Annotated in this window: 56 protein-coding genes and 3 pseudogenes (2 of these 59 only partly in view); 53 read left to right on the top strand and 6 right to left on the bottom strand. The window is 48.3% G+C overall.

Annotation, left to right across the window (positions count from 1 at the left end; all coding sequences use genetic code 11):
* The 12 genes from MTP41_RS03125 to MTP41_RS03065 all read left to right on the top strand — a co-directional run.
* On the top strand, positions 1-243 hold the 3' portion of the coding sequence (locus MTP41_RS03125) for a hypothetical protein (RefSeq protein ID WP_249236174.1). 78 nt of this gene lie to the left of the window's left edge; 243 of the gene's 321 nt are visible here — the last part of the coding sequence; its start codon lies off the left edge, out of view; its stop codon occupies positions 241-243.
* A gap of 19 nt (positions 244-262) precedes the next feature.
* Complete coding sequence (locus MTP41_RS03120; protein WP_249236173.1) at positions 263-2,269, top strand: C40 family peptidase; 2,007 nt, start codon at positions 263-265, stop codon at positions 2,267-2,269.
* 11 nt (positions 2,270-2,280) lie between these two features.
* Entirely contained in the window at positions 2,281-2,553 is a 273-nt protein-coding gene (locus MTP41_RS03115) for a DUF4315 family protein (RefSeq protein WP_055187021.1), read from the top strand.
* A complete protein-coding gene (locus tag MTP41_RS03110; RefSeq protein WP_249236558.1) occupies positions 2,546-3,196 on the top strand; it encodes a DUF4366 domain-containing protein in 651 nt (216 codons plus the stop codon). Before MTP41_RS03115 ends, MTP41_RS03110 begins: the two co-directional genes overlap by 8 nt.
* A gap of 70 nt (positions 3,197-3,266) precedes the next feature.
* The gene (gene topB / locus MTP41_RS03105; protein ID WP_249236172.1) at positions 3,267-5,315 is read left to right on the top strand and encodes a type IA DNA topoisomerase; all 2,049 of its coding nucleotides are present in this window, start codon (positions 3,267-3,269) and stop codon (positions 5,313-5,315) included.
* Positions 5,316-5,329: 14 nt separating this feature from the next.
* Entirely contained in the window at positions 5,330-13,885 is an 8,556-nt protein-coding gene (locus tag MTP41_RS03095; protein WP_442900333.1) for an Eco57I restriction-modification methylase domain-containing protein, read from the top strand.
* A 55-nt stretch (positions 13,886-13,940) separates the two neighbouring features.
* The gene (locus MTP41_RS03090; RefSeq protein WP_249236170.1) at positions 13,941-14,402 is read left to right on the top strand and encodes an XF1762 family protein; all 462 of its coding nucleotides are present in this window, start codon (positions 13,941-13,943) and stop codon (positions 14,400-14,402) included.
* The gene (locus tag MTP41_RS03085) at positions 14,392-18,678 is read left to right on the top strand and encodes a DUF3849 domain-containing protein (protein WP_249236169.1); all 4,287 of its coding nucleotides are present in this window, start codon (positions 14,392-14,394) and stop codon (positions 18,676-18,678) included. Before MTP41_RS03090 ends, MTP41_RS03085 begins: the two co-directional genes overlap by 11 nt.
* The gene (locus MTP41_RS03080) at positions 18,675-18,926 is read left to right on the top strand and encodes a transposon-transfer assisting family protein (protein WP_249236168.1); all 252 of its coding nucleotides are present in this window, start codon (positions 18,675-18,677) and stop codon (positions 18,924-18,926) included. Before MTP41_RS03085 ends, MTP41_RS03080 begins: the two co-directional genes overlap by 4 nt.
* Positions 18,927-18,943: 17 nt before the next feature.
* Entirely contained in the window at positions 18,944-19,735 is a 792-nt protein-coding gene (locus MTP41_RS03075; RefSeq protein ID WP_249236167.1) for a YodL domain-containing protein, read from the top strand.
* 142 nt (positions 19,736-19,877) lie between these two features.
* Complete coding sequence (locus MTP41_RS03070) at positions 19,878-20,063, top strand: hypothetical protein (RefSeq protein WP_249236166.1); 186 nt, start codon at positions 19,878-19,880, stop codon at positions 20,061-20,063.
* Complete coding sequence (locus MTP41_RS03065) at positions 20,060-20,638, top strand: GNAT family acetyltransferase (RefSeq protein WP_249236165.1); 579 nt, start codon at positions 20,060-20,062, stop codon at positions 20,636-20,638. The genes MTP41_RS03070 and MTP41_RS03065 overlap by 4 nt, the downstream gene beginning before the upstream one ends.
* A gap of 152 nt (positions 20,639-20,790) precedes the next feature.
* On the opposite strand, the gene MTP41_RS03060 is transcribed toward MTP41_RS03065, so the two are convergent.
* Together MTP41_RS03060 and MTP41_RS03055 are read right to left on the bottom strand one after the other, a co-directional pair.
* The gene (locus MTP41_RS03060) at positions 20,791-22,398 is read right to left on the bottom strand and encodes a relaxase/mobilization nuclease domain-containing protein (protein WP_249236164.1); all 1,608 of its coding nucleotides are present in this window, start codon (positions 22,396-22,398) and stop codon (positions 20,791-20,793) included.
* Positions 22,370-22,762, bottom strand: coding sequence for a plasmid mobilization protein (locus tag MTP41_RS03055; RefSeq protein ID WP_249236163.1), 393 nt, complete (start codon positions 22,760-22,762; stop codon positions 22,370-22,372). Before MTP41_RS03055 ends, MTP41_RS03060 begins: the two co-directional genes overlap by 29 nt.
* A 390-nt stretch (positions 22,763-23,152) precedes the next feature.
* On the opposite strand from MTP41_RS03055, the gene MTP41_RS03050 reads away from it, so the two are divergent.
* The 14 genes and pseudogenes from MTP41_RS03050 (at position 23,153) to MTP41_RS02985 (ending at position 35,271) form a co-directional block, all read left to right on the top strand.
* Positions 23,153-23,314: a hypothetical protein gene (locus MTP41_RS03050; protein WP_249236162.1), complete on the top strand. Its 162-nt coding sequence runs from the start codon at positions 23,153-23,155 to the stop codon at positions 23,312-23,314.
* Between the two features lie 147 nt (positions 23,315-23,461).
* Positions 23,462-25,123 carry a recombinase family protein gene (locus MTP41_RS03045; protein ID WP_249236161.1) on the top strand — a complete coding sequence of 554 codons (1,662 nt, stop codon included), beginning with the start codon at positions 23,462-23,464 and terminating at the stop codon, positions 25,121-25,123.
* On the top strand, positions 25,120-26,652 hold the full coding sequence (locus MTP41_RS03040) for a recombinase family protein (RefSeq protein ID WP_249236160.1): 1,533 nt from the start codon (positions 25,120-25,122) through the stop codon (positions 26,650-26,652). The genes MTP41_RS03045 and MTP41_RS03040 overlap by 4 nt, the downstream gene beginning before the upstream one ends.
* Positions 26,636-28,324 (top strand): recombinase family protein, encoded by a 1,689-nt coding sequence (locus MTP41_RS03035; RefSeq protein ID WP_249236159.1) that lies wholly within the window; start codon positions 26,636-26,638, stop codon positions 28,322-28,324. The genes MTP41_RS03040 and MTP41_RS03035 overlap by 17 nt, the downstream gene beginning before the upstream one ends.
* Complete coding sequence (locus tag MTP41_RS03030; protein ID WP_249236158.1) at positions 28,321-28,635, top strand: recombinase family protein; 315 nt, start codon at positions 28,321-28,323, stop codon at positions 28,633-28,635. Before MTP41_RS03035 ends, MTP41_RS03030 begins: the two co-directional genes overlap by 4 nt.
* A gap of 93 nt (positions 28,636-28,728) precedes the next feature.
* The gene (locus MTP41_RS03025) at positions 28,729-29,037 is read left to right on the top strand and encodes a DUF6050 family protein (protein WP_033121585.1); all 309 of its coding nucleotides are present in this window, start codon (positions 28,729-28,731) and stop codon (positions 29,035-29,037) included.
* Positions 29,038-29,163: 126 nt separating this feature from the next.
* On the top strand, positions 29,164-29,412 hold the full coding sequence (locus MTP41_RS03020) for a hypothetical protein (RefSeq protein WP_119214433.1): 249 nt from the start codon (positions 29,164-29,166) through the stop codon (positions 29,410-29,412).
* Positions 29,405-30,166 carry a phage antirepressor KilAC domain-containing protein gene (locus MTP41_RS03015; protein ID WP_249236157.1) on the top strand — a complete coding sequence of 254 codons (762 nt, stop codon included), beginning with the start codon at positions 29,405-29,407 and terminating at the stop codon, positions 30,164-30,166. The genes MTP41_RS03020 and MTP41_RS03015 overlap by 8 nt, the downstream gene beginning before the upstream one ends.
* Before the next feature lie 4 nt (positions 30,167-30,170).
* Entirely contained in the window at positions 30,171-31,019 is an 849-nt protein-coding gene (locus MTP41_RS03010; RefSeq protein WP_249236156.1) for a DUF6017 domain-containing protein, read from the top strand.
* A gap of 140 nt (positions 31,020-31,159) precedes the next feature.
* Positions 31,160-31,651 (top strand): PcfB family protein, encoded by a 492-nt coding sequence (locus MTP41_RS03005; RefSeq protein ID WP_005934796.1) that lies wholly within the window; start codon positions 31,160-31,162, stop codon positions 31,649-31,651.
* Positions 31,648-32,604, top strand: a pseudogene (locus MTP41_RS03000) (type IV secretory system conjugative DNA transfer family protein); the annotation flags it as partial. The gene MTP41_RS03005 and the pseudogene MTP41_RS03000, both read left to right, overlap by 4 nt.
* Positions 32,605-32,694: 90 nt before the next feature.
* Complete coding sequence (locus MTP41_RS02995; RefSeq protein ID WP_005933672.1) at positions 32,695-34,575, top strand: recombinase family protein; 1,881 nt, start codon at positions 32,695-32,697, stop codon at positions 34,573-34,575.
* Positions 34,576-34,601: 26 nt separating this feature from the next.
* On the top strand, positions 34,602-34,955 hold the full coding sequence (locus MTP41_RS02990) for a TnpV protein (RefSeq protein ID WP_035394338.1): 354 nt from the start codon (positions 34,602-34,604) through the stop codon (positions 34,953-34,955).
* A 16-nt stretch (positions 34,956-34,971) separates the two neighbouring features.
* Positions 34,972-35,271, top strand: coding sequence for a hypothetical protein (locus tag MTP41_RS02985; RefSeq protein ID WP_005933668.1), 300 nt, complete (start codon positions 34,972-34,974; stop codon positions 35,269-35,271).
* 27 nt (positions 35,272-35,298) lie between these two features.
* On the opposite strand, the gene MTP41_RS02980 is transcribed toward MTP41_RS02985, so the two are convergent.
* Positions 35,299-35,667: a helix-turn-helix transcriptional regulator gene (locus MTP41_RS02980; protein WP_055214719.1), complete on the bottom strand. Its 369-nt coding sequence runs from the start codon at positions 35,665-35,667 to the stop codon at positions 35,299-35,301.
* Between the two features lie 144 nt (positions 35,668-35,811).
* Here MTP41_RS02980 and MTP41_RS02975 point away from each other — a divergent pair, with 144 nt between their 5' ends.
* The 11 genes from MTP41_RS02975 (at position 35,812) to mobQ (MTP41_RS02925) (ending at position 45,650) form a co-directional block, all read left to right on the top strand.
* A complete protein-coding gene (locus MTP41_RS02975) occupies positions 35,812-36,015 on the top strand; it encodes a helix-turn-helix domain-containing protein (protein WP_055214721.1) in 204 nt (67 codons plus the stop codon).
* A complete protein-coding gene (locus MTP41_RS02970) occupies positions 35,993-36,664 on the top strand; it encodes a response regulator transcription factor (protein ID WP_055214723.1) in 672 nt (223 codons plus the stop codon). Before MTP41_RS02975 ends, MTP41_RS02970 begins: the two co-directional genes overlap by 23 nt.
* Position 36,665: 1 nt before the next feature.
* A complete protein-coding gene (locus tag MTP41_RS02965; protein ID WP_055214725.1) occupies positions 36,666-37,673 on the top strand; it encodes a sensor histidine kinase in 1,008 nt (335 codons plus the stop codon).
* 116 nt (positions 37,674-37,789) lie between these two features.
* Entirely contained in the window at positions 37,790-38,470 is a 681-nt protein-coding gene (locus MTP41_RS02960; RefSeq protein ID WP_055214727.1) for an ABC transporter ATP-binding protein, read from the top strand.
* A complete protein-coding gene (locus MTP41_RS02955) occupies positions 38,470-40,986 on the top strand; it encodes an ABC transporter permease (protein WP_055214729.1) in 2,517 nt (838 codons plus the stop codon). Before MTP41_RS02960 ends, MTP41_RS02955 begins: the two co-directional genes overlap by 1 nt.
* A gap of 54 nt (positions 40,987-41,040) precedes the next feature.
* Positions 41,041-41,415: a hypothetical protein gene (locus MTP41_RS02950; protein ID WP_055214731.1), complete on the top strand. Its 375-nt coding sequence runs from the start codon at positions 41,041-41,043 to the stop codon at positions 41,413-41,415.
* A gap of 841 nt (positions 41,416-42,256) precedes the next feature.
* Positions 42,257-42,670: an RNA polymerase sigma factor gene (locus MTP41_RS02945; protein ID WP_055214733.1), complete on the top strand. Its 414-nt coding sequence runs from the start codon at positions 42,257-42,259 to the stop codon at positions 42,668-42,670.
* Positions 42,671-42,773: 103 nt separating this feature from the next.
* Positions 42,774-43,226: a hypothetical protein gene (locus MTP41_RS02940; RefSeq protein ID WP_055214735.1), complete on the top strand. Its 453-nt coding sequence runs from the start codon at positions 42,774-42,776 to the stop codon at positions 43,224-43,226.
* Between the two features lie 10 nt (positions 43,227-43,236).
* Positions 43,237-43,698 (top strand): RNA polymerase sigma factor, encoded by a 462-nt coding sequence (locus tag MTP41_RS02935; RefSeq protein ID WP_009296689.1) that lies wholly within the window; start codon positions 43,237-43,239, stop codon positions 43,696-43,698.
* Between the two features lie 28 nt (positions 43,699-43,726).
* On the top strand, positions 43,727-44,017 hold the full coding sequence (locus tag MTP41_RS02930) for a DUF3847 domain-containing protein (protein WP_055214737.1): 291 nt from the start codon (positions 43,727-43,729) through the stop codon (positions 44,015-44,017).
* Between the two features lie 187 nt (positions 44,018-44,204).
* The gene (gene mobQ / locus MTP41_RS02925; RefSeq protein ID WP_249236154.1) at positions 44,205-45,650 is read left to right on the top strand and encodes a MobQ family relaxase; all 1,446 of its coding nucleotides are present in this window, start codon (positions 44,205-44,207) and stop codon (positions 45,648-45,650) included.
* 107 nt (positions 45,651-45,757) lie between these two features.
* Here mobQ (MTP41_RS02925) and MTP41_RS02920 read toward each other — a convergent pair whose 3' ends face one another.
* Positions 45,758-46,048, bottom strand: coding sequence for a type II toxin-antitoxin system YafQ family toxin (locus MTP41_RS02920; RefSeq protein WP_002596328.1), 291 nt, complete (start codon positions 46,046-46,048; stop codon positions 45,758-45,760).
* On the bottom strand, positions 46,045-46,323 hold the full coding sequence (locus tag MTP41_RS02915) for a type II toxin-antitoxin system RelB/DinJ family antitoxin (RefSeq protein ID WP_005924829.1): 279 nt from the start codon (positions 46,321-46,323) through the stop codon (positions 46,045-46,047). The genes MTP41_RS02920 and MTP41_RS02915 overlap by 4 nt, the downstream gene beginning before the upstream one ends.
* Before the next feature lie 126 nt (positions 46,324-46,449).
* Here MTP41_RS02915 and MTP41_RS02910 point away from each other — a divergent pair, with 126 nt between their 5' ends.
* The 10 genes and pseudogenes from MTP41_RS02910 (at position 46,450) to MTP41_RS02865 (ending at position 52,213) form a co-directional block, all read left to right on the top strand.
* Positions 46,450-46,848, top strand: a complete 399-nt coding sequence (locus MTP41_RS02910) for a cysteine-rich VLP domain-containing protein (protein ID WP_005933550.1) — start codon at positions 46,450-46,452, stop codon at positions 46,846-46,848.
* 113 nt (positions 46,849-46,961) lie between these two features.
* The gene (locus MTP41_RS02905; RefSeq protein ID WP_005933547.1) at positions 46,962-47,711 is read left to right on the top strand and encodes a phage replisome organizer N-terminal domain-containing protein; all 750 of its coding nucleotides are present in this window, start codon (positions 46,962-46,964) and stop codon (positions 47,709-47,711) included.
* The gene (locus MTP41_RS02900; RefSeq protein WP_005933545.1) at positions 47,708-48,571 is read left to right on the top strand and encodes an ATP-binding protein; all 864 of its coding nucleotides are present in this window, start codon (positions 47,708-47,710) and stop codon (positions 48,569-48,571) included. Before MTP41_RS02905 ends, MTP41_RS02900 begins: the two co-directional genes overlap by 4 nt.
* Positions 48,572-48,635: 64 nt before the next feature.
* Positions 48,636-48,809 (top strand): transposon-encoded TnpW family protein, encoded by a 174-nt coding sequence (locus MTP41_RS02895; protein ID WP_015521917.1) that lies wholly within the window; start codon positions 48,636-48,638, stop codon positions 48,807-48,809.
* Between the two features lie 77 nt (positions 48,810-48,886).
* Entirely contained in the window at positions 48,887-49,252 is a 366-nt protein-coding gene (locus MTP41_RS02890) for a hypothetical protein (protein WP_014080225.1), read from the top strand.
* Between the two features lie 84 nt (positions 49,253-49,336).
* Positions 49,337-50,164, top strand: a pseudogene (locus MTP41_RS02885) (VirD4-like conjugal transfer protein, CD1115 family); the annotation flags it as partial.
* Positions 50,165-50,295: 131 nt separating this feature from the next.
* A pseudogene (locus MTP41_RS02880) lies at positions 50,296-50,448 on the top strand (Maff2 family mobile element protein); the annotation flags it as partial.
* Positions 50,449-50,521: 73 nt separating this feature from the next.
* The gene (locus MTP41_RS02875) at positions 50,522-50,884 is read left to right on the top strand and encodes a helix-turn-helix domain-containing protein (RefSeq protein WP_022742028.1); all 363 of its coding nucleotides are present in this window, start codon (positions 50,522-50,524) and stop codon (positions 50,882-50,884) included.
* On the top strand, positions 50,844-51,221 hold the full coding sequence (locus MTP41_RS02870; RefSeq protein WP_005927690.1) for a TnpV protein: 378 nt from the start codon (positions 50,844-50,846) through the stop codon (positions 51,219-51,221). Before MTP41_RS02875 ends, MTP41_RS02870 begins: the two co-directional genes overlap by 41 nt.
* 29 nt (positions 51,222-51,250) lie before the next feature.
* Positions 51,251-52,213 (top strand): DUF3658 domain-containing protein, encoded by a 963-nt coding sequence (locus MTP41_RS02865; protein ID WP_005927687.1) that lies wholly within the window; start codon positions 51,251-51,253, stop codon positions 52,211-52,213.
* A gap of 61 nt (positions 52,214-52,274) precedes the next feature.
* Here MTP41_RS02865 and MTP41_RS02860 read toward each other — a convergent pair whose 3' ends face one another.
* Positions 52,275-53,081, bottom strand: coding sequence for a helix-turn-helix domain-containing protein (locus MTP41_RS02860; RefSeq protein WP_005924756.1), 807 nt, complete (start codon positions 53,079-53,081; stop codon positions 52,275-52,277).
* Positions 53,082-53,564: 483 nt separating this feature from the next.
* Between MTP41_RS02860 and MTP41_RS02855 the strand changes: the two genes are divergently transcribed.
* From MTP41_RS02855 to MTP41_RS02830, 6 genes are all read left to right on the top strand, one after another.
* Positions 53,565-53,753, top strand: a complete 189-nt coding sequence (locus MTP41_RS02855; RefSeq protein WP_117536679.1) for a hypothetical protein — start codon at positions 53,565-53,567, stop codon at positions 53,751-53,753.
* Positions 53,750-54,091 (top strand): DeoR family transcriptional regulator, encoded by a 342-nt coding sequence (locus tag MTP41_RS02850; RefSeq protein WP_005924748.1) that lies wholly within the window; start codon positions 53,750-53,752, stop codon positions 54,089-54,091. The genes MTP41_RS02855 and MTP41_RS02850 overlap by 4 nt, the downstream gene beginning before the upstream one ends.
* Positions 54,084-54,380 carry a DUF3847 domain-containing protein gene (locus MTP41_RS02845; RefSeq protein ID WP_249236152.1) on the top strand — a complete coding sequence of 99 codons (297 nt, stop codon included), beginning with the start codon at positions 54,084-54,086 and terminating at the stop codon, positions 54,378-54,380. The genes MTP41_RS02850 and MTP41_RS02845 overlap by 8 nt, the downstream gene beginning before the upstream one ends.
* A gap of 345 nt (positions 54,381-54,725) precedes the next feature.
* The gene (locus MTP41_RS02840) at positions 54,726-55,574 is read left to right on the top strand and encodes a MerR family transcriptional regulator (RefSeq protein WP_025544158.1); all 849 of its coding nucleotides are present in this window, start codon (positions 54,726-54,728) and stop codon (positions 55,572-55,574) included.
* A gap of 109 nt (positions 55,575-55,683) precedes the next feature.
* Positions 55,684-57,258, top strand: a complete 1,575-nt coding sequence (mobQ, locus tag MTP41_RS02835) for a MobQ family relaxase (protein ID WP_249236151.1) — start codon at positions 55,684-55,686, stop codon at positions 57,256-57,258.
* A 66-nt stretch (positions 57,259-57,324) separates the two neighbouring features.
* Positions 57,325-57,671 carry the 5' portion of a CHC2 zinc finger domain-containing protein gene (locus tag MTP41_RS02830; protein ID WP_025544160.1) on the top strand. Its footprint extends 298 nt past the window's final position, so 347 of the gene's 645 nt are visible here — the first part of the coding sequence; its start codon is at positions 57,325-57,327; its stop codon lies beyond the right edge, outside the window.

Here is a 57,671-nt window from a genome sequence, read left to right as displayed (position 1 = left end):
TCCGGCCCGCCCTTTGGTGAGGTGGAGCCGCTCAACTTCCACGATGAAGAATCGGTGGTGCATACGGTGCTGGAAGATTTCTATGCCGTTGGCACACTGGCCGATGAACTGACTGACAGCTTTCACATGGAAGCCCGCGGTTATCTTGACCGTGAGGAAGTGAACGCCCGTCTGATCGCCTTTGCCCGGAAGCTGGAACAGGTGCTTGACAAGTGGGAAACCCACGCAGCCCTGATCGCATGACGGTTCCAGCCGGAAGGAGGTGATTTCCATAGCAGACAAAAAGTTTCGGGGCAGAGATAAAATCGTCCAGAAAATGACCAAGGGTGGTCTGGTAGATGAAAACCTCCGCACCGGGGAACAGAAGTCCGCAACCGCAGCAGAAAAGCCGGAGCAGGAAGATTCGGCAAAAGAAACTGCAGAAAAGGAAGCTGACGAAGAACCTATCGTGGAAGAAGAACGGTGCATGGATGCCGAGGAGGGAGAGGAGGATGCGCCCCGGCATCGCAGCACTGCCAAACAGAGTGCAGACTATTACAAAGCTCATCAGGAGGATGGCAAGCCGAAGGATGAATCTGCTGAACCGGATACAGAGCCGCAGACCAAGAAAAGCCGGCTCTCTTTTGAAGATGAAAAAGGCGGCATTGTCCGTGGCGTAGGAATGGGTGTTAAGAAGGTGGCCAAGAAAGGAGTGGATACCGCCATCGGGTTCGCCCATCAGAAAGTACATCAGGTAGAAAAGGACAACTCCGGCGTGGAAGCTGCTCACAAGTCGGAAGAAACCGCCGAACGCCTGCACCACTTTGTCAAAGATAGAAAAAAGCCCAAAGACAAATCTGCCAGAGCAGAGAAAAGAGGTGGCGAGGATCAGAAGTCCAGCCGCCTGAAATTCACCGAGGGCGAGGGCGGCACGGCAGAAAATGTAGCAGAACCGTCGCTGAAAAAGAAACGGCCCCAGCCGCCACCGACTGCCGCAGGAGGTGAAGCAAAAACAGTCGGTGCGAAGTTTTACCAGAAAAAGCAGTATAAGGATGCCTATGCAGCCGCCAAGCGCGGCCAGAAAGTCGGAACTGCCGCCAGCAAGCAGGCAGCAGCGGCAACAAACACCATTACGGAGAAAGCGAAAGCGGCGGTGCAGGAGATCGTCGTGCAGAATAAAACCCTGTGGGTCAGTATTGGTGTTGGCATCCTGCTGGTGATGGTCATGTTGGGAGCCTTTTCAAGCTGTGGTGCGGCAATTCAGGGAACGGGCAGTACCTTTGTGGGAACGACCTACCCCAGCAAAGATGCCGACATGAAAGGTGCAGAAGAGGATTATCTGGAACTGGAAAAAGAACTGGATAAGCAGATTCGGCAGATGGAATCCACCCATCCGGGCTATGATGAATACCGTTATCAGCTGGATGAGATCGGGCATGACCCGTATCAGCTTATTTCCCATCTGACTGCGGTTTATGAGCAGTTCACCAGAGGACAGGTCAAGCCTGTTATCAAAGAACTGTTCAAGCAACAGTATCTCCTGAAAGTGTGGGAAACCATTGAGATTCGCACTCGCATGGAAACCAGAGTAGGGATTCGGCCAACGATTGACGCTTTTGGAAATGTCAGTATGGAAACCTATACCTATCAGGAAGAAGTGGAGTACGAGTATAAAATCCTCAATGTCCTGCTGAAAAATAAGGGCTTCGATACCATCGCGCGGAAGAACATGAACCGGAAGCAAACCGGACGGTACGATGCCTATAACCTGACCTACGGCAACCGCCCCGAACTGTTCGGCGCAGGCTCCCCGACATACAGCGGCGGCACAACGGGCAGTATCGGCACAGGCGGTGCTGGTGGCTCCGGCGGTGGTTTCAAGTATGATATTCCATCGGAAGCCCTTTCGGATGAAAAGTTCGCAAGGATGATTGAGGAAGCCGAAAAGTATCTAGGTATGCCGTATGTGTGGGGCGGCAGTTCCCCAAGCACCAGTTTTGACTGCTCCGGCTTCGTCTGCTGGGTCATCAATAACAGCGGCAATGGGTGGAGCGTTGGGCGTACAACGGCCAACGGTCTGCGAGGAAAATGCAGCTATGTCTCTCCTGCGGATGCACAGCCTGGTGACTTGATTTTCTTTGAGAAAACCTATAACACCGTTGGCGCGTCGCACGTTGGAATCTACGTCGGCAATGGCATGATGATCCACTGCGGCGACCCCATTTCCTATACCAGCATCAATTCGACCTACTGGCAGAGCCACTTTTTAGGCTTTGGCCGCATCAACTGAAAGGAGGGCCGATGGGCAAAAAATTACAGAAATATCTGGATGAAGCCGAAAAGACGGAACAGCAGATCGCGGAACTGGAAGAACGGCTGAGAACCATCCGGGCAGCACAGAAAAAGGAAGAGGACAGCGAGATCATTCGTGCCATCCGCAGCACCAAGATGGGCGGGCGCGAACTGCTGGCTCTGCTGGACAACATTCAGGCGGGCAACGTGACGTTCCTGACCGCTGTAAACAACGCTTCGGAGGAAGCAGAAACGGAGGAAGCGATTGAAAAAGATGCTTAAACGGCTGGGAGTTGTTATCCCCAGCACAATTCTGACCCTGCTGATGGCAGTGGGCTTTTCGACACCGGTCTTTGCTTATGTGGATACCACTGCGGTGGCGGAGGAACCTGTGCAAGTGGTCGAGGAAGCCGAGCCAACGGAGGAAGAAAAGATCCCGTTCACCATCGCAGGCAACGGCGAGGTGGAGGACAACATCGTAGATGACCCCAGCAAGGAGTTCTTCACAGTAAAGACCAAGGGAGGCAACACGTTCTTTCTGGTGATCGACCGGGCGCGGAACAGTGAGAACGTCTATATGCTCTCGATGATCGACGAGTACGATTTGCAGGAGTTTCTGGACGATGAAGAGCGGAACGGCAAGCAGGAAGAAGAAACGCCTGCGGTAGTTCTGCCCGAAACCAAACCCGAACCTACCCCGGATGTGGAAATCGAAGAACCGAAAGAGGAATCGAGCGGTGGCATGAATAAGATTCTGCTGCTGGTATTCGTGGCGGCACTGGGCGGTGCAGGTGCTTTCTTCTACTTCTACATTTATAAGCCGAAGCCGAAAGAAGAAACGCCGCAGAGTGAAAATCTGGAAACCGACCAGAGCCTTGCGACTGTGAACGAAGATAATCAGCCGGACAACGAAAATGACACATAAGAAAACCGTAACATAAGGATGCAGGGGTAGTCGAAAGGCTATCCCTGCTTTTTTCAAAAAGGAGAAAGCGTTGAAATATCTGGTGATTGCAGAAAAACCGAGTGTATCGAAATCCATTGCAAAAGTGATCGGTGCATATCGGCAGGAGGACGGGTATCTGGAGGGTGGGGATTGCGTGGTCAGCTGGTGTCTGGGGCATCTGGCAGAGTATGCAGCCCCGGAACACTATGATGAACGCTATGAAAGCTGGCGTTTTGAGGATTTGCCGATTCTCCCTGTCGAGTGGAAACTGCTGGTGCATAGCACCAAGAAGCCGCAGTTCAATGTCCTGCGTAAACTGCTCCGCAGCAAGAAATTCGATTATGTGGTGAACGCCTGCGACGCCGGGCGCGAGGGCGAAGCAATTTTCCGGCGTGTGTATGCTCTTGCCGGAAGCAACCTCCCCATCAAGCGGCTATGGATCAGCAGCATGGAGGATGCCGCTATCCAGCAGGGCTTTGAAAACCTGAAAGATGGTGCGGCGTATGATAATCTGTTTGCAGCGTCCGAGTGCAGGGCAAAAGCGGACTGGCTGATCGGCATGAACGGAACCCGTGCTTTTACGAAAAAGTACGGCAGAAAACAGACCATTGGCCGGGTGCAGACCCCGACGCTGGCGATGCTGGCCGAACGGCAGGCTAAAATCCAGAACTTTGTAAAGGAACCCTATTATAAAGTGGAACTGTCCGGCGCAGGTGTCGTAGCGGTATCGGAACAGATGGCGCAGGAGCAGGACGCAGATGCTATGCAGGTTGCTTGTGATGGGCAGTGCGCGGTGGTCGGCAGCATCGAACGCAAGAGGGTAGAAAAGAAGCCCCCGAAGCTGTATGACCTGACGACCTTGCAGCGAGAAGCAAACCGCTATTATGGTCTGCCTGCAAGCCAGACCTTGCAGGCATTGCAGGAACTGTATGAAGAAAAGCTGGTGACATATCCCAGAACGGACAGCCAGTTTGTGACCGAGGATATGCGCAAGACAGTGGAATCTCTGGTACTGGCTCTGGATGGCCAGACTGTGGATGTGAGCTGCGTTATCAATAACAGCAAAGTCACAGACCACCACGCGATCCTGCCGACGATGCAGGGCGCAAAGTGTAATAAGGAAAAGTTGTCCGAAACCAAACAGAAGATTCTTTCGCTTATCATCTGGAAACTGGTGCAGGCTGTGCAGCCGCCGTTCATCTATGAGGATGTGCTGGTAACAGTGTGCTGCCAGGGCAGGAACTTCACGGCAAAATATAAGGATGTTCTGCAGCCTGGTTATACTGCAAAACCTGTTCCGCTTGTGGAGCCGGAGAAGAACAAGGATGTGCCGCTTCCGAAAAAGCTGGAGCAGGGAACCGTTCTTCCTGTGGTACGGGCAGAGAAAAAGCAGGGCTTTACTTCGCCGCCGAAAGTCTACACCGAAGATACCCTGTTGTCGGCCATGGAAACGGCAGGCAACAAAGAATTTGATAAGGACACGGAGAAGAAAGGCCTGGGAACCCCTGCAACGCGCGCCGCAATTTTGGAAAAGCTGGTATCCTCCGGCTATGTGCAGCGCAAGGGCAGGCAGATGATTCCAACGGAGGACGGTGTGGCAGCGATTCACAATATCCCGGACTACCTGAAATCTGCCAGCATGACAGCCGAATGGGAAAATGACCTGCTGCGGATGGAGCGCGGTGAGATCAAGCCCCATGATTTTATGCAGGGCATCCATGGACTGATCGACAAGATGCTGGCTGACCTCCGGCAGATTCCTACCGTCGCGGCAGCTCCCCATCATAATAAGGTAAGCGTAGGAAGCTGCCCGGTCTGCGGAAATCCTGTACATGAGAGTAAGCTCAGCTTTTGTTGTGCAGACCGCAGCTGCAAATTCGCCCTTTGGAAAGAAAGCAGATACTTGTCCAACATGAGAAAAACGCTGGACAAGAAGATGGCGGTAGACCTTTTGAAGAAAGGCCGCACCCATGTAAAAGACTTTTATTCCGCGAAAAAAGATAAGACATTCGCCGCTGACCTTGTGATGCGCGTCGAAGAGGGCCGCGCACAGTACAGTCTGGAATTTCCCAAAACACCGATGAAAATGAAAACGTAAAGGAGGTTTGACCCTTGCCACAGATTAACGATATTCGAGAATTGGCGCAGCAGAACGCCCGGTATGTCAGTAACTCGCCACAGGACTGGATGAGTTATCTGGATGTGGCGGCGCGGCTGTACCGCTATTCGTTTACCGATGCGCTCCTGATCCACGCGCAGCGACCTGATGCAACCGCCTGCGCAGAACTGGAACTCTGGAATCAGAAAATGAGCCGATGGGTCAACCGTGGCGCAAAAGGCATCGCGCTTCTGGATGATACCGGACCGCGTACCAAACTGCGGTATGTGTTCGATATTGCTGACACCCATCTGGTGCGCGGCGGCAGAACACCGCTCTTATGGAATCTGGACAGCCACGAGCATGAGCAGGCTATCTTAGACCATCTGGCAGATACCTACGGCCTGTCGCAGACAGACAGCATGAATACTGCCCTGCTGGAACTGGCACAGCAGTTGACTGCCGACAATCTGGATGAAGCGATGGACGGTCTGGCCTATGAGGTGAAAGACACTTTTCTGGAGGAACTGGACGAAGATAACATCCGTGTCCGTTTCCGGGAACTGATGACCAACAGTATCTTCTATACGCTTTCCCGCCGCTGCGGGCAGGAGCCTTTGGATGTACTGGACGATGATGACTTTATCCGCATCGTGGATTTCAACAAGCTGCCTGTGCTGTCGTTCCTTGGCAACGCGGTTTCCGAACAGTGCGAAGCGGTTCTTTTTGACATTGGCCGAGAGATGCGGAAAATTTACAAAAAAGAAATCACGCAGCAGCTTGAAAAATCCGTTGATAGCTTGTATAATACAAATACGGACTTTAACGCGTTAAAGCGTGAAACCGAAGATACCACGACCAAAGGAGGACAAGAAAATGGAGTTGACGTATTACCGCAAGGGAGATTATCTGTTCCCGAATCTGGCCGTGAAGGACGAGCCGCAGATTATCGGGAAGTACGGGATGCTGCGCAGGACGTACCTGAAAGAGAACCGAAGGAACTGGTATCAGAGTATGCTGATGAGCGGCAGGCTGAACCAGCATCTGGCGCAGATCGAGGAAGCAGCGGAGAGTCGGGTGGAAACCCTGCTGGACAGTCTGAACGAGAAGTTTCCGGCACCGAACAAGGAGAAAGACCCGCTGGCATGGGCGGCACATCAGAACAGCCTGACGGCGATGGCAGAAGAAATCGTCTTGAAGGAATTGGTATACAATTAACCGAACCGACAACAGAACAGGATTTGAGCGAAGCAGAGGAAGAAATTGCCTCTGCTTTTTCTTTTCCTGATTTGCCGACCGTGGAACAGCAGATCCGCGCCATTGAAGCACCAATCCAAGCGCGGTATGCGGATGAAATTGCACTTGATTCCGAAGTAGTCGATGAAATCCTGCGCACGGGCAGCAACCGCAGCAAAGGCCAGCTGCGCCTGATCTACAATTTTATGGTCGAGAAAACCCCGGAAGAATACACGGAGTTCGTGAAAAACGAATATGGTACGGGCGGCAAAGGCTTTGAAATTGGTGGTGCAAAGTATGCGGTCTGGTTCGATGATTTAGGGCTGCGTATTGCAGCAGGCAGCACGGCCAAGGGCGGCACGGTTGTCAATGCGTTTCTTTCGTGGGAGGATATCAGCAATCGTATCCATGAACTGCTCCGGCAGGGCGAGTATGCGCCGCAGGCGGTTCTGGATGCTGCACGGCAGAACGCCTTACAGGAACACGCGCAGACGTTGGCTTATATGGAACGTGATTTGGCAGACGGTGTTGCTGAAGCAGTGTTTCAGGATACAGAAATCTTCCGGGGCGGTTTCCCGGAACTGACGGACAGGCTGGCAGGCTTGCTGGATGATACAGATTTTCTGACTGACCTCAACGAGAGATTGTCTGCGCTGGGGGAAGCCTATGCCGAAGATAAAGATCTGATGCGGATGCACTTTTATAAGCCGGATAAAGTGGCAGCTCTGTTTCAGCAGTTTGCAAAGCCTTATCAAAACTACTCGGCGCGGGATGGCTTTCACTGGAATGAGTACAAACGATTCATCACGGAAGATGAAATCAATGGATATTTCACGCGGGGAAGCAATTACTCGGATAGTCGGCTGGCAATCTATTCGTTCTTTCTGAATCATGAGGACAAAAAAGAACGGGCTGACTTCCTGAAAGAGCATTACGGGATCGGCGGCAGCAGCCATGCACTCTGCGGGGCAGACGATTCTCACGAAGATCACGATGGCAGGGGCATTTCTTTGGAGCGTGGCTCATACGGGAACCCGGATGCAAGCGTTCATCTGAACTGGAATCAGGCCGCAGGCCGAATCGACCAGCTTATCCGTGACAGTGAGTATTTGAAGCCGGCAGACTACTCCCGGATGCCTGCTTATGAGCGCGAGCGGATGGCAATGCGGGTGATGGGATTCTATCACCATCTGCCGAACGACGTGGAGCGGCCTTATCCGCAAGACCTTTACCATGAAGAAGGACGAAAGGCTCTCGTTGAAAAGCTGGAAGCCCCTGAACAGGCGGTGGAACTGCTGGAGCAGATGGACAATGCACTGCTGTCCGTGCCGCTGGATTCGGGAGAATATGAGCGTAAGGCAGAATCCCTCTCTATCCTGCACCAATATGTCGAGGGAACGTACACGATTTTCCCGGAAAAGAAGAGGGCTGTTGAGATTGCGGTTCCTGAACAGGGACAGATGTCCATGTTTGACTTCATGGAGCAGGAGCCGCAAGCGAAAGAGCAGTCAACCGCCGCAGCGGTTGAGGAACCCCCAAAAGATGTGTCCATTGCAGATGAAAAGTCTTCGGAGCAGACGCTGCAGCCCCTGCCACTGGATGCTGCCAACGAGTATAACACTCTGAAAGAGCGCTACCCGGATGCTCTGGTCGGCTATGAGCAGTACGGAAACTTTGAGTTCTACGGCGAGGATGCAAAGCGCGTTTCAGAACTTCTTAGCAGCAAGCTGTTGGAAAAGGAAACCGCACTCGGCAAGGTTAAGGTATCTGGTTTTCCGCGTGAACAGTGGGTTTCGCAGGCAATGAAGCTCTGGAAACAGGGGGAGAGTATCTATCTGTCCGGCCAGCAGGAAGATGGAACCCATGCGCAGACAAAGTATTTCCGCAGAGAGGAATATCTGCCAGTCAATACCATCGTTGAACTGGACGATAGAGAGTTCCGTGTGGATTCGGTCAACTTTGAGCAGGGAACGGTCAGTTTGCAGGACATGACCCTTGCGAAAGAAGCCCGGTATCCAATCTTCCGAACGGAACCGCTGGAGTACATTCGGCATTTGTACGAACAGGCTGATGTGCCGATGGAAGAAGCGGTGGAAATTACGGTCTTTACGGCTCTGCACAATGCAGGTGTAGCCTACGAAGATTTTTCCCCGGAGCAGATGGATGTGATCTATTCGGTGGCAGAATCGGGTGGCGAGTTGGAAGAACTGCTTAACCCTGACTTTCCGCCGGAACAGATGCAGCTGATCGCAGATGTGCAGAACAGAACGGATGCCATCAGCCGTGCGGCGGCAGAGGAAGTCCTTGAACCACTGACCAAGCAACCTATGACCCCGGCAGAGGTCAACCATGCAAGGCGGCAGCACAACCTTCCACTGGACAGTGAAGCAGAAACAGAACAGCCTGTACAGCCCAAACAGGAACCTATGAACTTCCGTATTACGGACGATGATCTCGGCGCAGGAGGGCCGAAAACAAAGTATAAAGCCAATGTGGAAGCCATTCGGGTGCTGCAAACGCTGGATGCAGAGCAGCGGCAGGCCACAGCGGAGGAACAGGAAATCCTTTCTCGGTATGTGGGCTGGGGCGGCATTCCGCAGGCGTTCGATGAAAACAACGCGGAATGGTTGAAAGAGTATGCCGAACTGCAGTCCCTGCTCACGGCAGATGAGTATAAGGAAGCCCGCGCCAGTACCCTGAATGCGTTTTACACTTCCCCTACGGTCATCAAGGCAATGTATGAAGCTCTGGGCAATATGGGATTGTCCAAAGGCAATGTGCTGGAACCGTCCTGCGGTGTCGGCAATTTCATGGGTCTGGTGCCGGTCAGCATGGAAAAGATTCGGATGTACGGTGTGGAGCTGGACAGCATTTCAGGCCGCATTGCACAGCAGTTGTACCAGAAAAACAAGATTGCGGTGCAGGGCTTTGAAACGATGCAGTTCCCGGACAGCTTTTTTGACTGTGTTGTGGGCAACGTACCGTTCGGCAATTACAAAGTACCGGACAAGCGGTATGATCGCCACAATTTCCTCATCCACGATTATTTTATCGCCAAGAGCCTTGACCTTGTGCGTCCGGGCGGTGTGGTAGCAGTGGTAACGTCCAGCGGTACGATGGATAAGAAGGATTCCTCTGTCCGTGAGTACCTTGCCAACCGTGCCGATCTGGTAGGCGCGATTCGTCTGCCGAACAATGCGTTCCAGCGCAATGCCAACACGGGCGTGGTGGCTGACATTCTGTTCCTGCAGAAGCGTGACCGTGCAGCGGTGGAACGGGCTGACTGGGTGGATCTCGGTGAAACGTCGGAGGGATATTCCATCAACCAGTATTTTGCGCAGCATCCTGAAATGGTGCTGGGCGAGATCACCACCGAAAGCACCCAGTACGGTAAGCAGGAAATTACGGTCAAGCCCATCGAGGGAGCAGACCTTGCTAAGCAGTTAAAAGAGGCAGTCGGCAACATCCAGGCTACCATCACGGAGCCGGAAATCTCCGATGATGAGCTGGAAGTGCAGGAAGAACCTATTCCAGCAGACCCCAGCGTGAAGAATTTCAGCTTCACGAACGTGGATGGGCAGATTTACTACCGTGAAAACTCCTTTATGAACAAGGTAGAACTGCCTGCCGTAACTGCAGAGCGGGTGCTGGGCATGATCGCTCTGCGGGAAACCACCCGGAAGCTGTTGGATTGTCAGCTGCATGATGGTTCGGATGCGGAAGTACAGCTTTTACAGAATGAACTGAAACAGCAGTACACTGCATTTAAGGCGCAGTATGGCCTTATCAACAGCACGGCCAACAAGCGGGCATTCCGACAGGACAGCAGCTATTGTCTGCTGGCATCACTGGAAATTCTGGACGAGGAGAAGAATCTCAAACGGCTGGCCGATATTTTTACCAAACGTACCATCCGTAAGCCGGAGCCTGTTACCTCAGTGGACACGCCAAGCGAAGCCCTGGCACTTTCCATTGGAGAAAAAGCAAAGGTGGATGTGCCGTTTATGGTGCAGCTCTGCGGTAAACCGGAACAGGAGATCACGGATGAACTGGCAGGTGCGATTTTCCGAAACCCTGTGACACAGCAGTGGGAAACCTCGGATGAATACCTGTCCGGCAATGTTCGTGAAAAACTGGCCACAGCAGAAACCTTTGTGGCAAACCATGCTGAATATCAAATCAATGTGGATTACCTGAAACGGGTACAGCCCAAGGATTTGGATGCTTCGGAAATTGAAGTGCGGCTTGGTGCAAACTGGGTAAAGCCGGAGTACATCACGCAGTTTATGAAAGAAGTGTTCAAAACACCGAACTACTATGCCGGGATTGACATTAAGGCAACCTATTCCGAAATTTCTGGTGCATGGAACATTTCGGGCAAGTCGCTGGATCGCGGCAATCCGCTTGTCACCAACACTTACGGAACCCTGCGCGTCAACGGCTATAAGCTGCTGGAAGATGCGCTGAATCTCCGCGATACCAAAATCTACGATACGATTCACGATGCGGATGGCGACCATCGTGTGCTGAATAAGCAGGAAACCATGCTTGCACAGCAAGCGCAGGAATCCATTCGGGAAGCGTTTAAGCAGTGGATTTTCAAAGATTTAGATCGCCGTGAGGATTTGTGTGCGACCTATAATCGGATTTTCAATGCGATTCGGCCCCGTGAGTACGATGGCAGTCACATCCGCTTCGAGGGCATGACCCCGGAAATCTCTCTGATGCCGCACCAGAAAAATGCGGTAGCGCACATTCTGTACGGCAACAATACGCTGCTGGCGCATTGCGTGGGCGCAGGCAAGACCTTCCAGATGATTGCTGCCGGCATGGAGAGCCGCAGACTGGGCCTGTCGCAGAAAAACCTCTATGTGGTGCCGAACCACCTCACAGAGCAGTGGGGCGCAGATTTCCTGCGGCTCTATCCCAATGCGAATGTGTTGGTGGCAACGAAGAAGGATTTTGAACCCAGCAATCGAAAGCAGTTCTGCTCCCGTATCGCAACCGGCGATTACGATGCCATCGTGATCGGTCATTCGCAGTTTGAGCGTGTGCCGCTTTCCCCGGAACGGCAGAAAGCCATTGTAGAGCGTCAGATCGACGATATTACGCTGGCTCTGGCCGATGCCCGGAGTGAGGATAGTCGCAGTTTTACGGTCAAGCAGATGGAAAAAACAAAGAAAATGCTGGAAGCAAAGCTGCAAAAGCTGAACGACCAGACGAGAAAGGATGATGTAGTTACATTTGAGGAACTGGGTGTTGACCGTCTGTTTGTGGACGAGTCACATTTCTATAAAAATATGTTCCTCTACACAAAAATGCGGAATATCGCAGGTATTGCACAGACCGATGCACAGAAATCCAGCGATATGTTTGCAAAGTGTCAGTATCTGGACGAACTGACAGGCGGCAAGGGCGTGACCTTTGCAACCGGAACCCCGGTCAGCAACTCGATGGTGGAGCTGTACACCATTATGCGTTATCTCCAGTATGACACCCTGCAGAAGATGGGATTGAGCCACTTCGATGATTGGGCGGCATCCTTTGGTGAAACCGTCACGGCAATTGAGCTTTCCCCGGAAGGAACCGGCTACCGTGCCAAAACACGTTTTGCCAGGTTCTTTAATCTGCCGGAGCTGATTTCTCTGTTCAAGGAATCCGCAGATGTACAGACAGCAGATATGCTGAACCTGCCTGTGCCGCAAGCAGAGTACATTAACGAAGTGCTGAAACCGAGCGAAACGCAGGAAGAAATGGTCAGTTCCTTTGCAGACCGTGCCGAGGCTGTACGCAACGGCAGCGTGAATCCGAAGTTCGATAATATGCTCAAGATCACCAACGATGGCAGAAAACTGGCACTCGACCAGCGTCTTATGAACGAGATGCTGCCGGACGAGCCGGAGAGTAAGGTGAATCGCTGTGTGGACAATGCGTTCAAGGTCTGGGAAGAATCTGCGGCAGATAGAGGAACACAGTTGATCTTCTGCGATTTATCGACACCAAAAGCCGATGGCACATTCAACGTCTACGATGATGTGCGGGAGAAGCTGGTGGCGAGAGGTGTTCCCCGTGAAGAGGTGGCGTTCATCCACGAGTACAACACAGAAACGAAAAAGGCAGACCTGTTTGCAAAGGTGCGCGCCGGACAGGTGCGTATTCTGATGGGGTCTACGCCGAAACTTGGCGCAGGAACCAATATTCAGGATCGGCTGATTGCCCTGCATCATCTGGATTGCCCGTGGAAGCCGTCTGATCTGGAACAGCAGGAGGGGCGTATTCTTCGGCAGGGAAACCGGAATAAGCAGGTAAAAATCTATCGTTATGTCACTGAAAATACGTTTGATTCGTATATGTGGCAGATTCTGGAAAATAAGCAGAAGTTCATTTCTCAGATCATGACTTCCAAATCGCCTGTCCGTGCCTGTGATGATGTAGATGACACCGCACTGTCTTATGCCGAAATCAAGGCACTGGCAACGGGTAATCCCTACATTAAGGAAAAGATGGATCTGGATATTCAGGTCAGTAAGCTGAAATTGCTGAAAGCCAATCACACCAGCCAGATTTATAGCTTGGAATCGGATATTGCGCGCCGCTATCCGCGAGAAATCGCTGTGGCACAGGGTCAGATTGAAGCACTGAAAACCGATATGGAAGCGGCAAAACTGCTTCTGGCGCAGGACAAAGACCACTTCTCTATGGAAATCAGCGGTAAGGTGTACAGCGAACGCAAGGAAGCAGGTGCATCCATTATCGAGGCTTGCAAGGCTTTGAAAGCAGCAGGCACCGAGGGCAGAATCGGCAGCTACGGTGCGTTTGAACTGCATTCCCGGTTTGACAACTTCGATAAGGTGTTCCGCCTGTCCATCAAGGGTGCATGGAACTACTCGATGGAAGTCGGCAAAGACCCGCAGGGTAACATTCTGCGCGTTACCAATGCGCTGGCAGGCATTGAAAGAACGCTGCCGCAGGTGGAACGCAGGCTGGAAACTTTGGAACAGCAGTTGGCGCAGGCAATGGAAGAAGCCAAACGTCCTTTTGCACAGGAAGCGGAATTGGCTGAAAAATCTGCGCGCCTTGCGGAACTGAACTCTCTGCTCAACATGGATGAAAAGGGCAGTGAGGATGCACTGGGCGTGGACGAGGATGCAGCCGAAACGGAAGTGGCAGACAGGCCGCGCCAGCCCGTGAACTATGCAGGCCGCGTTGCAGAGCGCACTGCGGACAATGCGCGGAAACCTTCTGTGCTGGCACAGCTTCATGCAAAGCAGGCAGAGCGCAGCGCAGAACCGCAGAAATCCCAGAAGCGGAAAAGTCACGATATGGAACTGTAAATGAGAGCCGCCCCGTCAGTTTTGTCTGGCGGGGCATTTTTTTGAAGGAGGGCATTTGCTGACATTAACACCGATCAATTTGAAAACGGCAAACGCATTTGTGCAGCAGCATCACCGCCACCATAAACCGACGCGGGGGCATAAGTTCTCCATCGGCGTATCGGATAATGGTGCGCTGGTGGGCGTTGCTATCTGCGGCAGGCCAGTGGCGCGGCGGCTGGATGATGGCTATACGCTGGAAGTCAACCGCTTGTGTACGGATGGAACACCGAACGCTTGCAGCATCCTGTACGCGGCGGCATACCGCGCAGCACGGGCAATGGGCTACAACAAAGTGATCACCTACATTCTGGATACGGAAAATGGTGCATCCCTGAAAGCTGCCGGGTACACCTGTGAGGGCAGAGCTGGAGGATTGGAATGGAACGGCGCAAAAGCACCGAAACAGGCCAACCAGTATCCGCGCCAGATGAAAACACGATGGGTCAAGAAAAAGGAGGGCTTGCATGGCAGTTGACCGCAAACAGCAGATGAAAGAAATCACGGAACGGCTGGAGCAGGGCGTAAAGGATATTTTTACATCGGAAATGTACACGACGTACCTGCGCACGATGGCAAAATTCCACAATTACAGCTTCAACAATACGCTGCTGATTGCGATGCAGCGGCCTGATGCCACACTGGTGGCAGGGTTTAACGCATGGAAGAATAAATTTAACCGTTACGTCAAAAAAGGCGAAAAGGGCATCCAGATCATTGCTCCGGCTCCCATCAAGGAAGTGGAAGAACGGGAGAAAATCGACAAGGATACGGGTTTGGCTGTGCTGAACGAAAACGGTGAGCCGGAAATGGAACGTGTGGAGTATGTTATTCCGAGGTTTCGATTGACGACAGTTTTTGATGTTTCACAGACCGATGGGGAACCGATTCCGTCGCTGGAAGTGAACGAATTGACGGCTAGCGTCAAAGACTATGCGCTGCTTACGGCGGCAATCGAGCAGGTATCGCCTGTGCCGATGCGATTTGATGAAATCGAAGGGGAAGCTAAAGGCTATTATAGTGATGCCGACAAAGAAATCTGCATTCAGGTCGGCATGGGCGAGAGCCAGACCATAAAGACGATGATCCACGAAGTCGCACATGCGATGCTGCATAACAGCGATTCGATGAAGCAGCGCGGCGAAGAAAAAAACAGGCTCACGAAAGAAACCGAAGCCGAGAGTATTGCGTTTACGGTCTGCTCGGCACTTGGAATTGATACGTCCGACTATTCTTTCCCGTATGTGGCAAGCTGGGCCAGCGGCAAGGAGATGAAGGAACTGAAAGATTCGATGGATACGATTCGATTGACCGCAGCCGACTTTCTGGAAAAACTGGAAGCGGCAGTCGCAGAAAGGAGCGCAGAGCGCATGACCGCGATGCAGTATGCGGAAAAGTTGATTGCCAATAAGGAGCAGGAAAAAACGATTTTTGATGATGAGCAGCGAAATCTCATCGTGAATTTTGCTTTCAAGCTGGATGATCGGGCAGCAACGGAAGAACTGGTGAACGGTCTGGCGGCTGCACTGGCCGAGGATGACAAAGAAGAAGCCAACCGCCTGATGTATGATGCACAGGAGAAAATCGAAAATCTCCCGGATGGGATGATTGGCCTTTCGGAAATGCACGATTATGGCTATCTGCACGATGATGTACTGCCGCTGACGAAAGAGGGCGCACGGGAATGGCATCGGCTGGGTGAGAGAATTTATCCGCTGTTCCGTGATGGAACGGCAGGTGATTATGCAAGTCAAGAGGGAATCGAGCAGCACGATGGTATTTTCGGCATTAAGGCAGACGCATGGGATGCGATTCTGCTGGAACAACGGGGAGATTATGCAGAGGACGAGTATGCGCACCCGGACTTTCCGCTGACAGTGATAAACCGTGAACAGGCTCTGCGGCTGTTTGATGAGGGCAAGCAGATTTATCTTATCCGTATCAGCCCGTGGCCAGTTCTTGTCACAGGGCGTGAAGAAATCGAACGTGGAAGTGACTATTTCCAGATTGCTAAGGAAGATTTGGAAAAGGACAAGCAGAAAACAATGGAAAACGGCGAGAAAGCACCCGTTGAAAAGCTGGCAGTAGACCTTGACGATTATGCCTTTAACTTCGATTTTTACCACTATAAGGACAGCGTAGAGGATCGGGAGCAGGCAGTTGAAGCACTGAAAGAACAGATTCAGGCTGGGGATGTTCAGACGATCAGGGAATGGCTGCAAGCCGCAGTGGAGGAATCAGAGGGAGAGTCCGCAGAAAAGGCGGCAGAACTGATAACTCGTATGGATGCAGTAGTTAAGGAGCAGAAGCTGCTTTCCGGCAGCGAAAAGCAGTTTGGCATCTACCAGATCACTGCCCGTGACCCGGAACACGACTACCGCTTTATGAATCTGGATTTTGTAAAGCGGCACGGGATGGAAGTAAACTGTGCAGACTATGAACTGGTCTATACCGCACCACTTACGGAAAATGATACGCTGGAAGCTATTTACGAACGCTTCAATATCCAGCGTCCAGCGGATTTTACCGGACATTCGCTGTCGGTCAGTGACGTGGTGGTACTCAATGATGGCGGTACAGTCAAAGCCTACTATGTGGACAGCATCGGTTTTGCGGAACTGCCGGATTTTTTCAAGGAAAGGAATATGGATTTGCAGAAAGAGAACCTTTTGAAGGAAAAATTGCAGGAAATCGAAATCTTTGATAAGCCGGGCCTTTTCAGTAATGGGCGACTGCGGGATGAAGATGTGCCGGAGGGCTTATATCGCTATGATCTGCGCGGCTCAGACTATGACCCCGGCCAGCCTATTACGGTGGAGAAAACTGTGGTGGTGAACCATGCGGCATCTGTTTTGATGGCCGAAGAACTTGACCTTGGCGCAGAGGGGCGGCTGGAACTTGGCGAGGAAGGGCTGAACTTCACAGGCGCAGAGTTGACCGTGCGAGAGTTCATAGAGGAACAGCAGCAGAAAAGGAAGGGTCTGATTCACGGCGATTCCGACCACATCACAGTCGAGGGGCATATCGGTACATGGTATTCCGTTGATGAAACAGAAGTCGGCGGCGAAAAGTTCTTCCTGCTGGAGCATGAGGAACACGGCGATATGGCGGCCTGTGTTGCAGTCAATGAGCAGGGCAAGCTGGTGGCAGAGGATTTGTGGAACGGCTTCGATGAAGATTTTCAGGAGGCTGTGCAGAAATATTTCTCTGAAAAATGGAATATGCCGAAAAAAGAAGATGTGGTATCGGAGATCATTGAAAAGGCTGCGCCTGTGCCGGACAACAGCGCACAGGACTATTCGGATGTGCCTGTCTACTATGAGCCGTTCAGCTATGCCAAAGAAAATGACGAGGTGGATTTATACCGTACATCCTATCGGCTGAACAGCGAGTGCAAGCAGGCAATCCATGAAGCGATTGCGGACAATTATGATGGAATGTACCTTGGCGATGGTGTAGTCGATCAGGTGGTGCGGCAGTACGGCATGGAACGTGTGGGCTACATCCTGGCAAACACCTTGCACCACAAAAGTTATGATGGCCGCTTTTCTCACAGCAACAAGGAATGGGCAGAGCAGGTCAGCACCCCGGAGCATAACGTAGAGCGTATGACGTTCCGCACGGATTGGGTGGTTGACAGTCATCCGGCTGTTTTGGATGGCTTTGTGACGATGTACCGGGATGAACTGGATGCGCAGAAAAAACGGGAACAGGAGCAGCCTTTCGTGAAGCAGTTCTATGTGGTCGAGAATTTGCAGGCCGCGCCTTTGAAAATTGAGCGGTTCGGCAATCTGGACGATGCAATGTCGCAGTATCAGGCCCTTCCGAACCATTACATGAAAGCCTTGGGCGTGGAGAAGAATCCTGATCCTCTGCCGGGTTCACTGGATGTTTTGCAGTGCAGGAACGGCATTGACACCATCGTAGAGGACTATAAAACGGTTCCGGGCTGGGATAACCCGTATATCCAGAATCATGTTGTCCAGCCGTTACAGGGGGCCTTAGCTGTGCAGGATGTGGAGCTGGCCTATGAATTGCCAGATGCCTATTTCCATATCCAGACCTGTGACGATGGCTTCGACTATACCTTATATAATAAGGACTTCACGGAACGGGATGGCGGTGTCCTTGAAACGGACGGAGATAAGTCTGTGCAGGAGGCTATGACGGAGTTGCTGGCAGCGTTTAGCTGCGATGCGGCAGAGGGTAAAGTCATGGACGCGGCAGAGCTGCGGGAACAGGCCGATACGGTGGCTGAACAGCAGGCAGAAGTTTTGAAAGAAAAGCTCGCTGCAGAAAGACCTGCGCCGGAGGAAACGCTCAGCTTTTATGTTGCGGAGTGTTTGGAGTTCACATTTGCAGGAGAGTTCCACGACCATCTGACAATGGAGGAAGCGTTGGAAGTCTACGACAAGATTCCGTCCGAACGGATGAACGCTGACAAGTGCATTGGATTCTGCATCGAGGAAGATGGCGGTTTTGTTGGAATGTATGAGTTGGTCGTGAACGATAAAGTGCAGCGCGAGAACATCAACTCCATCAACTACTTCAGGGATGATAAGCTGGTGCAGCAGGCTATCTCTGATATGGAAAAGCTGATGGCGGCACGGCAGCAGAGTAAGGAGCAGGAACGCAGCAACACGAAAAAGTCTGTTCTGGATGCCCTGCGCAGTCTGAAAGCCAAAAAGCAGGAGCAGCCTGCACAGGAACAGGACAAGCCGAAGAAAGCAAAAACGAAAGGAATGGAGTTATGAGCAATGTACGCTTTGATGAACTGGAATTGATGCTGATGGCGATGTTTGAACAGCCGACACTCAAAGATACGATTCAGGTGTTGACAGAGGTTCAGCCGCTTGTGGCAGAGGATGCAGAGATGGCTGCGCTTGTCCAGCAGACCATCCCGAAGATGCAGCGGTTGACTGAGCCACAGTTCAAGGGGCTGGAGCTGGAATGGTATAGGCCGGAAGAACCAAACAAGAAAACAGGGGTGGCAGAGAAATAATGGCAACAGATATGTTTATGATCTACCAGATCAATGATGCTGAGAAAAATCGGGAATACCGCTGCCGCAGTTATGCGTATCAGATCGAACACGGCTTTATGATAACAACGGACAATTATGAAATCAGCTATTGCGCTAAAGCATCGCAAGGTCTGTTCCCGGCGAAAATTCGTGAAAACATGGAAAGCCTGAATCCCGACAAATTCAAAATCAGAAAATTTGGTGTCAGTGACGTTATCGCAATCACAGCGGCAGGAAAGACCGCATTTTACTATGTGGACAAAGAAGCACTGGTAAAGTTCAATGGCTTTCTGGCACCAAAAGCTGAGGGCAGCTACTTGATTTTGAATGAGGGCGGCTATCAGATAGAAGGCCAAACAGATACATGGAAAGTCATTGACGAAAAGAATGTGCAGGAGCAAAGATTTGTACAGCTTGTCTGTGAACAGACAAAAAAGCAAAAACCGGACATTGTTCTTCACGACAGCGGAGTTTTGGTGGCGCAGACGATTTACGGATTTGACAGTTCGGTTATGAAGAAAATCGAAAAGTTTCTTCGAGAACAAAAGTCGGAACTGCTGCATCACCAGAAATTTTTGGAGAATGGCACCGCAGAACGGGCCAAAGAATCCGGCACAGAGCAGAATTACAACATGATTGATGGCTGTGTCAACAATAATCCGAAGAAACCGCGTATCATCGGAAATCGGATTTCAGTCCTTGACCGCCTGCACATCAAACTGGAAGAGCGAAAACAGAAAAGTCAGCCCCAACAGCAACGACAGCAGGAAAGAAGCCGTAAGAATTAAACTGGCGTAAATATGTCATAAAAGTTAAATCTTTACTGTGTGGGCTGAAGAATATTGATTTTTTGAAAGGATGTGGATATAATATAAATGAGAAAGTGGATGAACAAAGAGATGCCGGATAATACGATAGGAGGTGTTATAAATGGCTACGTCGAGTATCTTTACGAACATTGTTATCAATGATCCGAAGAAAGCAGAAAAGTTTATTGACGCGCTTGAAACATCCAGCCATGACCCTGCGTGGAAGCCGACAACGCCAGTTAAGCCGCCGCTGACTGATATTGAGGCAATCCGTAAACTGATGGCAAAGAGGGTTTCGGCAAAGTGAATCATTATGAGGCAGTAAACATTCTGGATATGTTAAATGCAATCGGAGAGGATGCCGTGAAAAACATCCTTTCCGATTTTTCATGTCCTAAGAATTTTGAAATTGAAAGTTTTGTAAAACAAAACGCATTGGAATTTGCAAAGCGAAAAATGTCTATTACATATCTGGTAATTGATGAAGAAGGTCAGTTGGCAGCTATTTTCGCTTTGACACACAAGGCAGTCCAGCTTACAAATGAAGGCTTGTCTGGCTCAATGCGCAAAAAGATAGAGCGTCATGCTAAATTGGACGAGCAGTCCAATACATATATGTTGTCAGCGTTTCTGATTGCGCAGTTTGGAAAGAATGCTCAATACACAGAAAAAATTACTGGCAATGAACTGATGGACATGACAATGAACATTTTGGTTGCTGTCCAGCGGGAAATTGGTGGTGGTGTGGTTTATTTGGAATGCGAAGAAAGGCCGCAGTTATTGACGTTCTATGAGAATGAACAGAATCGCTTTAGAGTTTTTGGAGAAAGATACTCCGATAAAGATCAAGTGAAGTATATTCAGTTGCTAAGATTGTTCTGATTGCCGATACCCTTGTATAACTACCAATTGGAAAATCAGAAGCGAAGAATTATCTGAAAATTTTCAGGCACAGCTAAATAGCCAGCGTATTGTGTGGAATGAACCACATGATACGCTGGCTATTTTTGTTTTTAGGTGACTTTGAAAACTGATTAGAGGGATGGCTCATATTTTCGCGTGTGCTGCTGTTCGTGCTGCTGCACTTCTTGTTCTGTGCCGAGGATGCTGTCTACATTGGCACACACGGTCTGGAGTTCTTTGTGATAATCCTTGAAATAATGGTAAGTATCGTATTGGGCGTCCTTCTGAATCGTAAGCTGCTCTTTTTCTGCTCGAAGGTCTTTCATGGTAGGAAACTTCCCATCAGGCGAGTGCTGCTTCAGAATTTGAAGTGCTTCCTCATATTGGGCAAGTTCGTCCGAGTGGGCTTGACGGAAAATCTTCTTATTCGGAGCTTTTAGAAATTCTCCGTAAATGGATTTTGTGGAGAGATACTGACCAAGGTAATGAATCTGCTCGTTTGTTTTTCGCAGTTTGCTTTCAGTGAGCTTTGCATCGCCGCGCGCTTTTGCCATTTTGGTATAGATGGCATCCGCAGTTTCGGAAAGCTTCTCACGAGAATCATATCCATGCTCCTGCACATAGGCAACGGTCCGGGCCATCTGCTGCAGATTGGAAATTTTTACTTTCTGTGCATAAGCGCGGCTCTGCTGGGCTTTTACACAGGTCTGCAAGTCAACCACAAGGCGCAGATCAGACTTGATGAACAGGATAGCCATAGGATCGTCTACTGCCCAATGAGGATTGTTCTGCTCTGCAGTCCTTGCATTTTCTGCAAAAATTCGGAGAAGTTTGTCGCGGTCATAATTGGAACCCAGCGCACGGGCAGAGATATACTTCTGCCGGTCAGCAGGAAGATAGCTGAATCGTCCACGATGGTCTTTTACTGAAATCCCGTATTCTGCTTTCAGCAGTCTTTGAAATTCTTCAAAAGATGTGACACGTTTCGCAATGTCCGAAATGGCGTTGCGAATTTTTTCTTTGCCCGTTTCAAAAGTGGTGTGCATGGGAGTGATGCCCTCAATCATAAGCTCCATGTTGGCAATGTCCAGATTTTGCTGACCGCGCTGTTTGGCGTAATACTCCTGCGGCGAAATTCTGTCAGGGGCAGGGGAGAGCAGATCGACCTGATGCAGTCCCTCCCGTCGGCAAATATCCATCAAGGATTTCTGAAGGTGCTTCAAATAATTTTTGGTAAGGTGGTGCTTGTAGCCAGCCCTGCAGTCGATAGGACGCTCGGTGAATGGCTGCGGGTCAACATCAAATTTGCGCAGGCTGTTGATTATGATATGGGTGTGAATGTTGCCTGTGCCATTTTTACCATCGGTGTGGGTACAGACCAAAGCCTGATGTCCCGGAAAATTGGCCTTAGCATATTCCATGCCGATGGCCTGCGCCCACTCACCAGTCAGGTTGTGGTCAGTGTTGTCTTTCGGATCGTGGCTGATGATGTAATGGTGGCTTTTGATTTCATCGTAAGTGTTGTTCTTGTTATACTCCTGATTCAACAGTTCGCACTCAAGGTCGAATGTTTCAGGATTGCAGTTCAATCCTTCAAGGTAAAATTCATCCCGGAGCATCATATTCCCGTTTTCATCCAGAACGGGAACCAGATGAAACTCATCGTGCTGGTATTTCAGATAGTCGATGGCACTCCCGTAATTGGCATTTTTACTTGCGATGTGTTTTAGAATTGCCACGATATGCACCTCCAAGCTGAACGATTTCCTGCCGCAGTTCACGGATTTCCGCAATACACTTTTTCAGTTCTTCCAACATTCCGTGCGAAGCCAGACCGCCGCCGTGGAAATAGCGGGCAATCTGGTTGAGGTTATTCCCGATGCCAGCGGCCTGAGCAGTCAACTTCTGAATTTCACCAATATCGGCAACGATGTTGTAGTTGACAGTCACTTTTTCAGATAGAGCCTGCTTGCGCACAAAAGTGGAGATGGGATAACCAGCATCTTTTGCATATCCGGCCACCAGTTCATATTCAATGCTGCTGAAACGAACCATTACATTGCTGGTGCGTCTGATGCTTTCTTCCTTTTTGGGTCGTGCCATAGTGTGATCCTCCTGCGTTTTTATAGTTGCGAAGCAACTCCCGATAAGCCGTAGGCGTTCGGCTGCGAACACATTTATGTGGAGCCAGATAGCCAAAATCCAAGATTTTGTGCGTACCGTGGGAATGGGGAACGGAATCCCCATCAAGATTGCCGGGAACGAAAAATCACGAAAGTGAGTTTTGAGTTACTATGGGCGAATCTTGCGCTAAGAGAGAAAAGCCCCAGCGTTTTGCCGTATTCCGCAGGCCCATCAAAAAAGATGCTTCTATAAATATGAATCCGAAGCCCCGATGCAGGATACACTTTTCAAATTTTTCTGTAATTTTTTCAAACACTGTATCCCCCGATGCCTTTCTGAATTCATATTAGTAAAGGGGGATTGATTTCCATGAAGCAGAAAGAACGATTTGACGAAAAGCCAAAGCAGGAGCATACGGAGCCAGACTATCACAGAAAAATCATTATCAAGGGCATCACCGTGTATGAATCGTTCCGACCAGAAGGCAGTGAACTGTGGGACTGCCTCTTGCAGAGTATGGGGAAACACTGAAAAAAAGATTTTTTAAAATTGTGCGCTACAGCTTGATTTTCGCGTCACAGCTTGGTAAAATACAGATGGGTTAAGTGAATATGTGCAATCAAAAGCCATTGACTTTCTGGATTTTACCATGCAAATTGCGTGGAGACAGGAGGTTTAATGGCTTTGTTTTTTTACAAGGAAAAGAATAAAGACATACGGGCAGCGGCCTATCTGAGATTGTCCATCGAGGACGGAGATAAGGCTGAAAGCAACAGCATCGGAAACCAGAGAGAACTGATTCGGGATTTCGTTGCAGAACGACCAGAACTGCATTTGGTAGGAGAATATGCAGATGATGGTTACACGGGAACCAATTTTGAGCGACCAGGCTTTACGCAGATGATGGAGGACATCAAATCCGGTAAGATCAACTGCATCATAGTCAAGGACTTGTCTCGACTTGGCCGTAACTACATTGAGATGGGAAAGTATCTGGAACAGATTTTTCCTATGATGGGAATTCGGTTCATCGCCATCAATGATAATTACGATAATGCGAACACCGAGAGCAGTGATTCAGACAGCATCGTTGTTCCCTTTAAGAATCTGCTGAACGATTCCTACTGCAGGGACATTTCCATTAAGGTTCGGAGCCAGTTGGACATTAAGCGGCGCAAAGGGGAGTTCATCGGCGGATATGCAATGTACGGTTACTGCAAAGATGAACGGAACAAAAGCCGGTTGGTGGTGGATGAGTACGCAGCAGAAATTGTTCGTTCTATCTACCGCAGAAAATTGGAAGGCATGAGCGCAAAGGTTATTGCGGAACAGCTGAACAGCGAGGGGGTTCTGGCTCCCAGTGAGTACAAACGTCTGTGCGGATTGAATTATCACAGCGGCTTCAAGGCCGGAACTCATGCAAAGTGGCAGGCGATTCAGGTGCTTCGGATTTTGAAAAATGAAGTTTACACCGGAACGATGGTGCAGGGTAAACGGCAGAAAATCAATTACAAGATTAAGAAAATCCGTGACGTAGAAGAATCCGGCTGGATTAAAGTTCCCAATATGCACGAGGCCATCATTCCACAGAAATTGTTTGACACCGTACAGGAAGTTTTGAAGCTGGACACCTGTGCATCGAAAGGACAGCAGACAGTCAATCTCTTTTCAGGTATGGTTCGGTGCGGGGGCTGCGGACAGAATATGGTGCGGCGCACTGTATCAAAAAATGGAAAGAAGTATGTTTATCTGCACTGCATCACAAATCATAACGGCCTGGGCTGTTCTTCACACCTTATCAGTGAAAGTAAATTAGCAGAAGTGGTGCTGGCTGCATTGCAGGGAAAAATTCAGCAGATCAGTGGATTGGAACAGCGGCTGGATGAAATCAACGAGATTCCCAAAAATCAACGCAGGTTAAAATCGGTAGAAGAGCACATGAAAATGCTGGAACAGGAAGAACAGAAATACCAGACCCTGCGCCGTCAGCTTTATGAAGATATGAGCAACGGCATTGTCAGTAAGGATGAGTATAAAGAGTTCAGCCGTTCCTTTAATGAAAAAGTCGAAAATATCCGTAAGGCAAAAGCGGAAATGAACCGTCAGCTGGATAGCCTGAACAATCTGGATGTGGAACATTTGCCGTGGATCGAAGATTTTAAATCCTATCAAAACTTAACGAGTTTGAATCGCCGTGTTCTGGTAGAACTGGTGGAAAGCATTACAGTCTATGATAAAGAGCACATTCACATCCAATATCGCTTCGACCAGGAAATCCGCAATGTACTGGAATATTGCAACAGCATTCCGACAACAGAAACGGAGGGGAGTACAGTATGAAATGTGTAAGCTATACTCGGACGATGCCTTGGAAAAACCATACAGGTGAACTGACGATTGCCGACCAGAATCAGCGTATTGCAGAATACCTGGCTGAACATAAAGAGTTCGATTTACAGAAAAAGTATTCTGACCGTAAGGGTGCAGAAAACGCAAGTGCGGCATTTGACAAAATGATTGATGATGGAGTGGGGCGAAAATTTGACTGCATCATTGTAGCATCTATGTATTACTGTGGGCCTGGCTTCCCGGCGGCGCGTCAGTCAATCAAGGAAACTCTCTATGAGACAGGCGTGGATCTGATCGTTCTGGAAGAAGGACTGGATACCAGAACTGCCAGTCGAAAAGAGGTTGAGGACTATTTTGAGGAGAAACGCTGCGAGATGCACGCAGAAATCATGTTTGCATGGAGGAAGAAGCAGGGCGCAGGATTCCGGCTGACCAATTCCGTTCCGTATGGTTATATCCGCAGGAACGGTGAAAGCAACATGGTAAAGGATGAAGAGGTTGCTCCGTATCTGAGCGAAGCTTTTTCCAGATATGCATCGGGACAGAAGATGCGTGATATTGCAAAATGGTTGAATGAACAGAATGTCGAACCACCGATGAGGCACAAAAAAAGAATTCAGGGAAAACCATATGAGGGAGAATCTGATCTGTGGACATCGGATAATCTGAGGGGATTGTTCAGAAATCCAACATACACGGGTGCAACGGCAAACGGAAGCCGTCAGATTATTGCGGAGAACTGCCATGAGCCGTACATGACAAAAGAACGGTTTTATGCGCTTCCTTGCAATATGCAGCAGAGTGAAAACAAAATATCAACTCGGAAAAAATATAAAAAACCGAATCCTCTTGCAAAGCGCATCATTTGTACCTGTGGACGTCCACTTTATTGGCATAAGGATAAGAAAACGGGAGAAGAACTATTCTATTGCAGCTACTGCCGTGCTCACAAGGAGAATGGAAAGGAATTGAAAGCTCCGGCTGCATCTGTATATAAAAAGGTGATAGATGCTATGGAGAGAGAACATCGGAAAGAAGAAAAGATGTACTCCGCAATTCAGCAGGGAGCTGGCAGAAAAGCAATTGAAGAAGTAAGAGCTGATAGTTCGATGCAGATGAAGACCATTCTGGCTGAACTTAATATGGAACAGTTTCGCCGTGTACCGTTATATGAAAGCTATATGGCCGATGAAATCACGGAAGAACAGTATCGTGCTGAAGTGCTGGATTATGAAGAAGCTCATCGAGAGTTGAATGAACAGCTTACGGCAATCATGGAAAATACGACGGTATGGGAACGGGCATTGAGTTTGCGAAATCCGTGGATTCAGCAGATGGAACAATATAAGACCCCAGAGGCACTGGATCGTAATTTTGTGAAAAAGTACATTGAACAGGTCGTGGTTACATTTTTAGGCGATAGACAGGCAGAAATCGGTCTAACGATGAAAACAGAGGAATGGAAGCAGATGCTTGAACGGATAGAATTGGAGGGTACAGACGATGGCACGAAAAAGTAGAAAGAATTTGCTCCAACCGGAACAGGCAACGGTTTCAGTGCAGTTCCCAGAATTGGATGAAGAAAAGATACCAACTGCAATCTATGGACGGCTTTCGGTGGAAGATGATGAAGATAACGAAAGCATGGAAACACAGATTGCACTAGTGCAGGATTTTATTAACCGTAGCAGTGAATTAAATTATGTAGATACGTATTTTGACAATGGATTTACAGGAACAAATTTCAAGCGCCCGGCCTTTACCCGTTTGATGAACGATGTGCGGCAGAAAAAAATCAAGTGTATCGTTGTAAAAGACCTATCGCGTTTTGGCCGTAACTATCTGGAAGCGGGATACTATATTGAAACCGTATTTCCATTTCTAGGTGTTCGCTTGATTGCTGTCACCGATCATTTTGATAGTACGCGCAAAGAGGATATGGAAAGCCTGGCTCTCCCGATTCGGAATATGGTCAACACCATGTATGCGAAAGACATTTCCAAAAAGGTGTGGACTTCCCTGCAGCGTAAAAAAGAAGCAGGCTATGCAGTCGGAAGTGATGCTCCGTTTGGATATATTCGGAATCCCGTGACAAAACGAAATGAGATTGACCCGGAAACAGCCTTTTATGTACAGTTGATATTCCAGTGGGTGCTGATGGGTGTAGCGATTTTTGAAATCGCCAGACGGTTGACCTTGCTGCAGGTTCCAACCCCACGGGAGTGGCATCGGAAAATTGTTGAGGGAAAGGATGTCGTTACTTATAAAAAATGGGGCGAAACCTCGGTACGGCATATGTTGGCAAATCAAACCTATGTGGGAGATACCGTCAACAATAAAAGTACACGGAAGTTTTTTGCAGGGCAGGACAAACGTAACTTGTCAAAAGAACAGTGGCATGTGACAAGAAATACACATCCAGCCATCATTGCAAGGGATGATTTTGAAAAGGTGCAGGATATTCTGGCGAAGAATCAGAAAGTATACAAAGAAATAAGAGCAGAATCAGAACAGATTCGCACGGAGTATCAGAATGATCTTGCCGGAATGGTGTTCTGTGCAGATTGCGGCAGACCGATGGATTTTGATAGGCTTCCACATGGAGCAGAAGAAAGTAAAAAGGTTTGCTACTATATTTGCAGAGCAAGGCAGGCGGATGATAAGTGCATCGGACACTTGATTACGGAAAAACTGCTAAAAGCTCTGGTAATGGATCAGCTGCATTTTTTCATCGTTCGGCTCAGTGATAAGCGTAAGGTTCTGGAAGAACTGAGAAAAATCGAAGATATGCAGAATCCTGTCTACCGTGCAAAAAGTGAGATTATGAGCCTGACGGATAAAGTTGGTCAGATGGCAAAGAAAAGAGAACAGCTTTATGCGGATTATGTGGCAGGCGTGGTGGATTCCGAAGATTACCAGCTGATTCGGGAAGATTATTCCAAACAGTATGACAGCCTGCGGGCAGCACTGCAGAGAGCAGAAGCCAAAAAGAAGGAAGTAGAACAACAGATTAGAGAATATCTGAATATGACATCCAACCTGGAAGAGCATCTGGATGACTTTGTATTTGATGCTCAGCTGGTAAAATCCCTTGTGCAGAGAATCGAAGTAGGTGCAGATAAACGGGTTCGCATTGTATTTGGGTTTCAAGATGTGTTTGCAGACCTTGGAAAGGAGAGTGCGGGAAAATGATTGCAGCGTATCAGCGCATTTCAAGGGCAGACGGTGATTTGGGTAAGGACGGAAAAGACAAGAGCAACAGCATCGAAAACCAGAAAGAACTGATCCAACGGTATATTTCCTGCAAGGAGAATCTGCAAAATCTGCCTGTGATGGATTTTGTGGATGATGGTTACACAGGCAGCAATTTCGACAGACCGGGCTTTCAGAAGATGATGGATGGTGTGCGCAGTGGCGAGATTGATACCATTATCGTAAAAGATTATTGTGCGATAATAGGACTAAATCAGAAAGACCTTGAAAATCAAGGCATTCTGGCTTAGTCCCTTCTTTTTTTGACCGAAAACAAAGGACTTTCACAATAATCAAGCAAGCCGGAGGGTGCTGCTGCACACTTCCGGCAGAAGGAGGATATAGTGGGTGCTATCAAAGTCTTCTTGAAGGAGGTTGTGCTTCCAATCGCGCTTGCGTTCTGCCTCGCGTCATTTCTCAAGCCGATCTATATGCCTGACGGCGTATGTGACTACTTCCTTATGTGGATCTGCGTCGGCTTGCCATTCGGCATCCGGAGGATGTGCCTCTGGCTCGTTCCCAGCGGTTACGGTATCTCCGGCTCAGTCGGCATCTTCGCATTGAACTTAATCATAGGCGGTCTCATCGGAGGACTCGCCTTCTTCATCGGGCTGCTGCTCGGTATCATTCATACCATCCGAGAAATCATCTGAACTACATCGTAAACGAAGAGGGTTTGTTTCTTCTCCAATTTGGAGTAAGAAGCAAACCCTCTTTTTTTGTTGCCCAAAAGCCGGAATATTTGCTGGCGATGCGGCGAAGGAAAGGAGTTTTTAAGCATGAAACGCATGACAGCCGGTGATCTGCAAGCACTCGAATTGCTGATGCAGACCACACCCGGCTTTGAGCATTTTGACAGCGGCGCGGATGGCATTCTCCCTGAGTGCCGAAGCTGTCGATTTCATCGTCCCTTCTGGAAATATCAGTCCTGCGTGTTTGCAGAGTGTCCCTACTGCTGCAAACCCGTTTCTACTCTCAAAAATCAAAATGGCACATCTGCTGCCGGAAAGGAAGTCAGTCATGAATAACAAAATCGAAGTCTTCAAGAATGAACAGTTCGGTGAGGTGCGAACGATCCTCGAAGGGGAAACACTCCTGTTCTGCGGTTCAGATATTGCGAAAGCGCTTGGATATGCCCGACCCGGAAAGGCAATTATTGATCACTGCAAGGGTGTCCTAAAACGGGACACCCTTACAAGCGGTGGTATGCAGTCCCTTTCCTATATACCGGAGGGCGATGTTTACCGACTGATTGTTCACAGCAAACTCCCTGCTGCTGAGAAGTTTGAACACTGGCTGTTCGATGAAGTTGTCCCCACCATCCGCAAGACCGGCGGCTACATGACGGACTCCCTTCTGGAACGCATTCAGAAGGAACCTGCGGTCATTGTGGAGTTTGCTCAGGCGTTGATTCTGGAAAAGAATCGCGTGAAGGCTCTTGAGTGTGAGCTGAACACGGCAAAGCCCAAAGCCGATTACTACGACGCCTTCATCAATCCGGATGACTGCACCAATATCCGAACGACGGCGAAGGAACTGAAAATCCCGGAGCGCAAGTTCGTCCAGTTCCTTCTTAGAGAAAAGTACCTGTTCCGCTCTCCCTCCGGTCAGCTTCTTCCCTACAACAAGGACAGCAATGCCGGACTGTTCATCGTCCGCGATTTTGTGACGTACTGCTACACCGGTTCTCAGACCTACTTCACGCCGAAGGGCAAGGATGTCATCCGAATGAAGTTCCAGAAAAAGTGCGGCGAAGAGCTGCTTCCCAAGATGGCAAGGTGATTTTATGGCAGTTTTCAGAGTCCCCAAGATCGAGAACTTCACGATGATGAGCAATCACCATCTTCGCAACAAGAAGCTCTCCCTCAAGGCTGTTGGGCTGATGTCGAAAATCCTCAGCCTTCCGGATGAATGGGACTACTCCCTCAAGGGGCTTGCCAAGCTCAATACGGATGGCATTGACGGCGTTCGCTCTGCTGTGCAGGAATTGGAGGATGCCGGTTATATCATCAGGCGTCAGCGTAGGGACAAAAACGGCAGAATGGCGCAAAGCGAGTATCTTGTCTTTGAAATACCGGAGTTGTCAAAACCGGCGTTGGATTCACCGTCATCGGAAAAGCCGATACCGGTAAAACCGGCAACGGATGTCCCGACATCGGGAAACCCAATGCAAATAAATACGAACCAAGTAATTACACACCAAGAAAATACTCACTTGAACAATACTCCATCTATCAATCACTCAGGCACAGGACGCAGAAATGATGGGATTGATTGGATGGATGAGCGAGAGCGATATAGAGAAATCATCGAAGAGAACATCGAATACGAGATTATGAAAGACCGCCCTGACGGAGACCGCCTCGGTGAAATTGTCGAGATCATGCTGGATGCCGTTTGCTCAACTGCTCCTACCATCCGCATCAATGGCGAAGATATGCCGCAGCAAGTGGTCAAGTCCCGCTTTCTCAAGCTGGACAGCAGCCACATCGAGTATGTTTTCCACGCAATGAAGGAATGTCCGTCCAACATTCGGAACATCAGGGCATATCTCCTGACCACACTCTATAACGCTCCGGCAACGATGGACAATTTCTACTCCGCAAAGGTCAATCATGATTTCAACGGCTGGTAAACCGCAAGCGAAACGCTGGCGGCTATTTTTATGCCTGAAAGGAGGGCTTTACATGGTCATATTCATTCATCTGCCGGGTGTGCCGCCTTAGCTGAGGCAACATCACTTTAATCATTCCAAGGAAAGGAGGTATCACTGCAATGCAGGATGAAGTCAACACCAAAGTTGTTGCAATTATGATCAAGGGCGGAAAAATCTCAGCCGAGGTGCTGAAAAAAGCACTGGACAAGTTCGTGCAGGAGATCGAGAAGGCGCAGAAGCAGATGCAGCAGCCCAAAACCTATCGCGGCAAGCAGTCCATAAAGCATCTGATGAGCCAGAACGCCGCCATCTCCAACATCGAAGTAACGGACGGCAACATCAAGTCCTTTGAGCGGACTGCCAGCAAATACGGTCTGGACTTTGCGCTCAAGAAGGACGTTTCCGTAGAACCGCCCAGCTACCTTGTCTTCTTCAAGGGACGGGACGTTGATGTCATGACCGCCGCCTTCAAGGAGTTCTCTGCCAAAACGGTCAAGCAGAAGGAACAGCCGTCCATCCGGCACAAGCTGGATCAGGAGAAAGCCCAGAGCAAGGCACAGCACAAGGAGAAAGTCAAGGTCAAGACCAAGGATCGGGGTGTGGAGCTGTGAACAAGCCCGATGTGAAGAAGCTCATTCTTCTGAACCTTCCATATGTCTTCGCCTTCTACTTTGCGGATAAGATTGCCGCCGTGTTCCGACTTGCGCCCGGCACGGAGTTCATCGACAAGCTGACAAACGGCTTTGCCGTGTTCGGCACTGCCTTCGCAAATCCGCTGCCCAGCTTTCATCCCGTTGATCTGCTCATCGGTCTGTCGGCTGGCGTGTTGCTCAAGCTGGCGGTCTACGTCAAGGGCAAAAACCGCAAGAAGTTCCGGCAGGGCGAAGAATACGGATCTGCACGATGGGGCAAGCCGGAGGACATCAAGCCGTACATGGACCCGGAGTTCGCTAACAACGTCATTTTGACACAGACGGAGTTTCTGACCATGAACAGCCGCCCGAAGCAGCCGAAATACGCCCGCAACAAAAATATCCTTGTCATCGGCGGTTCCGGCTCAGGTAAAACACGATTTTTTGTCAAACCCAATTTGATGCAGATGCACAGCAGCTATGTTGTCACCGACCCGAAGGGTACGGTGCTGGTGGAATGCGGCAAAATGCTCGAAAAGGGCGGCTACGTCATCAAGTCGCTGAACACCATCAACTTCCGGAAATCCATGCACTACAACCCGTTCGCGTACATCCGAAGTGAGAAGGACATCCTCAAATTGGTCAATACCATCATCGTCAATACCAAGGGAGATGGCGATAAGTCCGGCGAAGATTTTTGGGTCAAGGCGGAAAAGCTCTACTACACAGCCCTCATCGGTTACATCTGGTACGAGGCACCGGAACAGGAGAAAAACTTTACCACGCTTCTTGAGATGATCAATGCCTCGGAAGCCAGAGAGGATGATGAGACCTTCAAAAATCCCGTGGATGTCATGTTCGACGAGCTGGAAGCCCGTGAGCCTGACCACTTCGCAGTCAAGCAATACCGCAAATATAAGTTGGCGGCTGGTGATATATGCTCTAAGTGACTTCTTAATCATGATTTTGTCATGGTTAGTGAAGCAATCACTTAGAGCATTTTTGTTTCAGGAGGTACAGCCATGAGAAATGAAAAAATTACCCCACTGTACGAGCGCCTGAGCCGGGACGACGAGTTACAGGGCGAGAGCAATTCCATATCCAACCAAAAACAGATGTTAGAGGATTTTGCCCGCCGGAATGGGCTGCCAAACCCTACGCACTTTACAGATGATGGTATCTCAGGCACCCGTTTTGACCGCCCCGGATTTTTGGCGATGATGGAGGAAGTGGAGGCAGGGCGTGTAGAGGCAATCGTCATCAAGGACATGAGCCGGTTGGGGCGCGACTATCTGAAGGTCGGTCAGGTCATGGAGGTTTTGCGGCAACGCGGTGTTCGTCTGATCGCCATCAACGACGGTGTGGACAGTCTGAAAGGCGATGACGATTTTACCCCATTCCGCAACATCATGAATGAATTTTACGCCCGTGATACCAGCAGGAAAATCCGTTCTGTGTTTAAGGCAAAAGGTATGAGCGGCAAGCACCTGACCGGCACTGTGATTTACGGCTACTTATGGGACGAAAAACGGGAGCATTGGCTGGTAGATGAGGAAGCCGCCGAAGTGGTACGCCGTATCTTCTCCCTCACGCTGGAGGGATATGGGCCTTATCAGATTGCCTGCAAATTATCCGCAGATCGGATTGAAATTCCCGTCGTACACCTTGCCCGCTTCAACGAGGGTGTGAACCGTTCAAAGCCGGTCAAAGACCCCTATGGATGGGGATCATCTACCATCGTGAACATTTTGAAAAAACGAGAGTATTTGGGGCACACCATCAATTTCAAGACCCGCAAGCACTTTAAGGACAAGAAAAGCCACTATGTTTCTGAGGACGAGTGGACGATCTTTGAGAATACCCATGAAGCCATTATCGACCAGCAGACCTTTGATCTGGTGCAGAAAATCCGCAGCAATGTACGGCGTTATCCAAACGGCTGGGGCGAAGCAGCTCCCCTCACAGGCTTACTCTATTGTGCCGATTGTGGCGGCAAGATGTATGTCCACCGCACCAACAATGGCAAGCGGATTTCTCAATATACCTGTTCCAATTATACCAAAGTTCCGTGTGGGACACTATGCCTTACACAACACCGTATCAATGAGAGTGCTGTTCTGACATTGGTTTCCGACACACTCCGGGCTATCGCTGAATATTCGAGAAATGACCGGACGGAATTTATTCACACTGTTCAGGAGACGCAGGTTGCTCAACAGAGTGCCGATATATCGAAAAAGCGCAGGCATCTGGCTACTGCCCAAAAGAGAGCCGGAGAACTGGAAAAACTGATTTGCAAAATCTATGAGGATAACGCCCTCGGCAAGCTGCCGGATACACGATATAAGGCGCTTGATGCACAGTATGCCAAAGAGCAGGACGCACTTGAGATTGAAATTGCGGAGTTGGAAAAGGCTGTTACCGGCTATGAGCAGAGCCAGAAATCAGCAGAGAAATTTATAGCCCTGATTGATAAGTACGAGAATTTTGACACGCTGACAAATACCATGCTCAACGAGTTTGTAGAGAAAATCCTTGTCCATGAACGCTCCCGAAAAGGCAGTCAGGATACCACGCAGGAAATTGAAATCTACTTTAATTTTTTAGGACGCTATATTCCACCATCCTTACAGCCGGTTCCTTTAACCCCAGAGGAACAGGAAGAATTGCGGAAAAGAGAAGAACGCAAGGACAGGCTCCATCAGAACTATTTGAAGCGGAAAGCCAGCGGCGCACAGAAACGGTATGAGGACAAAATCAAGGCGAAGAAAAAAGCGGAAATGGACGCTAAGAAAGCCCTGATCCGGGCTGAGGATATGAAAAAAGGTGTTTTTTCTACTATCGGGCAGCTACCAAAAGAAGAACCGCGCAAAGGCAGCATAGCAGCCAGCGCAGCAGTCTAATCATCACGGAGCAAAGGAGCATGAATATGAGTAAGTTGACTTACATTCGTTGTGGAGATTATGATATACCCAACCTAAAACTTTCTGAACAGCCGGAAACTTCTATCGGCAAGTACGGCAGGATGCGAAAGTCCTACCTGAAGGAACACCGTCCTATTCTCTACAACCAACTGCTGATGAGCGAGAAACTGTATCCGCACCTGTTAGAGATTGATTGGACAGCGCAGGAGCGCGTGGACACCATGTTGCCTCACATGATGGAGGCTGCGGGTGTCACTGAGGAACTGAAAGCCTGTGATCCTATGCGCTGGGTAGGACTGATGAACACATTAACGGCACAGATTGAGGAAATTTTAATCAGGGAACTGATTTGCAGTTGAATGGGAGGTGTGGGAAATGCTGACCTTTGAAAAGGTTCTGGAAGTGTTTCAGGCATATCTGGATGATGATCCTCTGTATGAGGTGGTGCAGACCAGCCACGGTTATACATTGATGGCATGGGAACCTCACCGGAATGACTGGTACAGCGCCGAAATACAGAAAACTCCGGAGGATTTGCGAAACGCCTTGCTGGATACATACGCCAACTTTCTGGAAGATAAGATTACCGGAAATGACCGCGATCTGACTGTGACAGAAACCGGAGAAATCCAGCAGAGGTGCCGGGAACTTTGGGAAAAGTGCCGGGAAACTTGATATAGAAACGCCAGAAGGAGGCCGCGATTATGCGTCCTCCTTCTGCTTCGCAGTCTGTTCCATTTTGAGCGCCCCGTCTATGGCACCTTCGATAATCGGCAGGTATTCTTCAGGGCAAAGCTTCAGCTTATGGCTGACCCGCTGCCGCTGTGCGCTTTCTTCCCGCATGATCTCCGGGTTAAAATATCGCTCTACGGGAAGTCCGCAGACCTTAATCAACTGGATCATCACAGGCAGGCTCGGAATCGCACCTTGATTCTCAATGTTGGCAAGATACCGCCATTCAATCCCAACCATTTCTGCCAATGTTTTTCGTGCCAGACGCTTTGCCTCTCGTGCGGCTTTGACATCCGCACCGAAGGTTTCAAAACCGGGACAATCTTCAACTTTCGCCATATAACATCACCCGGTTACATTGTATAATTCATACTTTGCCCGCGGAATGTTGCTATATGAAGGTTAGTTGAAGTTTATAATTCATATTCTATTTGTTGCATTGTTCGAGAAAGAGAACTATAATGTACTCTGTGGAGGTGCAGAATGGATTATATGACACTAAAAGAGGCCGCCGAAAAATGGGGCGTGACCCCACGATGGATAAACTATTACTGCACTGCGGGTCGCATCCCCGGTGCTGTAAAAATGGCGACGATTTGGCTGATTCCGAAAACTGCGGAAAAGCCGATTGATGGTCGGACAAAAAGAAGAAAGGGAGATAAGCATGAAAAAAATACTGCTGGTTGAAGATGACCCCAATATAGTGTCCTCCCTTACTTTATTTATGAAAAATGAAGGCTATCTGGTTGACAGTGCAAATGGACAACAAACTGCTTTACAGAAAATAGCTCAGGAACAATACGACATTATCCTTTTAGATATTTCGTTGAATGATGGAAATGGTTTTAGCACTTGCTCAGCAATTAAGAGCCAAAAAGACATTCCCATTATCTTTCTGACCGCAGATGATGATGAATTTAGTGTTGTTAGCGGTCTGGAATTGGGTGCAGATGATTATATTTGCAAGCCGTTCCGCCCAAGAGAATTATTGGCAAGAATCAACACTGTGTTGCGCAGAAAAAATGGAAAAAGTGAATTTCTGTCTTGTAAAGATATTACAGTTGATGTTCAAAAGGCGGTTGTCCGAAAAGGAAATACAGAGCTATTCCTTTCGGCATTAGAATACCGTTTGCTGTTGGTGTTTTTGCAGAATCCGGGTGTTGTATTTTCAAGGAAAAAACTACTTGAAATGATTTGGGATGTTACAGGTGATTTTATTAGTGACAACACATTGACTGTCTATATGAAAAGATTGCGAGATAAAATTGAAACAAATCCACAAGAGCCGGAAATTCTTTTGACTGTTCGCGGGCTTGGGTATAAGGCTGGTGAATAACATGGATTTTTTACGAAACAAGGAAGTTCGATTGCAAATAATGCTCTGTATTGGTGTGACGGTGATTGGGAGTGTTTTAAGCTATTTCTTTTGCATGAAGTTCTATTGGGTTACATTTTTAACTGGCTGCGCCATCACCGCTATTTCCCTTATATTCACATATCGCCGCTATATGAAGATTTCTTCTTTAAGTCAGGATATTGATAGACTATTACATGGTGAAGAAAGTATTCGTTTTGACGATTATGGTGAGGGAGAGTTAGCTGTTCTGGAAAATGAGATTTCAAAAATGACATTACGGCTTTTAGTGCAATCGGGACAGCTGCAAAAAGATAAAAAATATTTAGCGGATTCTTTGGCGGATATTTCCCACCAATTAAAGACACCGCTGACTTCTCTTGAAATATTGAATGCTGCGCTTTCACAAGAAGGTATTGATTTCGAACAGCAATCTTCACTATTGCATGAACAGTTATTACTGTTGTCACGTATGGAATGGCTGATTGACGTTTTATTAAAGCTGTCGCGTCTTGATGCAGGGACAATCAAATTCGAAAATAAGTCCTTTCCTGTGGAAAAATTAGTCCAGCAGGCAACAGCGCCATTTGATATCATGCTGGATATTAAAAATATTAAAATGGATATTTCAGATATAGAGGAAATTCAACTATACGGGGATATCAAGTGGCTTGCAGAAGCTTTGTCTAATGTTGTAAAAAATTGTATTGAATCTACTCCCGATGGAGGACAAGTAAAAATCAGCGCTGAAGAAAATGCCATGTATGTGAAATTGTGTGTTATCGATAGCGGAACAGGCATAGCGGAGGAAGATATTCCACACTTATTTGAGCGTTTCTATCGAGGTAAGAACTCCGGCAAAAACGGGGCAGGGATTGGCTTGGCCTTAGCAAAAGCAATTATCACGCAGCAGAACGGAAGGATTATCGCTGAAAACATAATGCCATGTGGGGCAAAATTTACAATTTTCTTTGACAGAGGGGTTGCATAATGCAATCCCTTTTTTGCAAAGTGACATTTTTGTAATGAAAGCGTAATAATAGAGTTATTTAAATTTGCTATGATTTCATCATTGTACGGAATTACTTTCAGCAGGAGGAAACAACAATGGAAATATTAAGAGTTGAAAATGTTTGCAAAACATACCACACAGGTGAAACCACAGTGAATGCCTTGACCGATATTTCATTTTCAGTGCAAAAAGGAGAATTTGTTGCAATAATTGGCGCATCTGGCTCTGGTAAATCCACTTTGCTCCATATTCTCGGCGGTATTGATCGTCCCACATCAGGCGAAGTAATTGTAGATGGTCAAAGTGTGTATGAACAAACGGAAGATCAACTTGCCGTGTTTCGCAGACGCCAAGTAGGACTGATTTACCAGTTCTATAACTTGATTCCGGTCTTGAATGTAGAGGAAAATATTACCCTGCCTATTAGGCTGGATGGGCGAAAAATAAATAAGAAGCGTTTAGCAGAATTGTTAGAGGTACTTGGCTTAACAAAGCGTAGAAAGCATTTGCCAAGTCAGCTTTCAGGTGGGCAGCAACAACGTGTGTCCATTGGTCGTGCGCTTATTAACGCTCCTGCAATTCTCTTAGCTGATGAACCTACGGGAAACCTGGATACACAAAACACACAAGAAATCATGCAACTTTTGAAAGCTTCTAATAAATCCTATCATCAAACGATTGTCCTGATTACCCATGACCGGGAAATCGCTTTACAAGCAGATCGGATTTTGGAAATACAGGATGGTCAGCTTGTCAGGGATGAGGTGATTCGCTGATGGAAACAATATTTACCCTTACATTAAGGACACTGCAACAAAACAAAAAGCGTGCATTTCTTACGATTTTCACGATCATTCTTTCGGTAGGTATGATGACTGCTGTCTTGTGTGGCGGCTGGTCCATGCTTCGCTTTTTGCAAGAGAAAGAAGCCGTATACGGTGGAGATTATGCGTATCGTATTGAACTCACCTCGCAGCAGCAAGCGGAAACTCTTATGCAAGGAAAGAATATAGAGAATGTGTCGTTGCTACGTTTCGCTGGAAGTAGTTTTTACGGAGAACCATCTAATAAAAATTTGCTTGCCATTGCAGAAATCAACGATGCATTTGTCGAAAATTTTTATCTGGAACAATATTTACTGGAAGGCCGTTACCCGTTCAATGAAAATGAAATTGTCTTAACGCAAGATTTTATTGACGATAATGGGCTTACATTCTCTGTTGGGGATACGATACAACTTTTACTTGGTACGCGAGTGTGGGACGAAATCGACACAGAGTTATATGGATTAGTAAATTATCTGGGTGATAGGGAAAGTTTTCATCCAGATACTGCGGAGCGGACATATACCATTGTTGGTATTGTATCTGAAATGAATGGGTCTAAAGTAGCCAGTGACTTTAACGCTTATATCGGAATTAGCAATAATGAAACTAATTTATCGGCATTTGTAAAGTGCAAGGATATTTCTAAGTCTATATACGCCGAAGCGGAAGAAAATGCAAAAGCAGTTGGTGGTATTGTGTCAGCATTCCATTCTGATTTGCTCATTTATCATGGTGTGACTGCGGGTAAGGGAGCTGTAAAGATGATTGCGGCTGTTGCTGTAGTTATTCTATTGCTAATGGCTGCTTGCTCTGCCATGATTAGCAATGTCCTTTCGATTTCTCTGCAGGAACGTATTAAGCAGCTTGGTATGCTTGCGAGTATCGGTGCAACAAGTAAACAGAAGAAAGCCAGCGTTACCATAGAAGCCTTTCTACTTGGCATAATTGGTATTCCATTGGGCCTGTTATTTGGTTTGGGTTTAACGGTTGTTGTTCTGGCAATGATACGGATTTCCTTTAAAGACACTTTTACTTTTGGAATGATTGAGCTAAAAACATATATTTATTGGCTCCCTTTTCTCCTGGGAGCAATTTCAGGTATTGGTTCTTTGTTTTTTGCTTGTAAAACTCCGGGAAAAATCGCTTCAAAAGTTACAGTAATCGATACATTGAAGCAAACCAACATTTATCAAGTAAAGCAAAAATGGATAACACATGGAAAACTAATGTCAATATTTTTTGGAATCTACGGATCGTTGGCTTCAAAAAATATCCATCGGAATCCGAAACGCTTTCGTGCGATAACGCTTTCTATTTTTTTAGCTGTGGTTCTTGGGTTATCCTTGTATAGTTTTTCGGATTTTATGCTTTTTCAAACATCTATGGATATGAAAGAAGATGGTTCAAGTTATACAGATGTTCAAGCTGCTGTTCCGTATAAAGATTTAGCAACTGCTGCGAAAGCAATTTCTGATGAGGGTATTTCAGCAGACATATCCTATCGTATTTCCCGATACATGACAGCTGCATTTGAGGAAGAAAATATCAATTCAGATATGGCGGGATACTTTATAAATGGCAACTTTGCAGAATTATATGTTGTGGGTATTGATGAAGAACATTTTCGCGCTATTTGTAAAGAAAATGATTTGAATTATACAGGATATGATGGCAAGCCAAATCACGGAATACTATTCAATCATGCAACTGGGAATTATGGTACGTCTCCAAATCGTGTTGTAGTTGGTTCTCCGTTTGTGCTTGAAAATGGGTGTAAAATCGAACTGGAATACGGCGACGATACAAATAAAACGGTCATTGTTCAAGATATTGTGAATGGAAATAATGCGAGTATTCAATCACAATTTGTTCAAGATAGAGCTGTCTTGATTGTTCCAATGTCTTTTTTTCAGTGGCTGCTGAATGATGATACCGCTATTGAACTTACCATTAACACAGCACAGCACGAAGAAGTTGCGGAGTGTTTAGCGGATACGGGATTTTTTCAAGTGGTTGATGTGGCAAGTACAACGGAAAATTCCCGCCAGACATATATGCTTCTCAAAATGATGGTTTGCATCTTCACGGTCTTAATGACAATGATTATTGGACTAAATGTATGCAATACGATTTCAAATACCATAGATGTCCGTAGAAGTGAGTTTGCAGTATTGCGATCTGTTGGCATGACATCTGGTGATTTAAAGAAAATGTTACTTTTGGAATCTGTATTATATGGCATGAAGTCGCTGATATTTGCAATACCGATCAGCTTAATCATTCATTATGTCATGTATTCCATGATTTCGAAAGGAATGACCCCATTTGTGTTTTATATCAATTGGGGAGCATACGGAATCGCTGTTATTATGGTTGCACTTGTAGTAGTAACGGCAATGCTGTTTTCTTTGCGAAGTATTGAAAAGGTTGAAATTGTGAAAGAATTGAAAACTGGGAGCATGTAGTTCAAGACAATCGGGAATTAGGCACATCTCGTAAAATGAAAGGAAAGAAATGAAATGAACAAAAAACATATTACTCATGGCAAGTTGAAAGTATTTATGATATTATTTTTGGCTGTTATTTTGATTGTTCTGGTTGTAGTATGCGCCAAGAAAATTAAACTTTCTCAAAACGAAAAAAATATTATCGGCACATGGAAAAACAGCAATTCAGAAAATGTAATTACAGTTCAAGACAGTGACACTCTAATACTGTACAATGACATTCCTGAAGCAGGTTTATATCATGGTAATGCTTCTTATCATTTCAGTTACACAGATACTATCTGTGTAACACAGGATGACATCAGTGCGGAGTTTTGTGTTGATGTTGATGAAAATCAATTGATAATCTACTTTGCAGGTCAGGTATATTTAGTGTTGCAAAAATAGTAACAGCGCGTAAATCAATTTAAGTATGTAGCATCATAGTACATATCGGAAAGCAGGACTCTCACCAGCTTTCAGTTACCATCCGAAAATCCAAGGCAACGCCTATTCTGATTCTGGCTTCCCAATTTTGTCATGCGGAGCACATGTGGGTATTTCGGCAAGGCGCACACGCATACATTTGAGAGCTGTATTTGACAGAGAAGTTTCTGGCAAAGGCTCAGGCACTCATACAGTTATATTGTGAGCTAAAGAAGTAGCTGGAAATATGCTATACGCTGGCTTTCGGCAAAGACCTTGTGATTGAGCCATTATTCAGGTGAGTGATACTTTATCATCGCTCATTTTGAAAGGGATGGACAAGAAAATAAAACAAACACAATATTTCTAATACTCTGCCGGACGACGGCAAAAGAAAAAAGCCGTCGTAGAGCAGACAATTTGACACGCCCATTTGAAACGGCGGCTTTGATTTTCAGAGCCGCCGTTTCTTTTCGTCTATCCTAAACCAACGACGACCTAACACCGTGTAAATCCACGGCGGCACATAGGAGGATTGCCGCCGTGTCTATTTTTGCCTTTTTTCACAGTACACATGAACTGCACCAGCTAAAAAAAGCCTGTTCCCAGCAGCGGAGCAATGCGGTCAGAAGTATGTACTATACCATGTAAGTAAACAACAAAAAGTATTCCATGACGCTCGTATGGCATTATGCCGTTCGGGCGTTTTTTTGTCCCTATGGAGCCGGAACATCGGGTCAACATGGCCCGAACTTTATCCTCGGTGCCGCTCCCCGCCGCCTTATTCAGATTTACCCAAAAAATCTGAATGGAGGAAAGGTAGATGGAAGTTACCATCAATTATAACGGACAAGCTGTTGCCGTGGAGGTCACGCTGGAAGTCTATGAATTTCTTGACCGGGCCGATCATAAAACGGAGAACCTGTTCCATGAACAGCGGCGGCATTGGGATGGCCGGGAGTTTGACGAGTACATCATTACCACCGAGGGTGTAGGGGTCTGCAGCGAAACGCCGGAGGAATACCTTTGCCGCATGGAAACGCTGCATGAGCTGATGGCTGTTCTGGACACCTGTACCGAGGCCCAGCGCCGCCGGTTCCTGCTCTATGCGCTTGACGGGCTGAGCCTTGCAGAGATCGGTGTGCTGTGCGGCTGCTCCAAAGTGGCTGTTTATCAAAGTGTGGAGGCGGTCAGAAAAAAATTTATAAATTTCTTTGAGAACAGGCTTAACGAATGACCTGTTTTCTGGCTACCAAGTGAAAGGGATCATTTCCCTTATCTCAGCGAGGGGCGGACAGCGGACGAGCTGTCCGCCTCTCCGATTTTCAGGAGGTAAGCCTATGAAAACAATCAATCTGCGGTGGATGTATCCCTACTACCGGCATGACGAGTTTGTGGATGTTACGGACGAGGTGTGGGCAGCGATGTATCAGGCCAAGCGGGAGATGGAGAACTATGAGCGTCGGAAAGTCTACCACCGCGCCTACTACTCTCTGGACGCATACAGCTGGCTGGAAAATTACGCACTGGAACACAGCAGATCGCCGGAAGATATTTTGCTGGAACGAGAAGAAATGACCACCCGCCTATACCTGATTGCAGCTCTGCCGGTGGCTCTGGCTCATGCCACTCCGACACAGGCCCGCCGTGTTCACGCCTACTACATTGCTGGTATCAAGCAGCCGGAAATCTCCCGGAGAGAGGGCATCCACAGCAGCAAGGTCAGCGTTGCCATCCGTCGAGGTCTGCGGAATATGCGCCGCTGCTATGATGACCTTTTCCAAACAGAGTGAGGGCATGCCTATGCAGACCATCAATCTCAAACAATATTATCCATTTTGCAAAGAGGACATTTTTGTGGAGGTGTCCGATGAGATCGTCGAAGCGTTTCTTCTGGACAAGAGAGCCGAGGCCGCCAGAGATCGCAAGATGTTCCGGTATAAGGCGTTTTATTCCCTCGATTGTAACGATGGAATCGAAAATGCTGCAATCGGCTGGGCGCAGCCATCGCCTGAGGACTACTTGATAGAAAAAGAAGAATTAGCCGAATACGAAGAACTGATACGGCGATTGTATGAAGCCATTTCCTCCCTGCCGCCTATGCAGGCTCGCCGTGTTCACGCCCGCTATATGCTGGGTATGAAAGTGAAAGATATTGCCGCAATGGAGGGTATCACGCCATCACAGGCGGGAAAATCCATCCATGCCGCACTGCGGAGGCTGCGCCGGTACTTTGCGCGTCAGAAATGGACGGTCAATCTATGAGTATTTTCAAAGAAAAGAGGTGCCTGACATGAACGAAAAAATTACAGCCCACCCCCAAAAAGAAGAACGGGAGAAAGTCCTGAATGAGATCCGGCAGCTTAAAAACCGAAAGAAGATTTTGGAGAACAAGCAGCGGAACGAAGAACGCAGGGTTCGCACCCGCCGCCTGATTGAGCGCGGAGCCGTTTTGGAGGGGATTTTCCCGCTGGCTCCCGACCTTTCCGGCGCGGAGGTCAAAGCGTTCCTGATTGCCCTGTCCCATCTTCCGGGGGCGGCAGAACTGGCCGCAAAACTGCCGAAATCCGGGGACAAGCCGTAAGTCCCTTGTTTACAAGGGCGCACTTATACACCGTTGCCGGTGTCGTGCGCCCTGCCGGGGGCTGTTGCGTACTTCGTCCGCGATGGGGCGCTACACTCCCCAAACCCCTTGTGCGCTCTGCGCAGCCAAACACCCGCTTTGCGTTTGTCCGGCTCCACAGAGCCTGTTATCCCCTCACTGAAAGGAGGTGTTCCCCATAGATTTCTGTCATATCCCCGTCAGTATTATCAAGCGCAGCGCGGGCCGTTCCGCTGTTGCCGCAGCCGCCTACCGAAGCGGAACCAAACTGACGAATGAATGGGACGGCCTGACCCATGATTACACCCGGAAAGGCGGCATTGTCCATGTGGAGATCATGCTGCCTGCCCACGCCCCGCCGGAATTTGCAGACCGATCTATCCTCTGGAACAGCGTGGAGCAAATCGAGAAAGCAAGGGACAGCCAGCTTGCCCGCGAGATTGAGGCAGCTCTGCCCCGCGAACTGTCCATAGAACAGCAGCTTGCCCTTGTCCGGTCCTATGTGAAGGACAACTTTGTGGACAAGGGGATGTGCGCCGACTTTGCCATCCATGACAAGGGAACCGGCAACCCCCATGCTCATATCATGCTGACCGTCCGGCCTCTGAAAGAAAATGGACAGTGGGGCGCAAAGTGCCGTAAGGCATACGATCTGGACGAGAACGGACAGCGTATCCCGGATGGGAAAGGCGGCTGGAAGAACCACCGGGAGGACACCACCGACTGGAACGACAAAGGGAATGTGGAGATTTGGCGGGCGGCATGGGCAGCCTACACCAACCGGGCGCTGGAATCTGCCGGTAGACCGGAGCGCATTGACCACCGCAGCTACAAGCGGCAGGGCATTGATAAAATTCCCTCTGTCCATCTGGGGCCAGCTGCCAGCCAAATGGAAAAGCGCGGTATCCGCACCGACAAGGGCGAAGTAAACCGGCAGATCGCCGCCGACAACAAGCTGCTGAAAGAAATCAAAGCCCGCATTACCCGTCTTTATCTCTGGTCGAAAGACGAAGCGGAAAAACCACAAACGCAGCAAAGCAACTTGATCGCCTTGTGGGAAGCCCAGCAGCAGTTGAACGCTACCCGCACCCGCACCGGCAAAATCCGAGCTTTGCAGGAGAGCGCCGCCCTGTTCAGCTTTTTGCAGGCAAACGGCATCCAGTCCATGCAGCAGCTCCATGAAAAAATAGCAGATATGAACACCCGCTACTATGACCTGCGGGGAAAGATCGTCAAGGCTGAGCGCCGGATCGCCATTCTTACCGAACGCGGGGAGATGTGGGAACAGTACAACCAGTACAAGTCCATCCACAAGCAGCTTGCCAAAGTAAAACCGGAAAAACGGGAACAGTTTGAGCAGCGCCACAGCCGGGAACTGATCCTGTATGATGCAGCAGACCGGTATCTGAAAGAACTGAAAGACAGCGGCGAGGGGATCACCCCGAAGGCATGGCAGCGGGAAATCGACCAGCTGGCCGCCGGAAAGCAGACGGACACGCTTGCCATGAAATCCATGCGGGAGGAGTTGAAAGCAGTGGAACGGCTCCGCAAAACCGCCGAGCAGCTGTCCCGACAGGAAAGGGACAAGTCTCACGACCGTGGGCCGGAGCGGTAAAGGCTACCGCGTTTTGGCGTACCCCTGTCAAGTGCGTCGCGTTTCACGACATACTTTTGCATACAGAAAAACCGTCGTACAGGTTTCCCCATACGGCGGCAGACTGTTTATTTGCCGAACAAGTCGCTGTGTGTGCCGGTGCGGGCCAGCGTCAGCACCAGAACATCATCCTCTATGCGATAGACAAGCAGCCAGTCCGGGAGAATATGACATTCCCGATGACCTGCCCAATCGCCGGACAGGTCATGGTCACGGTTCTTATCCGGCAGCGGTTCGCCCATTGCCAGCAATGCTACGACCTGCTCCAGCAGCTCAATCTTCAAGCCACGCTTGATGGCTCGTTTGTAGTCCTTTTTGAAACTGGTCGTGTACTTGACGGTATATTTGGTTTCTTTCATCTTTTCAGGTCAGCAAATAACTCGTCAAGGTCATTGTAGCCCTTTACAGACGGGTCTTTTGCAATCCTTTCCGCTTCCAGCATGGCAGCAACCGTTTCTTTGTTCGGCTGTTCCAGCCTTACTTCAAAGGGAATGCCGCCTTCACGAAGCGACTGGCGCACAAAGATGTTAAACGCCGTAGTCAGGTTCATGCCAAGTTCCGTAAACAGTGCGTCCGCCTGCGCTTTCAAATCTGCGTCCATGCGGATACTGATGTTTGTGGTATTTCCAGCCATACGATCAACCCCTTTCTGCTGGCAATTATAGTATATGCCATTTGCACGAAGAAAACAATACTTTGCACGAATATTTAACAATAAATTCATTCAAGGAGGTTACCTGCTTTATGAAAGAAATCATTTATGAAGAACAACAAGACTGAACCTATCCCTGTCATGGATTACCGCCAGTACCGCAGAGCGCGGAAACTGGTGCATGAGTGCTGCAACTACATTGCCGGAAACTGTATCGCCCTGGACGATGGGGAGGAATGTATCTGTGTCCAGTCCATTTCCTACTCCCTGTTGTGCAGGTGGTTTCGGGCGGCGGTATTGCCGCAGGATAAGGAACTGGAAACGGCGCTGTTCCACCGGCTGAATGCTAAGAAATGCGCCGTATGCGGGGCGCTGTTTACCCCCGGTTCTAACCGGGCTAAATACTGCCCGGAATGTGCCGCACGCATGAAGCGGATTAACGCCGCAAAGCGCAAGCGGAAACAACGGGAGAAATGTCACGCTTTAGGGGCTGAAAAACCCTTGTAAATCAAGGCTTTTTTTGAGGGTGTCAAAGGCAGTCTGATAGATTTATCCTCTGACCCCTAAAATAGCCTTAAAATGCGTACAGAATCCCAAGAGAAACCCTAAGGAGGAACCCTATGTCAGACAATCGAAAATATTATTACCTGAAACTCAAAGAAAACTATTTTGATGATGATTCCATCGTGCTGCTGGAAAGTATGCAGGACGGTGTGCTGTATTCCAACATTCTGCTCAAGCTGTACCTGAAATCGCTGAAACATGGCGGGCGGCTCCAGCTTGACGAGGACATCCCTTACACAGCGCAGATGATCGCTACCATTACCCGCCAGCAGATCGGCACTGTGGAGAGAGCCTTGCAGATCTTTTTGAAGCTGGGTCTTGTGGAAGTGCTGGACAGCGGCACATTCTACATGAGCAACATCGAACTTTTAATAGGCCAGTCCTCTACCGAGGCCGAGCGAAAGCGGGCTGCAAGGCTTCAAAATAAGGCTCTTTCTGCGCTCCGGACAAGTGGCGGACATTTGTCCGACATTCGTCCACCAGAGATAGAGATAGAGTTAGAGAAAGAGATAGAGATAAAGAGAGAGATAGAGAAGGTACGCCCTGAAACGGGGCACCCTTCCCACACCTATGGCCGTTACCAGAATGTTTTCCTGACGGATGAAGAACTGGCAGACTTGCAGGTCAGCTTTCCTGCTGTATGGGAACAGTACATCGAAAAGCTGTCCGAGTACATGGCTTCTACTGGCAAGCGTTATCAGAGCCATGCAGCGACCATCCGGCGTTGGGCCGGTGAGGACGCTAAAAAAACGGTCACACCCTCACGCAACCGGGATTACAGCGTAAAGGAGGATGAAACTGTATGATTGAGATTACCGCAGAAATCCGGGCATTCATCGACAAGGCAGCTGCCGGTGTGGAATTGGCTGAGGACGAGTATATAGACCCGTCAGACGGGCTCATTCACTGTAAGAAATGCGGCGGCCAGAGGCAGACCGTTGTGCCATGCTTCGGGAAATCCGGCTACTTTATGCCGCACTGCATCTGCCAGTGCCAGCGGGAGGCTGAGGAGCAGCGCAAGGCTGCTGAAGAACGGCAGCGCCGCATGGAGCGTATCAAACGCCGAAAGGCACAGGGCCTGCAAGACCGTTATCTGTACGACTACACATTTTCCAATGATAACAGGCAAAACCCATTGATGGACAAGGCTCATGCCTATGTGGAGAACTGGAAAGAGGCATATAAGAGCAATATCGGGCTTTTACTGTTTGGAGATGTGGGAACCGGCAAGTCTTTTTTCGCCGGATGTATTGCCAACGCTCTACTTGACCAGGATGTGCCGGTGCTGATGACGAACTTCCCCACCATTCTGAACCGCCTGACAGGGATGTTCTCTGAGGACAGGTCAGAGTTTATTGCCAGCTTTGACGAATATGACCTGCTTATCATTGACGATCTGGGTGTAGAGCGCAGTACCGAATATGCTATGGAGCAGATGTTTTTCGTCATCGACAGCCGCTATCGCAGCCGAAGACCCATGATTATCACAACAAACTTGAAACTGTCCGAGCTGAAAAATCCGCCTGATCTGGCCCACGCCCGTATCTATGACCGTATTTTGGAACGGTGTGCGCCGATCCTCTTTGACGGGAAGAATTTCCGGGAAGAAAATGCCGGTGTCACCCGACAGGCAGCAAAAGACATTGTAAACAGTAAGCACGATTGATTTTTTACCGGGCGGCACAGACCCGTTCGGAGAAAGGAGCGCTATGAACAAAGAACCCCGTACTATGCAGATGGCAGACGCCGCTGCTGCGGCCAGAGCGCCGGAAAACACGCCAGCGATGGTAAAGAAAATCGGCAAGACGACCTACAAGGTTCATGTCCATTTCAGCAATACCAGCACAGAAACCATGAGCGATAAAATCAAGCGTATGCTCAAAAATGAAATTCAGCAGATGTGACAGACTGATAAACTAAGCCGCCTTGTGCTAAACTGATGATGGTACGCACCAAAATTTTTGTCAAGGAGGACATGAAAATGCTTTACACAGAAAAAGAGAAACATGAAATTGAGCGAGTAAAGGAAGTCTTTGCGGAACATCTGCGGCAAAGCCCTGATTTTGAATTGCTCTGGTCGGACAAGGTGGGCTATGTCTGGCTGACGATTGGCGTAAATCCAGTCTATGTGGATACCGGTATCAGGATAGAATCTGCCGCCGATCTCTGCGGCAAGTGTTTGGATGATGTTGCTACGGATGTTTTATATATGACTGGCAACGATCATGCACTGGAAGCAGCCGACCCGCTGGAGTTAGCCGAAATCAAGCGGCTCTGGGAGCCATATATCAACCAGCTGCCAGACTATGCGTATCTCTGCAAAGACCTGCTGAACGGAAAAATGTAATCTGTTAAATGAGGTGTCAGGAGCCATACAGTGCTTCTGGCACCTTTTGTGAGTTTTCTGTGAATTTGATTAAAAAGTCCTTGACAATTTGTCTCTGGCAAAACCGCGAAGTCGATCCTGATTTCCTGCGGTGCAAGGCTTGCGCCCTTCGACATCGCAGAGCTGCGGGAGCTGATGAGCTACGATGAGATGGAGCTGGACACCATCGGAGACCGAAAGACGGCGCTGTTCGTCATCATTTCCGATACCGATGATACCTTCAATTTCGTTGTGGCGATCATGTATTCCCAGCTCTTCAACCTTCTCTGCGACAAGGCAGATGACGTTTACAACGGACGGCTTCCCGTTCATGTGCGCTGTCTGCTGGATGAGTTTGCGAACATCGGTCAAATCCCCAAGTTTGATAAGCTCATCGCCACCATCCGCAGCCGGGAAATCTCGGCGTCAATCATCTTGCAGTCCCAGTCTCAGCTCAAGACCATCTACAAGGATGCGGCTGACACCATCACAGGCAACTGCGACTGCACACTTTTCCTCGGCGGCAAGGAAAAATCGACCCTCAAGGAAATCAGCGAGGTGCTGGGCAAGGAGACAATCGACCTTTACAACACCTCAGAAACCCGTTCCAACAACAATTCCTACGGCTTGAATTATCAGAAGACCGGCAAGGAACTGATGTCTCAGGATGAGATCGCCGTCATGGACGGAGCAAAGTGTATTTTGCAGCTTCGAGGCGTGAGACCTTTTCTCAGTAACAAATACGACATTACGAAGCATCCCAAATACCGGCAGCTCTCCGACTATGATAAGCGGAACGCCTTTGACATTGAGAAATACCGGCAGCACAAGCTGGTAGTCAAGCCCGATGACACATTCGACCTCTATGACATGGGCGAGGTCGAAGCGGATTAAAGCCCCGTCGCTGCACTGCGCAGTGGGTAAAGCCTGATGGCTCCCAAAGCAGAACAGCGACGGGGCTTCTTTTTTTATGCCCATTTTCAAAAATACACAACCAATCTTTTTCAAATCAAGGAGGAAAATCTATGGCTTTCATCAATCAGGCTGTCACGGTTCTTCAGACGCTCGTTATCGCCCTCGGTGCCGGTCTCGCGGTGTGGGGTGTTGTCAACCTCATGGAAGGCTACGGCAACGACAACCCCGGCGCCAAAAGCCAGGGCATGAAGCAGTTCATGGCTAATTAGTTGGAACAAAAAACGAAAGGAAGAGCACAATCCAGACGGTATCAGCGGCAGGCTACAAGAATAAATTGTGATTTCACAAGATTGGTGCTATAATAAGAGAAAAGTTCCTGCCGGGGCAGCCGCCCCGGTGGTATGGATAGAAAGGCAGGAAAACAATATGCACATCAGCTATAAACCACTCTGGCACACACTGTTAGAGCGTGATATGAGAAAAGAGGATTTAAGGCTTGCCGCTGGTATGACAACAAATATGATTGCCAACATGAGCAAAGAGGGAAAGCACATCAGCATGGATACATTAGCCCGTATCTGCGAAACGCTGAATTGTGAGATTACCGATGTGATTGAGTTAGTACCAGACGAGCCTGCTTCCACAGGAGGTAAGGAACATGAGCGAATTGAAACCAAGAATAACGGAAAACGGAATTGATTATATCCTTGTCGGAGATTATTACATCCCGGACTTGAAACTGCCGGAGGAACACCGCCCTATCGGAAAGTACGGACGGATGCACCGGGAATATTTAAGGGAAGTCCACCCAGCCAGATTGAATACATTGATACTGACCGGGGAATTGTGGACATATCTTGCAGACCTGAACGAACAGGCACAGGAACGGTTAGACACCATCATGGAGCAGATGAAAACTGCCGAGGGCGTAACCGAGGAATTGAAGCGTACCCACCAAATGGAATGGGTGCAGCGTTGCAATAACATTCATAACCGGGCAGAAGAAATTGTTTTGCATGAGATGATTTATTCATAACGGGAGCAATTAAATCGGAGGTATATAAGATGATTGAAATTGTATTTGGTGAAAGTGCCTGTGGAAGTTTGAAAATTGCCCAAACTTACGGCAAGGGAAAGTATAGAGGAAGTGCTGTTTCAATATTTATGAGGCATGAAGACGGGAGTGTTCCATCTTCAGATGAAATGAAAAAAGCACAGCTTCAAGCACAGGAACAAGAACGCATTGCTTGGGAGAATGCTATTCCATTGGGAGGCAAGAGCTGTGATGTTTATTGTTTTGATATGGCTCTTAGTGTGGGAGATATTTCTGATAATGGAATTGGCGAACAGCGGAAAAATGTTTTCAAGAAAATGCTGTCTGTCTGCTTTGTAGAGGATTTAGATTATCAGGTTGAAGAAAAAATACAGAAAATTAAAACTACATTGACCTCAGTGATTGAACGATATGTAGCTGGGGAAGAAATTCGCATTTGGTATAGCTATAATCCAGATGAGCTTTGTGGTATGTATTGGCTTATGAAACAACTTCAACCCTTAAACTGCCAGACAACAATTTATTTGGTTAAGTTACCTACATGGGAATATGGAAAAGAAAATACTATGACATCCAAAATAGCATGGGGCGAGGTCTCTCCTGGCGAATGGGGAAACTATATAACTCTACAAGAGAAAGCTAATCCTGTATTTCTTTCAGCTTGTGCTATGAAATGGAATCAACTTCAAAATGAAAATGCACCTTTGCGTGCAATGTTAAATGGTAAATTGCAAAGCGTTTCAGAAGATATATATGATAGTTTCATTCTTCGTGAAATTGCGGAACAGCCAGAGCAATTCAAAATGGCTATTGTCATAGGTAATGTTTTAGGAAAATATCAACTTGGAATTAGTGATGTATGGATTTCCAATCGCATTGATAAAATGCTTGAAGATGGTGTGTTGGAAATTATACAGGACGCACCAAAGGGAGAAACAAATTATCGCCGAATATTAAGAAAACGAATGAAGTAATAACCACAGCACAAACCGCTGCTACATGGAATCCAACAAACCATGCAACAGCGGTTTTCCTTTACCGTTTTTTCCTCTGGTTGATAGGCGTTCCCGTTTTCTTTGATTTTTGGAGAATCCGAATAAGCCAGCGAAATTCTTCATCTGACAGATTTTTATAGTTGATACCGAGCTGCTTGCAGTAAAGCACTGCCAGTTTTTCCAAACGGCTGCCCTTGAAATTTTCGACCGCTTCCAGATTTTCTTTCAGTTCATTGGCAACAGTGGTCTGGGGCGCACTCTCACTATCCTTTTTATGGGTTTCCCGAATATCCCGGATAATCAGGTTTAGGTCATCCAGAACCATGTGGCTGAAATATTCATCATCACTGATATGGGCGGCTTGCAGCACTTTCAAATGTGGGTCATCTTCGCCAGGGCGATACCGTTCTATGATTTCATGCCGGACAGTATCGACAAGGGTGTTGAGGTTTTGAATCTGCATGGTGGCAATCCCATCCACATAAATCTCAATGTCCGCAAGAAACTTGATAAAGTCCTTATGGGTGGCAAGTTCGCAGAGCAGACGGTTGTTGATCCGTCCGCTTTTCAGAAGTGCAACCATTTCATCGTTCAAATGCAGCTCCGTCAGTGGCGTGTTGATCTGCTCCCTGTTCTCTGTCCGGCACAGCAGATAATCGACGGAAACCCCATAGAAGTCTGCCAGCGTGATAAGGTTGCCATGATTGATTTCCTTAAAATCTTCTTTTTCATAACTGCCAAGGGCTGATTTAGAAATACCCGTTAGTTTTGATAGTTCTTCCAGATTTAAGCCTTTGTCCTTGCGGAGTTCCCAAAGGCGTTCCTGTATGCTTGTTGCTCCTTTCATGGGCACACGCTCCTTTCCAACGGTTTCATTGCTGCCGCTTATCTGGATTATATCACACTTTCCGTAATCGTGGAAATTTCTGATTTTTACCCTTAATTCCTACTTTGTGGACATACGGCACAGGGCACAAAAATGTTCTATGATACAGGTAGTTCATCGATGGATTATTCCAATCGAATGACCAGCCTGTGTGGGATATGCTTCCCCGGCGATGTAGCGCCATGAATTTTGGCAGGGATATGGAGGAACCCTGACCGAAACGAGCGTACCAAAGGGAGCGATACGCCGCTGTGAGATTCAGGGGAGGAACGACACCGGGGAGAACTGGCGAACTGACACCGAAATGATACCGAAACACGACAATCTGATAGGGGGATAGTCTACCCTATCGCTGATACTTCGGGAGATTTTAAGCGGCTCTATGGCTGTAATTTTGCCGAAAATCGCCCCGAGACCATACACTAAAACGGGAGGAAACACAATATGCCGAGAATGAGCAAAAAGAGGAAGCATGAGCTTTCCTTTTACCTCAATGACCGGGGGCGTGTCACTTACAACGAATTATGCCGGAAATGCCAGCATGGGTGCAAGCAGAGCTTCCGGGCGGTTGTGATTGACTGCCCCTGTTATTTATCCAAACGAGCAAAGAAAAAGGAGGAACACACCGAATGAATTTTGAATTTATGACGATAGACACACCATTACCGCCCTGTATGCCATTTCCCAGAGCGTTGACAGGATTTCCAGTCAGCAGCACCGCAAAGGTCATGTACTGCCGGATGCTGGACGCTATGCTATCCAAAGGGAAGGAGGACGAGAACGGAATCCTGTTTGTCTGCTTCCCCATCACAGCCATTGCCGCAGTCCTGTCCCGCAGCCCCATGACGGTCAAGCGTTCTCTGAATGAACTGGAAACCGCCGGACTTATCATGCGGGTGCGTCAGGGCATTGGAGAACCAAACAGGATTTATGTGCTGATACCGGGAAAGGAGGACGCTGCCCTTGCCTGATACCTCAAAACTGGAAAAGCTCAACCGGGAGTTGGAAAAAAGCGAAAAGAAACTGCGGAAAGCCATCAATGATGAAAAGGCATTGCAGCACCAGTTGAAGCAGCTTACCCGAAAGGAACGGACGCATCGGCTCTGTACTCGTGGCGGTATGCTGGAAAGTTTTCAGCAAGAGCCGGAACGCCTGACAGATGATGATGTCATGCTGCTGTTGAAACTCATTTTTCACAGGCAGGACACGCAGGAACTATTGAAAAAACTGCTGGAACGGGAGAAGCTGGAAACCCCTTAGTTTACTAAGGGCGCAATTATACACCACCCAAAGGTTGGTGCATTGCGTTCTCCGAAGGCTCCTCGCCGGAGGGCTGTGATTTTCCGCAGCCACGGACTGCTCCAAATCAAACAGGGGACGCTACACTTCCCCTGCGCTGGCTTTCGCCAGCTACCCTTTTGTGGACTTGCCATCTGGGGACACCTTGCGTTGCAAGCTGTTCCCAGCCGACAAGTTTTACAGAATCAGTTTTCTGTCTTTTGAGAAGAAATGAAAAATGTTATACTAAAAAATGAAAATGCCTATTGACTCTCACGGAACGTCATAGATTAAAGTTACCTTATCAGGAACAGGAGGTCAGCAGCTATGAGGACAGTAAAAGAAATATCAGATTTAACAGGTATCAGCGTTCGCACGCTTCACTATTATGATGAAATCGGGTTGTTAAAGCCAACAGAAAAAAGTGATGCGGGATACCGGCTTTATGACGATAAGGCACTGGAAACATTACAACAGATTTTATTTTTCCGTGAGTTTGATATCTCCTTGAAAGAAATCAAAGCTGTTTTGGACAATCCGGCTCTTGAAAGAAATCAGATTCTACAAGTACAGCGAAAAATGTTGGTAACAAAGAAAGAACGAATGGAACGTCTGATTGCCAGCATTGATGACATTCTGAAAGGAGAGAACAAAATGGATTTTACAATTTTTACCAAAACAGAAGTAGAAGAAATGTTCCAAACCATGCTTGAGCATATGCCGGAGAATATGAGAAACATTGCAATTAAAGAATTTGGTAGCATTGAACAATGGAAAAAGCATTATATGGAAGTCGTATCTTCGGAAGAAATGCAGAAAGGCTATGCAAAGGTAGTTGAATGGTATGGTGGAAAGGACAAGTTTCTGTCTGTTGCCCGAACTCCCGTCAGCAAAGAAGTTGCAGAAAGCTATAACAAACGGATAGAAGCGATTTTGCAAAAACTGATTGCAAAACAGAATTGTGACATAGATTCTTTTGAAGTAAAAGAGCTTGTTGGAGAATATGGCTTTGTTATGAAACAGCTTGCCCAGATAAAAGAAGAAAAAGGCTTTATGATGGCACAGACGCAGTATTACCGCAATGAACAAATCAAACCAATGATAGACGAAAAATACGGTGAAGGGGCTTCTGATTTCTTTGCACAGGCAATAGAAAACTATTATAAAGTTAAGTAATCTTGAATTTTAACTAAATACCCGCCGCCCCCAGCGGCACACCAAGCAGGAAATCTGAAAAAGGTCTCCTGCTTTTTTTATACCTAAAATCGGAAAGGAGGAACACTAAATGCCCTGTCCACACAATCAAATCTCCATCGTCCAGCGTAGCAACCGCCAGTCTGCTGTTGCCGCCGCTGCTTACCAAAGCGGCGAAAAGCTGTTCTGTGAATACGACCAGCAAGTGAAGCACTACCCAGAAAAGCGTGGTATCGTCCATAATGAAATCCTGCTCCCGGCAAATGCCCCGCCAGAGTATGCAGACCGCAATACCTTATGGAACGCCGCCGAAGCTGTTGAGAAGCAATGGAACTCCCAGCTTGCAAGGCGGTGGGTGTTTTCCATTCCCAGAGAGATACCGCCCGACCAGTACGCCGCCCTTGTCCGGGATTTCTGCAATCAGCAGTTTGTTTCCAAAGGAATGTGCGTGGATTTTGCCATCCATGACAAAGGGGACGGAAACCCTCACGCTCATGTCATGCTGACTATGCGGGCAATGGATGAACATGGGAAATGGCTTCCCAAGAGCCGCAAGGTTTATGACCTTGACGAGAACGGGGAACGGATAAAACTTCCGTCCGGCAGATGGAAAAGTCACAAGGAAGATACGGTTGACTGGAACGACCGCAAGTATTGTGAAATCTGGCGGCATGAATGGGAGATCATCCAGAACCGCTATCTGGAAGCCAACAACCGCCCGGAGCGGGTGGATCTCCGTTCTTATGAAAGACAGGGGCTTGATATTATCCCTACCGTCCATGAGGGTGCTGCTGTCCGGCAGATGGAAAAGCGAGGGATTCAGACCAACATCGGAAATCTGAACCGGGAAATCAAAGCCGCCAACAGCCTGATGAAGTCTATCCGGCAGCTTATTAAAAATCTCAAAGGCTGGATTATCGAGCTTAGTGAAAAACGAAAAGAACTGCTTGCGGAAAAAGCTGCGGAGGAAGCGGTATTTCTTCCCAATCTGTTGATGAAGTACATGGAGGTACGAAAGGCAGAACGGAGCGACTGGACACGGGCGGGACAAAACCGTGGAACTTCCAAAGACTTAAAGGCAGTCAGCGAAGCCCTGTCCTATCTTCAGAGAAAGGGACTTTCCACCGTGGAGGATTTGGAAAACTTTATAGAAACGTCCGGGAAATCTGCCGCCGACTACCGAAAGCAGATGAAGCCAAAGGAAACCCGCAGCAACGTGATTGACGCTATCCTTGCCGCCCGGACGGACTGTAAGGAATGTAAGCCCGTTTATGAGAAATACCAGAAGATATTTTTCAAGAAAACTAAGGAAAAATTCAAGCTGGAACACCCGGAGGTTGCCCGGTTTGAGAAAGCCAGTGCCTACCTTGCCAAGCACCCGGATGATAAGGACAGCACGAAAAAGGAGCTTTTGCAGGAACAGGCGAAGCTTGTGGGCGAAATCGCAGACTTGAAAGTACCGTTGACCGAGGTGCAGGAAGATTTGAAGAAGCTGCGGGACATCCGCTACTGGGTACGGAAAGCCACACCCGGCACAGAGGAAAGCAAAGAGCCGCCCAAGAAGCAGCCCCTCAAAGAAGTCTTGCAGGATAAGGCTGACGAGAAGAAAGCACAGAAAAACGCCCCGGCGCAGACGAAACACAAACAACAGGATATGGAACTTTAACAGGCACTTGCCATTTTCAGATTGAGAATGATAAGTGCCTTTTCTTTTTTACAAGGAGGAATTGATTTGAATGTATTTGAAGCTGTGAAGCAGTCCGTTACGACAAGACAGGCTGCGGAGCATTACGGAATCCGGGTAAACAGAAACGGGATGGCTTGCTGCCCGTTCCACAACGATAAGACCCCCAGCATGAAGCTGGACAAGCGTTTCCACTGCTTCGGATGTGGTGCAGATGGGGATGTGATTGATTTTGTAGCTGCCCTGTACGGGCTGGGGAAAAAGGAAGCCGCCGCACAGTTGGCGAGTGACTTCGGGCTTGCCTATGAGGACTGGAAGCCACCGGGCAGGGCAAGGAAGCCCAAGCCCCGGCAGAAATCCCCGGAAGAACAGTTCCGGGAAGCAAAGGCACATTG

Origin of the sequence: Faecalibacterium sp. I4-3-84 (assembly GCF_023347255.1) — a bacterium.
GTDB lineage: Bacteria > Bacillota > Clostridia > Oscillospirales > Ruminococcaceae > Faecalibacterium > Faecalibacterium taiwanense.
Note: the sequence above shows the minus strand (reverse complement) of the source record. Positions and strands in the feature narration are given on the sequence as shown.

Coding starts and splice junctions, on each gene's coding strand:
- MTP41_RS03115 (WP_055187021.1), top strand. CDS start 2,281: ATGGGCAAAAAATTACAGAAATATCTGGATGAAGCCGAAAAGACGGAA.
- MTP41_RS03110 (WP_249236558.1), top strand. CDS start 2,546: ATGCTTAAACGGCTGGGAGTTGTTATCCCCAGCACAATTCTGACCCTG.
- MTP41_RS03085 (WP_249236169.1), top strand. CDS start 14,392: ATGGCAGTTGACCGCAAACAGCAGATGAAAGAAATCACGGAACGGCTG.
- MTP41_RS03080 (WP_249236168.1), top strand. CDS start 18,675: ATGAGCAATGTACGCTTTGATGAACTGGAATTGATGCTGATGGCGATG.
- MTP41_RS03075 (WP_249236167.1), top strand. CDS start 18,944: ATGATCTACCAGATCAATGATGCTGAGAAAAATCGGGAATACCGCTGC.
- MTP41_RS03070 (WP_249236166.1), top strand. CDS start 19,878: ATGGCTACGTCGAGTATCTTTACGAACATTGTTATCAATGATCCGAAG.
- MTP41_RS03055 (WP_249236163.1), bottom strand. CDS start 22,762: ATGGCACGACCCAAAAAGGAAGAAAGCATCAGACGCACCAGCAATGTA.
- MTP41_RS03050 (WP_249236162.1), top strand. CDS start 23,153: ATGAAGCAGAAAGAACGATTTGACGAAAAGCCAAAGCAGGAGCATACG.
- MTP41_RS03045 (WP_249236161.1), top strand. CDS start 23,462: ATGGCTTTGTTTTTTTACAAGGAAAAGAATAAAGACATACGGGCAGCG.
- MTP41_RS03040 (WP_249236160.1), top strand. CDS start 25,120: ATGAAATGTGTAAGCTATACTCGGACGATGCCTTGGAAAAACCATACA.
- MTP41_RS03035 (WP_249236159.1), top strand. CDS start 26,636: ATGGCACGAAAAAGTAGAAAGAATTTGCTCCAACCGGAACAGGCAACG.
- MTP41_RS03030 (WP_249236158.1), top strand. CDS start 28,321: ATGATTGCAGCGTATCAGCGCATTTCAAGGGCAGACGGTGATTTGGGT.
- MTP41_RS03020 (WP_119214433.1), top strand. CDS start 29,164: ATGAAACGCATGACAGCCGGTGATCTGCAAGCACTCGAATTGCTGATG.
- MTP41_RS03015 (WP_249236157.1), top strand. CDS start 29,405: ATGAATAACAAAATCGAAGTCTTCAAGAATGAACAGTTCGGTGAGGTG.
- MTP41_RS03010 (WP_249236156.1), top strand. CDS start 30,171: ATGGCAGTTTTCAGAGTCCCCAAGATCGAGAACTTCACGATGATGAGC.
- MTP41_RS03005 (WP_005934796.1), top strand. CDS start 31,160: ATGCAGGATGAAGTCAACACCAAAGTTGTTGCAATTATGATCAAGGGC.
- MTP41_RS02995 (WP_005933672.1), top strand. CDS start 32,695: ATGAGAAATGAAAAAATTACCCCACTGTACGAGCGCCTGAGCCGGGAC.
- MTP41_RS02990 (WP_035394338.1), top strand. CDS start 34,602: ATGAGTAAGTTGACTTACATTCGTTGTGGAGATTATGATATACCCAAC.
- MTP41_RS02985 (WP_005933668.1), top strand. CDS start 34,972: ATGCTGACCTTTGAAAAGGTTCTGGAAGTGTTTCAGGCATATCTGGAT.
- MTP41_RS02980 (WP_055214719.1), bottom strand. CDS start 35,667: ATGGCGAAAGTTGAAGATTGTCCCGGTTTTGAAACCTTCGGTGCGGAT.
- MTP41_RS02975 (WP_055214721.1), top strand. CDS start 35,812: ATGGATTATATGACACTAAAAGAGGCCGCCGAAAAATGGGGCGTGACC.
- MTP41_RS02970 (WP_055214723.1), top strand. CDS start 35,993: ATGAAAAAAATACTGCTGGTTGAAGATGACCCCAATATAGTGTCCTCC.
- MTP41_RS02965 (WP_055214725.1), top strand. CDS start 36,666: ATGGATTTTTTACGAAACAAGGAAGTTCGATTGCAAATAATGCTCTGT.
- MTP41_RS02960 (WP_055214727.1), top strand. CDS start 37,790: ATGGAAATATTAAGAGTTGAAAATGTTTGCAAAACATACCACACAGGT.
- MTP41_RS02955 (WP_055214729.1), top strand. CDS start 38,470: ATGGAAACAATATTTACCCTTACATTAAGGACACTGCAACAAAACAAA.
- MTP41_RS02950 (WP_055214731.1), top strand. CDS start 41,041: ATGAACAAAAAACATATTACTCATGGCAAGTTGAAAGTATTTATGATA.
- MTP41_RS02945 (WP_055214733.1), top strand. CDS start 42,257: ATGGAAGTTACCATCAATTATAACGGACAAGCTGTTGCCGTGGAGGTC.
- MTP41_RS02940 (WP_055214735.1), top strand. CDS start 42,774: ATGAAAACAATCAATCTGCGGTGGATGTATCCCTACTACCGGCATGAC.
- MTP41_RS02935 (WP_009296689.1), top strand. CDS start 43,237: ATGCAGACCATCAATCTCAAACAATATTATCCATTTTGCAAAGAGGAC.
- MTP41_RS02930 (WP_055214737.1), top strand. CDS start 43,727: ATGAACGAAAAAATTACAGCCCACCCCCAAAAAGAAGAACGGGAGAAA.
- MTP41_RS02920 (WP_002596328.1), bottom strand. CDS start 46,048: ATGAAAGAAACCAAATATACCGTCAAGTACACGACCAGTTTCAAAAAG.
- MTP41_RS02915 (WP_005924829.1), bottom strand. CDS start 46,323: ATGGCTGGAAATACCACAAACATCAGTATCCGCATGGACGCAGATTTG.
- MTP41_RS02910 (WP_005933550.1), top strand. CDS start 46,450: ATGAAGAACAACAAGACTGAACCTATCCCTGTCATGGATTACCGCCAG.
- MTP41_RS02905 (WP_005933547.1), top strand. CDS start 46,962: ATGTCAGACAATCGAAAATATTATTACCTGAAACTCAAAGAAAACTAT.
- MTP41_RS02900 (WP_005933545.1), top strand. CDS start 47,708: ATGATTGAGATTACCGCAGAAATCCGGGCATTCATCGACAAGGCAGCT.
- MTP41_RS02895 (WP_015521917.1), top strand. CDS start 48,636: ATGCAGATGGCAGACGCCGCTGCTGCGGCCAGAGCGCCGGAAAACACG.
- MTP41_RS02890 (WP_014080225.1), top strand. CDS start 48,887: ATGCTTTACACAGAAAAAGAGAAACATGAAATTGAGCGAGTAAAGGAA.
- MTP41_RS02870 (WP_005927690.1), top strand. CDS start 50,844: ATGAGCGAATTGAAACCAAGAATAACGGAAAACGGAATTGATTATATC.
- MTP41_RS02865 (WP_005927687.1), top strand. CDS start 51,251: ATGATTGAAATTGTATTTGGTGAAAGTGCCTGTGGAAGTTTGAAAATT.
- MTP41_RS02860 (WP_005924756.1), bottom strand. CDS start 53,081: ATGAAAGGAGCAACAAGCATACAGGAACGCCTTTGGGAACTCCGCAAG.
- MTP41_RS02855 (WP_117536679.1), top strand. CDS start 53,565: ATGCCGAGAATGAGCAAAAAGAGGAAGCATGAGCTTTCCTTTTACCTC.
- MTP41_RS02850 (WP_005924748.1), top strand. CDS start 53,750: ATGAATTTTGAATTTATGACGATAGACACACCATTACCGCCCTGTATG.
- MTP41_RS02840 (WP_025544158.1), top strand. CDS start 54,726: ATGAGGACAGTAAAAGAAATATCAGATTTAACAGGTATCAGCGTTCGC.
- mobQ (WP_249236151.1), top strand. CDS start 55,684: ATGCCCTGTCCACACAATCAAATCTCCATCGTCCAGCGTAGCAACCGC.